This is a genomic window from Methylomonas sp. 2F7 (assembly GCF_057126975.1).
The window spans coordinates 4,894,976-4,952,646 of the sequence record NZ_CP195203.1 but is presented as its reverse complement, the minus strand read 5'-3'; the positions used below and the strand labels follow the sequence as shown (position 1 = coordinate 4,952,646).

Here is a 57,671-nt window from a genome sequence, read left to right as displayed (position 1 = left end):
AAACACAGTGCTGGCGGCATTGAATTCGATGTCGTCTGGCGTGAGCAAAAATGCCGGGCTACAACATCACTAGTTGGTGGCTTTAACCTGGATAACGTGCTGGCTGTGCTTTGTGTACTTCTGGCGACCGGTAGCAAATTCGAAGCCGCCGTCGCTCAGTTGGCTAAATTGAGCGCCATTGCCGGCCGCATGGAAAAATTCGGCGGCCACGGCAAGCCCACGATATTTGTGGATTATGCGCATACCCCGGACGCACTGGAAAAAGTGCTGAAAGCCGTCAAAGGCGCAAACCGGTTAAGAGTCGTGTTTGGCTGCGGCGGCGACCGTGACAAGGGCAAGCGCCCGCAGATGGGCCGGATTGCCGAAACCTGGGCGGATCAAGTTATCGTCACCGACGACAATCCGCGCGGTGAAGTACCAGCAGCAATTATTAAAGACATTTTGAGCGGCTGCCAAAGCCAAAAAATAACGGTAATTAACGATAGAACCACGGCCATAAACACAGTGATACGACAAGCAGACCCAGACGATTGCGTAGTGATAGCCGGCAAGGGCCACGAGGACTACCAAGAAATCGGCGGCGTGAAGCAGCCGTTCAGCGATAGCGCTGTCGTCATGCAAGCACTGGCGGCGTGGAGCAAACCATGAAGTTGCAACTTAGCGAGATAGCCCAAGCCGTCAACGGCAAGCTGATCGGCGAAGACAGAGAAATTCGCGCCACTGGTATCGATACCCGCACCTTACAACCCGGTGCGCTGTACATCGCCATCAAAGGCAAGAATTTCGACGGCCACAGCTTTATCGATAAGGCTGGGCAAGCCGGAGCGGCAGCGCTGTTAATTGAACAGGCCTGCGCATCGGCGTTGCCGCAAATCATCGTCACCGATACCCATTTGGCATTGGCGGAACTAGCCGGGTTTTGGCGCAAGCAATTACCTGTCAGAGTGGCCGGCGTCACCGGCAGCAACGGCAAAACCACCGTCAAGGAAATGATTGCGGCGATTTTCGCCACCCAAGGCCACACTTTATCGACTCAAGGCAATCTGAACAACGACATCGGCGTGCCGCTGACGCTGCTGAAACTGGATGATTCTCATCGCTACGCAGTGATTGAAATGGGCGCCAACCATCCCGGCGAAATTGCCTATACCAGCCGCTATGCGCAAGCCGATGTCAGCGTCATCACCAATATCGGTGCCGCCCATATCGAAGGTTTCGGCAGCATTGAAGGCGTCGCCAAAACGAAGGGCGAAATCGTCAAAAACCTCGGTGAAGATGGCGTGGCGGTATTAAATCGCGATGACACTTTTTACGATTTCTTACTGGCCATGGCCGGCAACCATCGAAGCGTGTCCTTCGGCTTGAGCCCCGCAGCAGACGTCACTGCGTTAAATATTGACACAGCCTTAGATTCGCAAGGCTTTAACACCTATTTCGAATTAAAAACCGCGACCGACACTTTACCAATCCGATTGCATCTGGCCGGCGCCCACAATGTGAAAAACGCCTTGGCCGCAGCGGCAGTAGCACTGCAATTCGGCATCAGCCTGCCAGACATCAAACAAGGCCTGGAACAACTCCAGCCGGTCACCGGCCGCATGCAACCCTTAACGGGCCGTAAGGGCAATATCGTAATCGACGATACCTATAACGCTAACCCCAACTCCTTGAAAGCCGCGTTGGACGTACTGACCGATTGCGGCAGCGAAGCTTGGGTGGCCCTGGGCGCCTTCGGCGAGCTCGGCCCGGATAGCCCGGCGATACATCGGGAAATGGGCGAATTAATCAAGGCAAAATCGGTGAAGCGTTTGTTCGCCACCGGCGCATTGGCAAAACATGCCGTTGAAGCCTTTGGCGACGGCGGCCAGTTTTTCGACGATCAAGAACAACTAATAGACACACTGACATCAGCCGTCACAGGTAAGGAAACCCTATTGGTTAAAGGCTCGCGCGCCCAGAAAATGGAAAACGTGGTGGCGGCGATGGTCAACAATTTCAGAGCAGCCTAATGTTACTTTTACTCGCGGACTTTTTAACTAGTATCGATAGCGGCTTCCGGGTCCTGCATTACCTGACTTTTCGCGCCATTTTGGGCGTACTAACCGCACTCAGTATTTCCCTGATGATCGGCCCGGCCATGATCGAAAAATTGACTCGCAAAAAAATCGGCCAAAGCGTGCGCGACGACGGTCCGCAAAGCCATTTTTCCAAATCCGGCACACCAACAATGGGCGGGGCGATGATTTTGTTCGCGGTAGCGATCAGCACCCTGCTCTGCGCCGATCTTAGCAATCGTTATGTCTGGGTGGTGTTGTTGGTAACACTGGCCCACGGTATTATCGGCTTTATCGACGATTATAAAAAAGTCCTGCTCGGGAATAGCGACGGCCTATCCGCCCGCGCCAAATATTTCTGGCAATCGCTAGTGGCGCTGGGCGCCGCCTTATATTTGTACAACACCGCCCAAGTTGCCGCGGAAACCCAGTTCATCGTGCCCTTTTTCAAGAACGTCACACTGGACATCGGTTGGGGCTATGTGGTGCTGACCTATTTTGTCATCGTCGGCTCCAGTAACGCGGTCAACCTGACCGACGGCCTCGACGGCCTGGCCATTATGCCCACCGTGATGATCGCCGCCGCCTTGGCGATTTTTGCGTATTTATCCGGCCACGTTAATTTCTCGCAATATCTGGCTATCCCGCACATCCCCAAAGCCGGCGAGCTGGTGGTATTTTGCGCGGCCCTGGTCGGTTCCGGGCTGGGCTTTTTGTGGTTTAACACCTATCCGGCCATGGTGTTCATGGGCGACGTCGGCGCGCTGGCCTTGGGCGCTGCGCTGGGTATCGTCGCGGTGCTGGTTAGACAAGAAATCGTTTTGGTCATCATGGGCGGCATTTTTGTGATGGAAACCATCTCGGTAATTATCCAGGTCGCCTCTTTCAAAACCCGCAAAAAGCGGGTGTTTTTGATGGCCCCCATTCATCATCATTACGAATTAAAAGGTTGGCCGGAGCCGCGCATCATCGTCCGTTTCTGGATTATCTCGGTCATCCTGGTGTTGATCGGTCTGGCCACGTTGAAACTGAGATAAGCATGAACACCACCGCCCTACTCAGTAATCTGGAAACCCATTTCAACTTAAATCCGGATAGCGCTCGCCTATTGATCGTAGGTCTGGGCGCTACCGGCTATTCAGCTGCGCAATTTTTGCAAAAGACGCCGATTAAATTCGCGGTGATTGACAGCCGAAAAAACCCGCCGCTGATCGACAATCTACGCGAACAGATGCCGGACGTGCCGGTGTTTTCCGGCGGTTTCGACCAATCCGCGCTGGATGTCGCCACTCACTTGCTGGTCAGCCCTGGCGTGTCTTTACACGAAGCGGCCATCCAAAAAGCCGTACAGGCGGGCGTTACCGTACTCAGCGACATCGACTTATTCGCTTGCGCCACTGATAAACCGGTTATCGCCATCACAGGCTCCAACGGCAAAAGCACCGTTACCACCATGCTGGGCGAAATGGCTAACGCCGCCGGCTTCAAAACCGCCATTGGCGGCAACCTCGGCACACCGGCTCTGGATTTGCTGCAACAGGACGCAGAACTCTACGTATTGGAATTGTCCAGCTTCCAGTTGGAGCGCACCAAAGCGTTAAACGCCAAAGTCGCCACCGTATTAAACGTCAGTCCGGATCATCTGGATCGCCATGACGGCATGGTGGGCTATGCGGCGGAAAAGCAGCGCGTGTTCCGGGGCAACGGCGTAATGGTCTTGAATGCCGACGACCCGATGGTCATGGCCATGCGCAATCCCGCCCGGCAAACATTGACTTTTTCCACGCAAACTCAAGCCGATTTTTATCTGCGTCGCGGCGAAACCGATACTTTGATGCAAGGCGAACAAGCCCTAATGGCGGCAAGTAAATTACGCCTGGAAGGTAGCCATAACATCGCCAATGCGTTGGCTGCGTTGGCCCTGGGCACGGCAGCCGGTCTAAGCATCACCAAAATGTGCGATGCGCTCAGACAATTCAAAGGCTTGCCGCATCGCATGCAAAAAGTCGCGGAAAAAGGCGGCATCAATTGGGTTAACGATTCCAAAGCCACCAACATCGGTGCGTGTATCGCCGCGTTAAACGGCTACGAGCAGAAAGTCATTTTAATTGCCGGCGGCGAAACCAAAGGCGCGGACATGAGCGAACTAGTGCCTGCCGTCACCGAAAAAACCAAGGCCGTGGTCTTGATAGGCAAAGATGCACCATTGATTGCGGAAGCTTTGAATAACTGTGTGCCTGTCCATTTCGCCGGCAATATGAAAGAAGCGGTCACCATCGCCGCCAGTTTGGCCAGCGCAGGCGACAGCGTACTGCTATCACCGGCCTGCGCCAGCCTGGATCAATACCGCAGCTATGTTGACCGCGGCAATAAATTCGCCGAAGCCGTGATGAGCCTGCCTTTATGTTGAAACCCACCGCCAAGCCCCGCGCGCAAAACCGCCTGCACATCGACCCGGTGTTGATGTTGGCGTGCTTCAGCCTGCTGGGCATCGGTTTCATGCTGGTCACCTCGTCCTCTTTGCATTTGGGCGTCAAAATGGCCGACGACATTTCGCACTACCCCTTCAAACAGCTGATTCACATCGCTTTTGGCTTGGGCTTTTCCGCCATCATTTTGAACATCCCAATGCAAAGCTGGGAAAGAATGGGACAAACCCTGTTTATCGCCGGCCTGGCTTTGTTATTGGTGGTATTGATTCCCGGTGTAGGCATCCGGGTTAACGGCAGTATCCGCTGGCTATCGATTCTGGGTTTGCGGATCCAGGTATCGGAAGTCGTGAAATTCATCTCGGTGATTTACATGGCCGGTTACGTCACCCGCCACTCGGAACATGTCCGCCGCTCCGCATTCGGCTTGGTCAAACCGTTGATGCTGTTTTCGGTCGCTTGCGTACTGTTATTGCTCGAGCCTGACTTCGGCTCCGCAGTGGTCATTCTGATCATTGCCATGGGCATGATGTTCCTGGGCGGTGCCCGTATTTCCCAGTTCATTATCTTATTGGGCCTGGTCGCTAGCTTGGCGGTGATTTTGGTGATTGAGTCGCCGTATCGATTGGCGCGGGTCACCAGTTTCATGGATCCTTGGGCCGATGCCCGGGATTCCGGATTTCAGCTGACTCAAGCCTTGATTTCCTTCGGTCGCGGCGAGTTTTTCGGCGTTGGTTTGGGTAACGGTCTGCAAAAACTTTTTTATCTGCCGGAAGCGCATACTGACTTTTTGTTCTCCGTGCTGGGTGAAGAACTCGGCCTGCTCGGCGTGCTGCTGATCATCGGCCTGTTCGCCGCCTTGGTGGTCCGCGCCTTTGCGATTGGCGAACAAGCCGAACAAGCCGGCCTGAAATTTTCTGCCTTGGCGGCATACGGCCTAGGCATTTGGTTTGGTTTCCAATCCTTCGTCAACATGGGCGTGAATATGGGCATGCTGCCCACCAAAGGCCTGACCTTGCCGCTGATGAGCTACGGCGGCGGCAGTATGATCGTCATGTGCGGCGCGATGGCGGTATTGTTTAGGATTCATTACGAAGTCACCGAACACAATAAAAGCAATGTGAAGGGGAAACACGCATGAGCGGCCGCATCGTCATCATGGCAGGCGGCACCGGCGGACACGTGTTTCCGGCACTGGCAGTTGCTCAGGAGATGCGCGAACGCGGCTGGCAAGTCAGCTGGCTGGGTACCGAGAAAGGCCTGGAAAGCCGGGTAGTGCCCGCCAACAATATCGACATAGACTGGCTGGCGGTAGCCGGTATGCGCGGTAAAGGCTTACTGTCCAAACTAGGCGCGGGTTTTAAATTGATTCAAGCCTGCCTGCAAGCACGGCGCATTCTGAAGCAACGCCAACCTAACGTGGTATTGGGCATGGGCGGTTTTGTGGCCGGACCGGGCGGATTGATGGCCAAATGGCTGGGCATCCCGCTGGTGATACACGAACAAAACCGGGTACCCGGCACCACCAACCGTTTACTGGTGAAACTTGCTGCCCGCAAAGTATTGGAAGCGTTTCCGGATAGCTTCGCCAAGTCGGTACACGCCATCTGCACCGGCAATCCGTTGAGAGATGCGTTCATTGACCTGCCTGAAAAATCCGAATGGCATCCACAAGCCGGACGCAATTTAAGGATTCTGATCCTGGGCGGTAGCCAGGGCGCTAAAGTCCTGAACGACACTGTGCCGGAGGCCTTGGCCGGATTGAGCAATCTTGACGTAAAACACCAGACCGGCAGCGCCATGCAAGCTGAAGTGGCCGAGCGTTACCGCAAACTGGGTCTGAACGCCGAAGCCTTGGCCTTTATCGAGGATATGGCCGCCACCTACCAATGGGCCGATTTGATTATTTGTCGGGCCGGCGCGATGACCGTCAGTGAAGTGGCGGCCTGCGGCTTGCCGGCGATTTTCGTGCCCTTGCTGCACGCCATCGACGATCACCAGTCCGCCAACGCCAAATATTTAACAGAAGCCGGTGCCGCATTGTTGCTGCCGCAACCCGAATTAAACGCGGACAATCTGCGTAAAACCATAGAACAAGCCATGACATCATTGACATCCATGAGCCGGGCCGCCAAAGCCAAGGCCAGACTCGCCGCAACCCAAGCGGTGGCCGATATTTGCGTTGCGGAGGCTGCCGTATGAATCGCCCCAACATCGAAAACCAAGCGCTAGGCGACATCGACAAAATCCATTTTGTCGGTATCGGCGGCACCGGCATGAGCGGCATTGCCGAAGTTCTCTCCAATCTAGGTTACACCGTGTCCGGGTCGGATATTAAAGGCTCGGCGGTTACTGATCGCCTGCAAGCCATGGGTGTGAAAGTCTACTTTGGCCACCACGCCGACAATGTGCTCGATGTCGATGTCGTCGTCACTTCCACCGCCGTCGATAGAACCAACCCGGAAATCGTCACCGCCTACGAAAACCGTATTCCGGTAATTCCGCGCGCGGAAATGCTAGCCGAGTTGATGCGCTTTCGTTTCGGCATCGCCGTCGCCGGCACCCACGGCAAAACCACCACCACCAGCCTGACCACGATGATGTTGGCAGAAGGCGGTCTGGACCCCACTTTTGTAATCGGCGGCCGTTTGAACAGCGCCGGGGCCAATGCCAAATTAGGTTTGGGCAAATATCTGGTTGCAGAAGCTGACGAAAGCGATGCGTCGTTTTTGTATTTGCAACCGATGATGGCGATTGTCACCAACATCGATCAAGACCACATGGAAACCTACGGCGGCAGCTATAGCCGTTTGAAGGATACTTTCATCAAGTTTCTGCACCAATTACCTTTCTATGGCTTGGCGGTTTTATGCAGCGACGACCCCGGCGTCTGCGCCATTTTGCCAAACATTTCCAAACCGGTGAAAACCTATGGCGTCAATGAAGACGCGGATGTGCGCGCCATCGACATCAAACAGGATGGTTTGCGTACGCATTTCACCGTGTTGCGTTGGGGCGGCCAACCACCGCTAAAAGTCACGCTGAACCTGCCGGGCTGGCACAACATGCTGAACGCCTTGGCCGCAACGACCATAGCCACCGCGCTGGGCGTTGATGATGCAGCCATAGTCAAAAGTCTGGCCGAATTCAAAGGCGTGGGCAGACGTTTTCAAATCAACGGCGATGTGGATTTCCAAGGCGGCAAGCTGACCTTGGTCGACGATTACGGCCACCATCCACGTGAACTGGCCGCCACTCTGGAAGCCTTGCGCCAAGCCTGGCCGACCCGCCGCAAGGTAGTGGTGTTTCAACCGCATCGTTATACCCGCACCCGCGACTTGTTCGAAGATTTCGTCGAAGTGTTGTCCAGCGTCGATGTATTGATTTTATTGGATGTGTACTCGGCTGGCGAAACACCGATTACCGGGGCCGACGGCAAAGCGCTGAGCCGCTCAATTCGGGTGCGCGGCCAAGTTGACCCGGTATTCGTGCAAAACCGCGAAGACTTGGCCACCATTCTGGCCGGCATCGTCGAAAAAGACGACGTGGTCTTGACCATGGGCGCGGGCAATGTCGGCCAAATCGCCGCCGAATTACCGCAACAACTGGCTGAGGCCCTAAGGTAATGGTGACCAGAGGCACTTTATTAAACAACGAGCCGCTGGCGAAATACACCAGCTGGCGGGTCGGCGGTCCAGCCCAGCACCTGTATATCCCGGAAAACAAAGCCGACCTGATCGAATTCATAGCCAGTTTGCCGGAAGGCGAACCTTTGTATTGGATGGGTTTGGGCAGCAATTTATTGGTACGCGACGGCGGCATTCGCGGCACGGTGATCAATACCCGCGGCCGTTTGAAAGAAATGTATCTGGCCGACTCCGAACGAGTTTACGTAGAAGCCGGCGTACCTTGCGCCCATGTGGCCCGCTTTTGCGCGGACTTAGGCCTGACCGGCGCCGAGTTTTTAGCCGGCATCCCAGGCACGATGGGCGGCGCGTTGAAAATGAATGCCGGAGCCTTTGGTGGCGAAACCTGGAGCATCGTCGAGAAAGTGGAAATGATTAATCCGCGCGGCGTAGTGATTCAGCGCGATCATCACGAATTTGAAGTGGCCTACCGTTCGGTGAAAGGTTTGGCCGACGAATGGTTCTTGTCGGCTCAACTGAAGTTAAGCAAAGGCAACAGCGAAGCCAGCCAGCAACACATCAAAGCCTTGCTGGAAAAACGCAATGCTTCGCAACCGACTAGTAAGCCGACTTGCGGCTCGGTATTCAAAAACCCGCCCGGCGACTACGCGGCACGCTTGATCGAAGCCTGCGGTTTGAAAGGCTTTGCGATTGGCGGCGCGGTGGTGTCGGAAAAGCATGCCAATTTTATCGAGAATCGCGGCAACGCCAGCTCTGAAGATATAGAAACCTTGATCGAACATATTCAAACTCAAGTACAAACGCAATTCGGCATCAGTCTGCAAACTGAAGTCTGCCGGGTAGGTGATAAAGCATGAAGCCATTACGCATCAAAAATGCCGCCGATTTCGGCAAAGTCGCGGTCCTGTTGGGCGGTTCGGCCGCCGAACGCGAAATATCCTTGAACAGCGGCAACGCCGTGTATCAGGCCCTGAAGGCGCAAGGTGTTGACGCGGTCGCGATAGACGTCACCGCTAGCCCAATCGATGCGTTGGCAGGCGTCAAAGCCGACAGAGTGTTCAATGTGATCCATGGTCGTGGCGGTGAAGACGGTGTCTTGCAGGCCGTCCTGCAAGTAATGGGTTTGCCGTATACCGGTTCTGGTGTGATGGCTTCGGCATTGAGTATGGACAAATTACGCACCAAGTTGTGCTGGCAAGGTCTGGGCTTGAGCACGCCGCTTTGGTTCATACTGAAAAACGAGACCGATATTGACGCCTGCATCGCCAAACTGGGATTTCCGGTGATCGTTAAACCAGCGCAGGAAGGGTCCAGCATCGGCATGAGCAAAGCCACCAACCGTGACGAACTGGTCGCCGCACTGCAATTGGCCAAGCAGTATCTATGCGACGTTTATGCCGAGCAGTGGGTGCAGGGTCAGGAATACACTGTCGGCGTGCTGGACGGCGAAGCGCTGCCGGCAATCAGATTGGAAACGCCGAATACCTTTTACGATTTCGATGCCAAGTATCGAGCTAACACCACGAAATACCACTGCCCCTGCGGCTTGAGTGCGGAGCGCGAACAACAATTACAAGCCTTGGCGGTACAAGCCTGTCAGGCATTGGACGTGAAAGGCTGGGCGCGTGTCGATGTATTTATCGACGCTAACGACCGGTCGCAACTGATCGAAGTGAATACCGTACCCGGCATGACCGACCACAGCCTAGTGCCGATGGCGGCCAAGGCGGTGGGGATTAGTTTCGAAGAATTGGTTTGGCGCATTTTGGAAACCAGCATGGCAGGTGCAGGTGAGCCGGTTTAGTGTGATCTTGATGACCGCGCTGTTGATCGGCGGCGGCTGGTGGGCTTGGCAGCAATTCGGCGCCAGCGCGCTGAGCAGCAAGCCGATCCGCTACGTCAAGATTGAAGGCGCGTTCCAATACACCAGCAAGGACAGACTGAAAGAAGTGTTGGCGCCGCAAATGAAACAAGGCTATTACCAGGCAGACATGAATGCAATTCATCAAGCGATTAAAGCCCTGCCCTTGGTGGATAAGGTCGATGTAAAGCGGGTGTGGCCGGATGCGGTGCATATAAAAATTACCGAGCAAAAGCCGGTGGTGCGCTGGGGCAAATCGGCACTGCTGAACAAACAGGGCGATTTGCTGGTACCGGACAATATCGACGAATTTAAAAATTTACCGCTGATTACCGGCCCGGACGGCCAGGAAAAGAAACTGTTGGAGATTATGAAAGGCGTCTACATCGTCTTGAAGGATAAATCGATGCAGCTCGCCGAGTTTCACGTCAACGAACGACGAGCCTGGCGGATCAAGTTAGCCAGCGGCATGGAAATGCAGTTGGGCAGAAAGGCGCCGCTGGAAAATATGCAGCGCTTTCTAAGAACCATGGATTTATTGGGTGAGGAACAGCTAGCCATGATAGCGAGCGTGGATACCCGATACCCGAACGGCTTTGCAGTGACCTGGAAACCGGAAGTCACCAACATCGATTGGAAAGCAATCGTGGAAAAAAACAAAAACCTGATTTAAACGCTTACCGAGCATAAACAATGGCCAAAAAGACAGATCGAAATTTATTAGTGGGGCTGGATATAGGCACGTCGAAAGTCGCTGCCATCGTCGGTGAATACCGAGGTGGCGACGAAATCGAAGTGATCGGTATCGGCACCGCACCGTCCAAGGGCCTGAAAAAAGGCATCGTGGTCAATCTGGAATCGACCGTGCATTCCATCCAACGGGCGATTGAGGAAGCCGAATTAATGGCGGGTTGCCAGATCAAATCGGTGTTTGCCGGTATCGCCGGCAGCCATATCAAAAGCCTGAATTCACACGGCATAGTGGCGATCAAGGAAAAGGAAGTCACCCAACACGACATCGATAGAGTAATCGATTCGGCGCGGGCGGTGGCGATTCCGGCCGATCAGAAGATCCTGCACATCCTGCCGCAGGAGTTTGTGATCGACCAACAGGAAGGCATCAAAGAGCCGATCGGCATGTCCGGCATTCGTTTGGAAGCCAAGGTGCACATGGTCACCAGCAGTGTCAGCGCCGAACAGAACATCGTCAAATGCATCCGCAAATGCGGACTGGATGTGGATGACATCGTGTTGGAACAACTGGCTTCCTGCGCGGCGGTTTTGACCGACGACGAGAAAGACTTGGGGGTGTGTCTGATCGACATCGGCGGCGGCACCACCGATATTGCGATTTTCTCGGAAGGTGCGATCAAGCATACAGCGGTGATTCCCATCGCCGGCGATCAAGTCACCAACGACATCGCCGTGGCGCTGAGGACGCCGACCAAAAACGCGGAGGAAATCAAACGCCAATACGCTTGCGCGTTGACGCAATTGGCCGATCCGCAACAAACCATCGCGGTCCCCAGCATCGGCGACCGTGAGCCGCGCAAGATCTCCGCGCAAAACCTGGCGGAAATTGTCGAGCCGCGTTACGAAGAATTAATGCTGCTGGTACAAGCAGAGTTAAGAAGAAGTGGGTATGAAGATTTAATTGCGGCCGGCATGGTAATTACCGGAGGCAGTTCGCAAGTAAGAGGATTGGTCGAGTTGGCGGAGGAAATATTCCATATGCCGGTTCGCATGGGTGTACCGCTGCATGTATCCGGCTTGACCGATGTAGCGGAAAACCCGATTTATTCGACCGCGGTGGGTTTGTTGCTGTATGGCAAGGATCATCACGGCCGGGCGTTAGGCATGAACGATGATGGCGCGGATCTGTTATCAAAAATCAAGAGCTGGTTTCAAGGAAATTTTTAATTTTTTGTCTGGAGGGTGTGAAAATGAAATATGAATTATTGGATAGTAGCGGCACCGCGGTTATCAAGGTCATCGGCGTCGGTGGTGGTGGTGGCAACGCGGTTAATCACATGGTGGAAGATGGTATCGACGGCGTGCAATTTATCTGTGCCAACACCGATGCCCAAGCCCTGCGGGAAATGAGCGTAGAGTCCATTGTGCAACTGGGTGTAGAACTAACCAAGGGCCTGGGAGCAGGCACTCGTCCTGAAGTAGGCAGAGCCGCAGCGGAAGAAAATCGCGACCGCATCCGCGAAGTAATTGCTGGCGCCGACATGGTATTCCTGACTGCCGGCATGGGCGGCGGTACCGGTACTGGTGCTATCGCGGTATTTGCCGAAGTAGCCAAAGAACTGGGCGTACTGACCGTAGCCGTCGTATCCAAACCTTTTGATTTTGAAGGTTCCAAGAAAAAAGGCGTGGCCGATGCCGGCTTGCGCGAACTGGAAAAACTGGTCGATTCATTGATCATCATTCCAAACCAAAAATTGCTGCCGACTTTGGGCAACAATAAATCGCTGGTGGAAGCGTTCCGAGCGGCTAACGACGTATTGCGCGATGCGGTGCAAGGTATTACCGAGCTGATTACTCACCCAGGCCTGATGAACGTCGACTTCGCCGACGTCAAAACCGTGATGTCCAATATGGGCAGCGCGATCATGGGTACTGGCGTCGCCAGCGGCGAAAACCGCGCGCGTTTGGCAGCAGAAAAAGCCATTGCCTGCCCTTTGTTGGACGACAACAATCTGCAAGGCGCACGCGGTATTTTGGTGAACGTTACCTCCAACGGCGACTTGGGCTTGAACGAGTTCGACGAAATCGGCAGCATCATGCATGCATTCGCTTCCGAAGACGCCGACATGAAAATCGGTATGGCGGTCAATCCAGCCATGGGTCAGGAAATTAAGGTCACCGTCGTCGCCACCGGCATGGGCGAAAAAGCCAAGCAAGCCGCTTCGCCAATCAGCTTGGTGAAAAAAGTCGCGGCCGGCGAGATCAATTACGATCAATTGGACAAACCGACCATCGTCCGCCAGCAAAAACAGGAATCGGCTCGGGAATCTCGCTTTGGCGCGCAACCTAGAAACGATGTGGACCTGGATTACTTGGACGTACCGGCCTTCTTGAGACGCCAAGCAGACTAAGGGTCGCTTGCGGCACGTCTATGAGGCAGCTGAGCCAAGTTCGGGGGGAGCTATCGCATAATCTGTGATAGACTCCCCGACTTTGTTTTACCTATTTGTCGGCATTTCATGATTAAACAGCGTACTTTAAAAAACACCATCAGAGCCACCGGCGTCGGTTTGCATACCGGCGATAAGGTCTATCTGACCCTGCACCCCTCCGAGCCCGATACCGGCATCCGTTTTCGCCGCGTGGATTTGGAAACTCCGGTGATGATAGCCGCGCGCCCAGAAAATGTTGGCGAAACCAAGCTGTCCACGACTTTGGTCCGCGACGGCGTTAAGGTGTCCACCGTCGAACATTTGCTGTCGGCTTTGGCCGGCTTGGGCATAGACAACGCGATTGTCGATGTCAGCGCCGCCGAAGTACCGATTATGGATGGCAGCGCCGGACCATTTGTGTTTCTGTTGCAATCGGCTGGCGTGGTCGAGCAGGATGTCCCCAAGCAATACATCCGCATCAAACGGGCAATCCGCGTGGAAGACGGCGATAAATGGGCCGCGTTCGAACCGTTCGATGGCTTTAAAGTCACCTTTACCATCGATTTCGAACATCCGGCGTTTTCCGAACATCTAAAAACCGCTGTGATGGACTTTTCTTCGACTACGTTTGTGAAGGAAGTCAGCCGGGCCCGCACTTTCGGTTTTATGAAGGACATCGAGTTTTTGCGTGAAAACAATCTGGCGCTGGGCGGCAGCCTGGATAACGCCATCGTGGTGGACGACGACAAAGTATTGAACGAAGACGGTCTGCGTTATGCCGACGAATTTGTGAAACACAAAATCCTCGATGCCATCGGCGACTTATATTTGCTGGGCTACAGCCTGATCGGCGAATATCAAGGCTTCAAATCCGGCCACGCGCTGAACAACAAGTTGTTGCTAAGTCTAATGAACGACAAAGACGCCTGGGAAATGGTGACTTTCGAAAATGCCGAAGAAGCACCCATATCCTTCATGCATTCCGCGCAAACTTCGGCTAGAGCTACCGGCTAAGACCAACCCCGCCAAATACCCGGAATAAACGGCGGAGGCCCAAGCCTCCCCGTCCCTTCCAGCCAATTTTTAAAGAATTTTCCAGCTAATATTGCCCTAAATGAGTAGCCATGGCCCTTTCAGAAATGGCCGACTCTCTAGGCTGGCTCTAATTCATCTGCTCATCCCGATGGCAAAGTCTATCCCTGCAAAAAGTAAGGGATATAACTCAAAATACGTGAAATAACTCATCCCCTAGTATTAAAGCCAGCTGGAGCCCCGGAAAACAGCCACGCTTATTGCAGCCCCACCATCTCAAAGCAAACCATTTATCCCCTTGTTTTATATATAAATATTCATACAAAAAAGCTGACCACCCACACTTAGCGTTATTCTGGCGCATATTTTGCTTAGCTATTAATGCTGCACCCTCTGGGCGCAGCCAACAAGTCGCCACACTCGTCGCAAGGCGGGGCCGGAAAGCTGCGGATCTGATTCAGATAGTCGAGCTACCTCTTTTGAGCAGGCAAGAGAAGGGATTAGCGGGTCGATATGGAAACGACGACAACTATCCCCTAGCAGTCGCTCACTGGTCAGGAATAGTTTGTTATATCACCTGATTGGTCTGAACCCATTGTTTAACACACTGTGCAAACTAGCCCGGTATTTCAAACTCTTTGGACTGCTTCTCTCGCAAACATAGCGCGGCATGATCAATCCGGGAATATTGAAATACTTAGTGGTTTTAAGACCGTTCAAATTGCGCGGGAAGCCGTTGGTCAAACGGCCAGCCCTAGGCCCTTACCGTACGAACAGGATCGAACAGTAAGAGCCTGGCATCGCGGCAGCGGGCACATGTGCGTTAGACAACAACTCGTAAAGGGAAATACGAAACCTTGAATGTCGCCGGTAGAGACTACCGGTAAAAATCTACGTCTTACTCTATTTAAAGGAATTGAATTATGTCTGTTAACACTAGAAATGCCCAAACCTTAAAAAAGGTGGCTGCAACACTTGCCATTTCACTTTTAGGCCTAAGCAGCGCACAGGCCGAGGTCGTAAACGGAACCATCTATAAGACCGTCGACCCGGTTCACGGCGCCGGTACCACAATCGATTTCTATTCGTTTTCGTTGTCATCGGCTGCCAATGTTGTCATCGATGTGCTGGCGAATGAAGGCTACGCAGCGGGCTGGGGCGCACATCCCGGCGCCTATGTCGATATCAACGGCGACGGCGAACTAACCCTGGCGGATAGCCAATTCCGCATTTTTCAGGATACGGTCTCACTCACTACGGAAATAGTCAGCGGCGACGACAGTCCAGCCTACACCATACCTGGCAATACCGGCGGATGGGCCGACGGCAGCTTGTTGAGCCGAGACTCCTATCTGGCGACTGCTTTGGACGTAGGCAATTACATTATTGCTTTTGGAGATTACTCTCTCACCATTGAAGAAGCCGTGCTGGGTTTCAATAAGGGCGACACGATTACCGGTGCAACTGGCCTCAACCCTGTAACTGGCACCACAGGTCAGGATCATTTTGACTATCAAATAACCCTTACCGCTAACGACTACGTCACTGGAGCCAACCTGCCTTTAACCATAACTGCACAGGGCGTTAGCGCAGTACCGGTGCCAGGGGCCGTTTGGTTGTTTGGTTCTGCGTTAGCGGGATTAGGCGTATTCGGCAAACGCCGCACCGCATAAACCACAGGGAGTAAGAGCGAGTAGGTAAACCGACATCAGCTATCGACTTACCCCTCGCAATGCATATTAAAACTTTGGAATCGTCCACTTTTGGCTGCCAGGCCCGAAACACCTCAGACGAATCCAGATTAAACAGCAACTTAAATCTACCACAATCGTAAACCGCGATGTGGTGGATATTGGAGACACTCAAAAATGAACATCGATTTACAAAACATTTTCAAAATCACCCTATCTTCCGCTGCCTTATCCTTTGCCTTCGCTCAACCCGCCGCGGCGGCTTGGACAGGTGCCGATAACACCCTTGAGTTGGGCACTAGCATCTCAAACCCCAGTTTCAATTCCAGCAATCTGGGCTTCGCGGGCAATCCGGCTCTGTCCAACGATGGCTGGGGCATGCAAGGCGCATTTACCAACTTCTATCTAAGCTCATCAGCCCAATCCGTGACCGTAGACGCGCGCTCATCCGCTGCAAACTTTCCGGCGTTTTCAATCTTCAGAACCAATGTGGCTTATTCGGGCGAAACGGTCGGCGTCGATACACCGGCAGAGCTAACCGGCCAAATCCATAAATTCAACTCGGTCGGCCAAGCCGGAGATCCAGGCATCATCTGGGCAACAGGCGCTGACGGCATTGTCGAAACGCTGGGCTACGTCAGTTCCTCCAGCAAAAACTACGTTAACTCGTTCGGCGGCGTCATCGACTCCGGTGCACACGATGTCAGTATCGACGACCTCTATGAAACCGGCGTATCCGGCTCGACAGGTGTCACCGGTAACCCTGCGTTTGCCAACACCAAAAGATACGCTACCTTGACGCTGAACGATTTGCAGGCCGGCTGGTATGCAGTGTTCGTCGGCGGCGCAGACGTCCTCGGCTCCAGCGCCGGTATCTCCTTGAACATTTCCGCGTCGGCGGCCGCCTCTACATACACCCCACCTGCCGCGGTACCCGTGCCTTCGGCTGTTTGGTTGTTCGGTAGCGCGCTGGCCGGCTTTTTGGGCATAGGCCGAGGCAAACGCAACGCTTAAGCGTTAACCAACACACAAGGAAGCGCTTAAACCCAAAAGACTTAAGCCTGTGTTCGTGTAAATACGGAATTTGGCGAGAGACTTCGCTAAAGGAATAAGGATGGCCGATAAATTACTTGCTGTGGTTTATCGGCCTTTTTTCGTTCACGCCCGCCCGTTGTAAGCGGTTTGGGCAGTATTTTTTCGCCACTTAACCATTTCTCAGTGGAGTTTCACCATGACATTGTTTCGTCATAGCCTATTAGCGATTGTCTTAGCCGGAACTGCGCTGCTCAGTTTCAATGCAGCCGCGTTCGAATTGGCGCTAGGGCCGATGCCGATAAGCCTGAAGCATTTGCCCGTTCCGCCCGTCCCTGGATTATTGGACGGCCCGGACCCTATTGTCGTCAACAAGAATGCCGCGATTGTCTTGGGCAAGGCGCTATTCTGGGATACTAACGTTGGCAGCGACGGCATGGCCTGCGCATCTTGCCACTTTCACGCCGGCGCCGACGGCAGGGTAAAAAATCAGCTTGCACCGGGCGGCCAATCCAGCCCTTTAAGCAACCAAGAATTCAGCAATGCCATGACTGGTGCGTCGTTGGGACCGAATCATACCCTCAGCGCCGGCGACTTCCCGTTACATCAACGAGAAGACCCACTACAGGAACATTCCACGATCCTCTACGACACCGACAATGTAGTCGGTTCGTCCGGTACTTTCGGCGGGGATTTCAGAGCAGTAGACCGCTACACCGCCCCTAACGACTCGTGCAGCCGCAGCGCCGATAGTCTATTTCATGCCGGCGCCGTCGGCACCCGCAAAGTGACGTCGCGCAACGCGCCCAGCGTCATCAATGCGGTGTTTAATCATCGCAATTTTTGGGACGGTCGCGCCAACAATGTGTTTAACGGCAGCAGCCCCTGGGGCGACCGCGATCCCAACGCCGGCGTCTGGGTAAAACAGAACGCCACGACGCTCAGCAAACAACGCCTGCATTTGCTCAATTCCTCGTTGGCGTCATTAGCGGTAGCTCCACCGCAAAACACCACCGAGATGGCCTGCCGCAACCGGACCTTGATGGAGCTCGGCAGAAAACTGCTGTTACGCCGCCCTTTGCAAAACCAGAAAGTGCATACTGAAGATAGTGTATTAGGACCTTACAGCCTGAATACGAAACCAGGCATGAACACCATGTATAAGCTGCTGGTCATGCAGGCATTCAATCCCAAATACTGGTCGTTCAACGGTAGCACGCCAATTCCGGTACCCAAAGGGTTGGCGCCATACAATCAGACCGAAGCCAACTTTGGGATGTTTTTTGGTCTGGCCATCCAACTGTATGAAAGCACATTGATTTCGGATGAATCGCCCTTCGACAACAGCGCCCGCGACGCCGGCAATCAACCCATAGAGCTAAGCGCTTCGGAGTTGAACGGCTTGAAACAATTCAGAAAAAATCAATGCGCACTCTGCCATCTGGGCCCCAACTTCAGCGCCGCATCGATCAACGCCAACGCAGCCATTGCTAAAACCCATCCAGAAGCATTTGGCGAGCCGGCCTTCTACATCAGCGCATCAACCAATGTGGTGAATCGCATCCCCTTGTTTATCCAAAACGCGCCAGTCACGGCGTTTTTCGATACCGGCTTCTCCTCCACCGGGGTAACCGAGGCAGCCGCTGATATTGGCGTGGGCGGCATCGACGACTTCGGCAACCCGTTATCGTTCAGCCGGCAATATTTACAGTATCTGGCGGGGAATAGCGCCGGCGTGCTGGAAGAGGATGTCGAGAAAGTCCGCGCCTGCGATTTTCAGGAGGCGCTTGCCCTAAATCTGAAGCTGCCTTATTCACTGCCGAGTTTGTTTGCGATTACCGACGGCATAAGACCCCAGCCGCAAAGTACGGAAAACTGTTTTCTACCGGCCAGCAATGCCTTTTTGCCCACCACAGCTGCCGCTTTAGCGGAGTTGAACAAGCCCAACAGCAAGAAAATGGTTGCCGCCGTCGATTCGACATTTAAAATACCGTCGCTACGAAATATCGAGTTAACCGGACCGTACATGCACAACGGCAGCATGGCCACGCTGGAACAAGCGATAGAGTTTTATTCGCGAGGCGGGAACTTCGCCTACGACAGCAAGCAAGTTACTCGGGTGTTTCCGCAGCCCAATTTACAACTGGATGCACAAAACCGAGCCGACCTGATCGCCTTCCTGAAGACCCTGACGGATGACAGAGTCCGGTACGAAAAAGCGCCCTTCGATCATCCTGAAATCAAAATACCTCATGGTCACGTGGGCACTGAGCAGGCAGTAAGCGGTGGCAATCCGCTGGCCAGCGTTCTCGCTAAAGATCAATTCCTGACCATTGAAGCGGTTGGCGCGCAAGGCAACTCATCGCCGATACGGCCTTTCGAAGAATATTTGGCACCATAGCGGGCTTAAACTTCAATCCACAGTCACCGGCTTTGGCCGGTGACTTCTGAAAACGGCGAGATTAAAATCATCGGGGTCTTTATCTCAAAACGCTAGGCTGCAAGTGCAGCCCCTGACTACTAGCCGCAATCAATCCCTCAGAGCGCTCATTCTGAGCTTATTCCAGTTTGATAGTAGATCCGACAACTGCGGCCAAAGCAGCCGTATGTTTTTTAGGGTGATCGCCCATATCTACGAAGCAAGCTGACTACCTACCTGCCTTCCATCAATCGCTTGTTAAGTGTCGCCCCTAAGCGCGCCAGAGCTGCGCCCAACACGTCTAGCTCATCGCCTCGCTGCGCTTGATCGCAAATCAAACCGATATTTTCAACCGACGGTAAACACGGCACGCGTTTCGGCTGAACCGGCTCGGCTATCGGCGGAACGATGCGCACTTGCAATCGGACAATATAGGGATGCCCTGCGCCATGCAACTTGTCTAAAATCGCTCGATTGAAAAACCGTATTTGCGATGCCCAGCTGGCCGAATCGCAGTACAACAGCAGCTGCGAACCGGAGGCCACGCAATGTACGGCGTGCGGGGCAATATCAGCCGGTAACGCCGTTCTAACAATAGCAAGCAAGGCTTGTTGCTTGGTAATTTGCGCCAAACACAGATTCAGCTGCTTGTTGTCAAAATCCAGCGCAGTTTTAAATGCATTTTTGCGATAGCGAGTCATAGCGCATCCATTTGCTGGATGCCGACTTTTGAATATTCCAGAATCAGGCCCTGTTGATCATTTTTAATAATTTGCCAGCCTTTTGCCGCTACTTGCCGCTCATCAACGGCTGACAAAGGCAAATTTTCAGGCCCCACACCGAATCGGCCCGGAAATAAACCGACGCGTATTGGTCTGCTGCCAGCTTGCTGTTTTATATCGCTGACAGCATCGAGCACTGAAACATACCCATCGCCGGCGGACATGAATGCTCGCATTTCATCGCCCTTTGCCCCAGCCGTAATTGCCTCAATCTGGCGGACTCGTGCGCCGCACTCTATCCGAAATACATGCGCCCAATTAGACACCAAGTAAGTGTCTGCCTGATTGCCGCACAAATAGGCTTTTCCCGTTGAAAATGCCTTCGCCAATTTCGGGTATTCGTTATCGCTATTGCGGAAACTCTCCGAATTGACCGCATAGTTAACATGGAAAAACACCAAGCAGACAGAAATCGCCAACTTGGCCTTCTTCCAGCCATTAAGATGAAGAACGGGCTTCTTGCCATAATCTGCCATCAGCGCAAACATTCCAGCCAATAAAAAGGGGGAATATTGCAGGGTGTGGCGAAGATTAATCAGTTCCCCCCATTGATAGCGGGTACGGGCGGCGACGACCACACAGGATCCCATAGCCAGATAAATCGTTGAAATAGCGAAGGCTTTTTTGCCGGAAGTCGGTAGATTGGACCAGCGGTATTTATAAACCGCGTAGGCAGCGGCGATAATTACCCCCCCGAAACCCAGTAAACCCGGTAGCGACCAAGCCACATAACGGGCACATTCGCTGCAAGCCGTTCCATCCTTTAGCAAAGCCTCGATATAAGTGCGCAGATTCTCGACAAAACCTATCGTGCTTGGCCCCATCAAATACGGATTCGGCGAGCCGAATATCACTATATTTCTGAGTAACAGCGGCGCTACAATCACGGCCATACCGAACATCGTCGCGACAGCCTGTAGCAAAACAGCGCGCCGTTCCCCCGCAGCGCCGCTTAACCAGCCATAACAAAAATATAAAACAATGGTGACCAACAATGCTAAATGGGCATTTCTGATCGCATAAGCCACACCCGCGAGCAAACCGGCGAAGATAAAGCCGGAGATAGACCGCGAATTCAGCATCAAACCAATCACAGCCACCGCTAACCATAAACCGAATACATCGGTCAGCCCCATCAGCGAATGCTTGAGCACACCCGGCGATAACGCAACCAGTCCGGCCAACAGCAAGGAGAGGATGGGACCTATGCTACGGCGAAAACTAAAGAACAATAGCCAAGGCAGCGTGATCGCGGAAAAATGCGCCAGACCTATAGCCGCATCTTTCGCATCGATACCAAAACTGGAAACGGCCGCCAACACCACGGCAAAGCCGATGGGAAACAAGCGATTCTCGATCTGATCCTGGTCGCCCGGCGCCAAGCCATACGGGGTAATCAGCAAGCTGCCGGAATCGAGAAAGTTTCTGGCTTGTTCGATATAACTGGCGCTATCCGGCGTAAACGGAAAACTCGGCGACCTGTAGTGCAAATGCACCATCACCAGTAGCGATATCGCCGACAGAATGAATAATTGATGTAACAGTGCTCTAAGTTGCCAAGTCATACTTGTTAAATATCTCGGAACAGAATTAGGAATTGGCCACCAACCAAACGCCCTCGCAAATCAACAAAATGCCCAAGACGCGGAAAGCGGTGACAGTCTCGCCGAGCAGCATCCCGATCAGCACGGTTAACGCAAAGCCCAAGCCTACTAAGGGATAGGCTTTACTGACATCCCATGATGCCAACACCTTCAACCAAACTATGGCGCCGACGCCGTACAAGGTAAAACCAGCAAACACAAATTTGTTGGTAAATACGATCCAGGGCAGACGCGGCGTCAGCGGCCCGGCCATGGCCTGCTTGACATCCAAACTGGACATACCGAGTTTCAACATGAATTGCGCGGCAACAGACAGCACGATGCTAAAAATGGCGATCAGTAGAATTTGCATGAGTTATTCCCAAGGTAAAAAATGAGCGGCAAGCGTAGCGAATAGCATCAACAGAACTGTCATCCGGCTACCGAAATCGCGAACCGCAAACACCAGCGGGTCATCGTGCATTTCCCCGCGAGCGGTTTTAATCCACAGGCGCGCCAACCAGTAAATCAGGCCTATCGCGACCAACCACAATAGTTGCGGATTTAAGTAACGCGCCTGCGTGTCTGCCGAGGTAATAAACAAACCAAACACCACCACCGCGCACAATGCGGAACTGACGCCCAAGGGCCAAAGCACTACCAGATCCACCGCCCGGTAATCTCGACCGTGCGTGCTTTCTCGCCCCTTTTGTTGTAAGGCCACGAGCTCGGAACAACGCTTGACTAAAGCCAGACTGAAAAAGATAAACACCGAAAACGCCAACAACCAGGAACTGGTCGCTACCGCCGCAGCCACGGAACCGGCAATAATCCTGAGTGTATACAGCAACGAAAGCACCATCACGTCAATCAATACATAGGATTTCAACAGCCATGTGTAAGTAGTGGTGACGAATAAATACAGCAGCAGCATGCCCAAAAAAGCCTGCGATACGGTCAGAGCTAAAACCAGGCCGATCAGCAATAGTCCACAAGCGGCTGCCAGGCCTTTCAGAATGGGCAATTCGGCGCTGGCAAACGGTCTGAATTTCTTGCGTGGATGGTTGCGGTCGCTGTCCAGATCCCACAAATCGTTACCCATATACGTGGCGGAAGCGGCCAAGGAAAACCCGAAAAAGCCCAGCACAACAGTGCCTAGCTTATCCAAATCGTCAAACGAAAAGGCCGTTAACAGCGGTACGAATATCAATAGATTCTTCATCCATTGATGCACCCGCAACGCCCGCAGCCACAAGCGGAGTTGATTGACGCCGGAAGTAAACTCCTGTTCTATCCGGGTATTTGTCCGCACAGTTTTAGCGACGGACTTTGAGGTATTGACCAGTATCGCCGCCTGCGCAGCCTGCCAAATCGGCAAATCGGCCTTGCTGTCGCCCGCATAGACAAAATTAGGCCCCACAGCCTCGCGGATGGCCTCCAGCTTGTTGACGCCTTTTAGGTTATGGTTTTCATCGCTACCTAACACCTTATCGAACAAATCCAGATGCTTGGCAACCGCATCGGCAATATCGGTATGCGCTGCGGTAGCCAGCACCAACTGTCTGCCCCGGCGCTTTTCCGCGCGCAAATACTCCAGCAAATCAGTCCGATAAGGCAAACTCTCGACATCAAGAGACGATGCTTGCGCTACGCGGGTTTTAAAAACTGCCCGCCCCTTCATTAACCAAAACGGCAATTTGAATATAGCGTGCGGCTGCCGTTTGCAGACCTGTAATACCGATTCGACCAGGGTATCGGTGGGCGTCAGCGTGCCATCCAAATCAACGACAAGCGCGGCTAGCGAAGTTTCTGTCATGTTATTTTTCTATAAGGCAATTAATGCAACGCTGAAAAGTCGAAAACACCTGGGCTATCAAACACATTGTAATGTAACAGCAATTCCGCAAGCTACGTTTAACTGGGCCGGCATCACAATGCAAAGCCATTCCCCCTGCCAGGTTCCGCATAATCCCGATAAAAACCCAAGGACAATCCCCGCCGCATTTTTCTCGTTGAGTCTGTCTGTGACCCTGTTACTATCAACGAAAATACGGTCCTGAGCAGCGGATTATCCGAATCAACAATGACAATATTGCGGAGGTTTTAATGACAAACTTATCGATCAAAACAGTAGTAACGCTATTTCTGGCTAGTCAAAGCATAGCCTATGCCGCCGATCTCACCCGCGCCCAAGTCGAGCAAATGCTGGCCAAAGCGGACAAACAACATCCCGCCGACCTGCGTCGTAAGGATTTGACCGACCTGGACTTGTCCAATCTGGATTTTCGCAACGCTGATTTATGGGGCGCCGATTTACGGCGTTCCAATCTGAATAAAAGTAACCTGCAAGGCCTGACCTTGGATTTAACGGTGATGACCAATATCAAGCTCAGCGCCGCGAATCTAGCCAACACCAGCATCTTCGGCGTCAGCCTGATGCACGCCGACCTCAGCAACGCCGACATGAGCGGCAGCCGCGTGGTAGCAATCATGGACGGTGCCAATTTGAGCCACGCCAATCTCAGTAACGTGCAATGGGCGGCGGATATGAAAAACCAATCAATGGGCTTGATGCGCGCCAGCTTGAAAGGCGCCAATCTGACCGGCGCCAACCTCAGCAATGCCCAGCTCGGCCGAGCCATGTTGAAACACGCCAAACTGAATAACGCCAACTTGCAAAACGCCGACCTGTATTCCGCCGAGATGGATGGCGCAAATCTGACCGGAGCCAATCTGACCAATGCCAATTTCTCGCAAGCCAAATTGCACGATGCGATTTTCACCGAGGCGGTGACTACCGGCACCCGTTTTGACGGCGCCCAAAACCTGCCCGATTCAGTAAAGCCGGCCCCTTCCAAATAATCGAGACCACTTCATGCAAATCCCCAAGCAATTACTGCAACGTAAATCCGTCGAAGCCTTGACCGATGTTCAGCACGGCTTAAAGCAAACCCTCACCGCCAAGGATTTAACCATCCTGGGCATAGGCGCGGTGATCGGCGCCGGCATCTTCGTCCTGACCGGCATTGCCGCGGCCAAATACGCCGGCCCGGCCATCGTGGTGTCGTTCATTTTGGCCGGCATCGCCTGCGGCTTAGCGGCGATGTGTTACAGCGAACTGGCGGCGATGATTCCGGTATCGGGCAGTGCCTACAGCTATGCGTATGCGACGATGGGCGAACTGATGGCCTGGATCATCGGCTGGGATTTGATCCTGGAATATGCCCTGGCCAGCAGCACGGTGGCGATAGGCTGGGCCGGCTATCTCACCAGTTTTCTGGAAAATCTAGGGATACATTTACCCACCTATCTGACCACTGCTTATCTGGCCAATCCGGAGGCCGGCTTCATCAATTTGCCGGCCGTGACGATCATTTTATTACTGACCGGCTTGCTGGTGATCGGTATCCGCCAGTCGGCGATCTTCAATTTCGTCATGGTCTTGATCAAACTGTCGGTAATTGTAGTGTTCATTGTCGCCGGCTCAGGACATATCCAAACCGAAAACTGGGCGAATTTCACACCCTTTGGTTTCGGCGGCGTCTTGACCGGTGCCGGGGTAATTTTCTTTGCCTATATCGGCTTTGATGCGGTATCCACTGCCGCCCAGGAAGCCGTTAACCCTCAGCGTGACGTACCCATCGGCATTATCGCCTCGCTGGCCGTCTGCACCCTGCTCTACATACTGGTAGCCGGCGTGTTGACCGGCATCATCCCTTACACCGAATTGAACGTCCCGGCCCCCATTGCGCTGGCGGTCGATCATGTCGGCATGAACTGGCTGTCACCGATCATTAAAATCGCCGCCATCGCCGGCTTAACCTCGGTAATGCTGGTATTGCTGATGGGCCAAAGCCGCATATTCTTCTCGATGGCCAAGGATCAATTGTTGCCGCCATTGTTCGCGCAAGTCCACCCCAAGTTCCAAACTCCGCATTTATCCACCATCCTGGTCGGGGTGGCCGTGTCTTTGCTGGCCGGCTTCATGCCTATCGAAAAACTCGGCGAACTAGTCAGTATCGGTACTTTGTTTGCATTTGTGCTGGTGTGCGGCGGTGTTTGGATCCTGCGCAACAGCCACCCGGAAATGGAACGCCACTTCAAATGTCCGGCCGTGCCTTATGTGCCGATTGGCGGGATTTTGGTGTGTCTGAGTTTGATGGCGGGATTGCCGATTGATACTTGGATTAGGTTATTTGTTTGGTTGCTGATTGGGTTTTTGATTTATTTTGGGTATGGGGTGAAGCATAGTCAGCTTCGGTCTTCTTAGGTTTGTGTCGCTAGCGCGACGGCTATGTTGAAGTCGGGTCTCGGCCCGACGGCCGAGATACTTTCTTTTGCTCCGCTAAAAGAAAGTATCCAAAGAAAAGGCGGCGCGGCATTCGGGGGAAGAAACCACCCCGCAATTGCAGCTCAAACCAATCTATCTCGTTCTCTCACCCCGAGAGGGAACGAAGAATTTTATCCGCGTTGAACCTAGTTAGGCTGGTGACATATGCCAAGATTGCCTGCCATATTGCCTTTTCTACCTGGACTATCTCCGTACTTCGCCCTACAAAACTTCGTAAACAATAAGCTGCGGATTTGGGGCGGGGGGTCTCCCGTATGCCGCGCCGAGCACCGGAGCTTTTGGCGGGATCAGCCCGAAGGGGTGCGGCAGGGATGCCGCACGTTGACGAAGGGGCAGGAAGCCCCTTTCGTCACCCCCCGGCGAAAGCTTCGGAGCGCAGGGAACAAGCGGCATCCGGGCCGCCTTTTCTTTGGGTACTTTCTTTTGGCGGAGCAAAAGAAAGTATCGCGGTTGTCGGTCCGCGAACCGACATTAAATCAAGCCGTCGTGCCAGCGACACCAAAATCTCCTCACCCCAACCCTCTCCAGCAAGAGAGGGAGAGTATTACCGCCCGATCGCGTAATACTGCAACCCAAACTGCTTAACCAACCTCGGCTCATACATATTCCGCCCATCAAATATCACCTTGTCTTTCAACAAGCGGCTCAAGTCATCGAAATCCGGGCTGCGGAATTGTTTCCATTCGGTAACGATGATCAACGCATCCACATCTCTTAAGGTGTCTGCCTGTTTCGCGCAATACACCAATCCGGTTTTGTCGCCATAGATGCGCTGCGCTTCTTCCATCGCTTCCGGGTCGTAAGCGCGTACTGTCGCGCCGGCATCGATCAGGGCTTCCAGCAATACCCGGCTAGGGGCTTCGCGCATGTCGTCGGTGTTGGGTTTAAACGCCAGGCCCCACAAGGCAAAGGTTTTGCCTTTCACGCCGCTTGGGTAATGCGTGGAGACTTTTTCGAATAAGCGGTGCTTTTGCCGGTCGTTAACGTTTTCGACCGCGCTAAGCAGCTCGGCTTGATAGCCGTAATCTCGGGCGGTGCGTTCCAGGGCTTTGACATCTTTCGGAAAGCAGGAGCCACCATAGCCGCAGCCGGGATAGATAAAGCTGTAACCGATGCGGCTGTCGGAGCCGATGCCGTGGCGGACATTTTCGATGTCGGCACCCAGTCTTTCCGCCAGGTTGGCTAATTCGTTCATGAAACTGATTTTGGTCGCCAGCATGGCATTAGCGGCGTATTTAGTCAGCTCGGCGGAACGTATGTCCATCGTGATAACTCGTTCGCGGCTGCGATTGAACGGCGCGTAAAGCGCTTTCAACAATTCGGCTGTTCTGGGGTTGTCGGTGCCGATGATGATGCGGTCCGGTTTCATGAAATCGTCCAGCGCCGAGCCTTCTTTCAAAAATTCGGGATTGGAGACGACGTCGAATTCCAACTCCTGACTGCGCTCGGCCAATACATCCTTGATGGCCTGTTTGACCTTGTCGGCGGTGCCGACCGGCACGGTGGATTTATCGACGACGATTTTGTAATCGCTCATGTGTTCGGCGATGCTTTTCGCCACGGCCAGTACGTATTTCAAATCAGCCGAGCCATCTTCGTCCGGCGGCGTACCCACCGCGATGAATTGAAACAAGCCGAAATCCACGGCTTCCTTGACGTCGGTGGTAAAGCTCAAGCGACCGGCGGCGACGTTGTCCTTGACCATCTCGTCCAAACCCGGCTCGTAGATCGGAATGATGCCTTGCTTGAGTTGGTCGATTTTGCGCTGGTCGACATCCATGCACAGCACTTGATTACCCACTTCTGCCAGACAGGCGCCCGTCACCAAACCTACATATCCACTGCCAAACACCGTAATTTTCATCGTTACACCTTGTAAACTAATTGGAAGTTCGTTTCTGTTTTAATCGATACAACGCGGAAATGTCCTCGTCGCCGTAACCTTTGGCCATCAGTTTGGCATAATCGGCCAGCGTAGTAATGGTTAGCGAGCAACCTACGCCGGCATGCTGAGCCATATGCTGAGCTATTTTTAAGTCTTTATGATGAAGCGCTAGTTTAAAACCCGGCGGGAATTGGTTTTGCGTCATGGTCTTGCCGCGATGCTGCAAGAACCAATTACCGGCCGCGCCACCGCTAACAACATCGATGACTTTTTCCATCGGTAATCCCTGAGCCTCTGCAAAGGCCAAGGCTTCGGTCACTGCCTGGTTAATCCCGGCACACATGATTTGGTTCACTGCCTTGCAGGCTTGCCCGGCGCCAACACCACCCATGTGCTCGATACGTGCGGTCATTGCCGCCAACACCGGGCGAACCCGTTCCAAAGTTTTCGGGTCGCCACCGACCATCATGGCCAACGTGCCTTTGTTGGCGCCTTCCACGCCGCCGGATACGGGTGCATCCAGGAAGGCAGCCTGTTTTTCCGCTAGTTTTTGAGCCGCCACAGTCGCCGTCTCGCCGCTAACCGTGGACATATCCACCACCACGCAGCCGGGCCGGATAGTTTTGGCGATAGCATCCACCACCATCAACACGTCTTTATCGGCCGACACACAGATCAACACGACATCGACTTGACCAGCCAACTGTTCGATAGTCTCGCAAGCCTGGATTTGCAATTCCGCCGCTAACGTCTCGGCTTTACTAGCGGTCCGATTGTAAACCGTAGTCAAGCATCCTGCCTTGGCAAGGTTGCGCGCCATGCCCTGGCCCATTGCCCCCAATCCGATCAAGCCTACCCGCATGTCATAACCCCTTTAATGTTTTGGGAGCCATTATAGCGCCTTGGTCTGGCCCTGACAGACCGCACTGCGATTTACAAAACGCCACGCTGTCGCAGTACCGAAACTGCAATCGTCGCGCTTATTTTTCCAAGTAGGTATAAGCGTTCAATCCGGCCAGCAACTCTTGCTCGAAAGCCTGCTTTTGCCCGGCCGACAATCCGCTGCCGTCTAGCTTTTGCCGATAGGCGGTTTTCAAAGCTTCGGTATTAATATGCACATAATCCAGCAATTCGCTGACATCCTCGCCTTCCATGAAGTCGCCGAAGCGATAGCCCTGTTCGTCCAATTCGATATTAATCGAATGCGTATCGCCGAACAGGTTATGCATATCCCCCAAAATTTCCTGATAAGCACCGACCATGAAAAAGCCGATCAGATAATCCTGATCTTCGGCGATGGTATGCAACGGCATGGTGTTGGCGATGTTCTGATGATCGACGTATTGATCGATACGGCCGTCCGAGTCGCAGGTCAAATCCTGCAACACCGCGCGCCGGGTGGGTTGCTGGTGCAACTGGTGAATGGGCATGATCGGGAAAATCTGGTCTATACCCCAAATGTCGGGCATCGATTGAAACAGGGAAAAATTGCAGAATACCTTGTCCGCCAGTTTTTCGTCTAATTCCTGCAAAATCTCCCGGTGATGATGGTTATCCAGGTTCAACTCGCGCTGAATTTGCTGGCACAAGCTCACATAGTATTTCTCGGCTTCCGCCAGTTCGGTCAACGACAAATCGCCTTGCACGAACTGAGCGCGGGCTTCGGCCATGTTGAATTGGGCGTTGTGATAGGCTTCCGCGATATTTTGCCCGGATATTTCCACCGGCGCAGCAGCGCCTTGAAGACTTTCCACTTCGGTGACATTGGTAATCAACACCGCGTGGTGAGCAGTGATGGCTCGGCCTGATTCTGTGATGATATTGGGCTGCGGCAAACCCTGTTGCTCAGCCACTTCGGCAAAAGCGCGGACGATGTTTTCTGCGTATTCGTTGACGCTGTAATTGATCGAACATTCGCGCCGCGAACCGCTGCCGTCGTAATCCACGCCCAAACCGCCGCCGGCATCGACGGTGGTAATGTTGGCGCCGAGTTTATGCAATTGCAGATAAAACTGGCCGGCCTCTTTCAAGGCCAGCTTGATGTCGTGGATATTGGCAATCTGCGAGCCCATATGAAAGTGCATCAGCTGCAAGCAGTTCAACATATCCAGTTGCTGCAAGCGGGCGATGAGTTGCAATACTTCGCTGGCATGCAAGCCAAACTTGGATTTTTCGCCGCCGCTGTTTTGCCATTTGCCGGCGCTGATAGTCGATAGCCGCACGCGCAAACCGATCATTGGTGTTACTTGCAGTTTAGCGGCCTCTTCGATAATCATCTCCAGCTCGGAAGGCTTTTCAATGACAATGAACACCGACAAACCCATCAACTGTCCCATCAAGGCCATGCGGATGTAAGCCCGGTCTTTATAACCGTTGCAGACAATAGTGCCGCTGGGTTTGGCCAGCCCTAAAATCGCCAATAATTCTGGTTTGCTGCCGGCTTCCAGACCGATATGCTCGGCGGCAACGATGCTTTCCACCACATTGCCTTGCTGATTAACCTTGATCGGATACACCGGTGTGTAATGCCCGTTGTAACGATGTGAGGCTCTCGCTTGATCAAATCCCTGCTGTAGCTGGCGGATGCGGTCGCGCAAAATATCGGTAAAACGCACCAGCACCGGAAAGTTCAAACCCTTTTCCCGCAGGGCCTGGGCGATCTCGAACAGATCGATTTCGGTCGCGCAATCGGCCCGCGGTTTTACGCAGACATGGCCTTGATCGTTAATCGAAAAATAACCGTTACCCCATTGCTGGATAGCGTAAAGCTGCTTGGATTGTTCAATCGACCAGGTTTGTGTTGGCACGCGTTCTACTCGGACTGTCATAAAGAGGTAGAAATTCTAAAGTATAATGATGAACGTTATATGACTTTTTACAGGACTTCATCATGCTCGACGACCAATGGTTCAGCGAAGCGCAAACCGCTACCGGTACCGCCTTTTCATTAAAAATCACCCGTAAACTCCACGAGGAGCAATCCGAATTTCAGTTTCTGGAGATATACGAAACCGAACAGTTCGGCAACTTGATGGTGATCGACGGCTGCACCATGGTCTCCACCCGGGATAATTTCTTTTATCACGAGATGATTAGCCACCCGGTGTTGTTTACTCATCCCAATCCGAAAAACGTGTTGATCATCGGCGGCGGCGACTGCGGTACCTTGCGCGAGGTGTTGAAACACCCCGGCGTTGAATCAGCGGTGCAAATCGACATCGACGAGCGCGTCACCCGTTTGGCGGAAATCTATTTCCCGGAATTGTGCGAGTCCAACAACGATCCGCGCGCCGACCTGAAATTTATCGACGGTATTAAATGGGTGAAAGACGCCGCGCCGAACAGCGTGGACATCATCATCGTCGACAGCACCGACCCGGTCGGTCCGGCGGAGGGCTTATTCAGCGCCGATTTTTACAGAGATTGCTATAAAGCATTGAGCGCAAACGGCATTGTGGTGCAACAAAGCGAATCGGCCTTGCTGCATATGAAAATCCTGAAGGAAATGCGCGCAGAAATGCGGGCCGCCGGCTTTGAACACCAACAAACCGTGTTCTTCCCGCAATGCATTTATCCATCGGGCTGGTGGAGCGCGACGATGGCCAGTAAAACCGAGTTGTCGAAATTCCGCGAGCTGGATGCCGCCAACAAGGGCTTTGAGACCGTCTACTACAACAGCGACATTCACAAAGCCAGTCTGGCGATGCCGGAGTTTTTCAAAAAAGCCTTCGCTTAAACCACAAGCGAGCCGAAGCGGATCCGCGCTTCGGCTGCTGCTGAGCAACATTCCACGCCGCACACTACCCTCAAATCGCTTTTCTGCCTTCAGCTCGACATCGCTAACCTTGATAGCTGTCCGACTATCTGAGACACTACATTTTGTAGGGTTGCGCCTACAGCCCTTACCCGCTCGACCACACAATCTTGCGGCTAGTCGAACAGTCTAAAAAGCTTATTTCATTAATCACGCCAGGAGATGATTAGGAATCAACCGATGACCACGCCTCCTGACAAAACCCAGGTAATCTTGTCCAACACCTTAGTCGGCAAACTATCCGAAAACGGCCGCGACCTTTCGGAGCTCGAGCCGTATTTGGTGGTTTTATCCGGTAGCGAACAAGGCAAGCAATTCAAATTACACAATCATCAGCATGTGTTGGGCCGCGAACCGTCCGTGGATATTCAGATTCCCGATCCTAAGGTCTCCCGGCGCCACGGCAGGATTTGGGTGCAAAGCCAGCATATCCTGCTCGAAGACTTAAACTCCACCAACGGCACTTACGTCAACGGCAAGCGTGTTGTAAAACATAAACTCGAATTACTCGACAGAATCCTGTTGGGCGACACCTACCTTAAAATCGATTACAAACGTTTCAACGAAGCCAAATCCGAACAGGCGCTTTACGCGGCAGCGAATCTGGATGCGATGACCAACATCCTTAACCGCAACGCCTTCATGCTGCGCGCGCAACAAGAATTGTCTTTTTGTAAACGTAACGAAACCCGATTGACGGTGATGATGTGCGACGCCGACCATTTCAAGCGCACCAACGACAATTTCGGCCACCTCGCCGGCGACCAGGTACTTAAAGAATTGGCGAAAATCCTGAATGCGGAAATGCGCCAGGAGGATTTTCTGGCCCGTTACGGCGGCGAAGAATTCATCATGTTATTGCGGGAAATATCCAGCGATGCCGCAGCCGCCTTGGCGGAACGCATCAGACATACGGTGATGCAGCATACGTTTCAATACCAAAATCAGCACATACCTACCACCATTTCGATTGGCGTCTGCTCGTGCCGGATAGTCACAGACACCTCCCTGGAAGCGATTATTCAAGCTGCCGACGACGCACTTTACCGCGCTAAGAAAAACGGCCGCAATCGCGTAGAAATCGACGCCCGATAACTTTGGCCTGTCAACCAGGCAATACAAACACCAAGCCTCATAAGGTATTTGCATTTATCCGCGCCGTGCGTTACTGTCCAACTTCCAGTGTTTTCGGCGTTCTGCTGCTATGCTTAGCACGTCAGTAGAATCAAATTTGTAACACCACGGGAGTATCCAACATGAATAAAAATAAATTCCTCACCACCTGTTTGCTGTCAGGTGCATTGTTAGCAAGCCAAACGGCAATTGCGGACGAAAACCATACGGGTTATTTGGCGGGTTTCACTTCCAGAGTTAGCCAAGGCTTTGCTAACACCGCCTTCAGTTTTATCGAAATCCCTAAAAACGTGACCAACATTACTCACGACCAAAACTTCCTGCTTGGCTCGACTTGGGGCGTGATACGTGGCGTGGCGCACACCGTCAGCCGCACTGTGATAGGCGTGGCGGAACTGATTACCTCGCCGATACCCACCGATGAATTTATCTCTCCGCCATACGTCTGGGACCGTTTTAGCGAGGATACCCGTTACTTCGGCCTGCATTTCCCCGGCTACTGGACCCATTTCGGCCCGCTGGATCACGGCTATTCCGACACGCTGGATCATGGCAAGTAACGCGGACGATACCGCTCGATTTAGAGGATAAGATCATGAAAAAAAAATACGTATACATCCCGCTTGCCGTTCTGGCCCTCTCGCTGACCGCATGTTCCACTCCGAAAAAAGATGTAGCGGGACTGAGTGCGGAAATTGATGCCGCATCTAAAGGTCATTACGGTCAAGCCTTGCTCCACGCGTCAGCGGCTGAACAAGAGTTAAAAACGGCCAATCATGTGCTGAAACACTGGCAAAACGATTACTACTGGAACATCGACGAGAGTCTAAAAGCGCAGGAGGCTGCAAAATCAGCCGCTGCACACATTTTGGCCTCGGAAAAAGAGTATTGCCAATGGCTAACCGAGGTGCATTCACAAAATCACCACAACGTGGAAACCATTCATGAAACCGTAGCCTACTTCAAAACCGGTAGCCACGTGCCGTTCAAAACCAAGGAAGACACCATCGGCCACATTGGTCACTTTTTACACGACCACCCCGATGCCACAGCGACTGTAACAGCTTCCACCGACACAGTAGGAAAGCCAGCCTATAACCAAGCCCTGTCAGAAAGAAGGGCTAAATCCGTTAGCGAACTGCTGATCAAAAATGGCGCCAGAGCCTCGCAACTGGTCTCTAAAGCTATCGGCGAAGCGCACGGCCCCGATAATACGGCTGATCAAAGTCACCGCGTTGCCGTGGTTATTTCCGCGCACCCTGACTATCTCGACTGCCCTAAACTGAAGTAAGTCCAACCCGCCCTGCACGCGCCAGCGGCAGGGTAATTGGCGGCAGAGATTCAATAGCATCGGTTATCGAATCTCTGCCCCACATTACATCTGGTCTGCCTGCTGTTTCTGTCGGTCCGCACTTTCAAAAATCTGCTTTTCCGCATCTCTGGCCTGATCCATGGGTTGTTTGATTGCATCCGAAAGGGGCGGCGGCACTGCTTTAGGCGGGTTGGGTTTATCGGCCGGCGCCGAGTCGCAAGCCTGCAAACCGCAAGCCACTAGTAAAAAAATCAAAGCGTTTTTCATGGTTTTACAGAATCGGCGGATTCAGTGGCTAATGGCAAAAACTCAATCATTCCGGTGCTCGCGAGGCCGGCGCAAAACCTGCTGTATCGCCTGCTCCACCGCCATATCGACAGCACCGGCCATCTCCTGATATTGCTGCTCGCTGACATTAATACCTTTATCGATGGTGTTCCGCACATAACACGGCGGTAATTTATTCAGCGCCAGACAAGCCACGTCTTCCTGAAATGCTTGACTGAATGGCTCGTCGGCCTGCTCAGCAAGCTTCCAAAGCCGGTCTATCACCAATCGCTCGTAATAATTACTAATATTCAGCATAAAGGCCTCTTGAAAAACATTGGCTACAAATGCTGATAAGCATAGCCCAGAATCCGACTTGGCCGAATCCATTCGCCAAGCTGACAGACGCCCCGATAACCATCATTTTTTTACAGTGGGGATGGACATTATGCAGATCACTCCGCCCGTAAAGCTTCCAGCGGATTCAATCTAGCGGCCTTGATGGCCGGCACCACGCCGGCCGCGATGCCTATAAACAGGGAAATCGCAAAGGCGGCAACGATGTAATTCCAGGCCAATTGCACCGGCAGCGCGGGAACAAAAGCGGCGGCGAGCTTCACCAGCGCCACGCCCAACAAAACACCTCCCGCCCCGCCGACCAAACTCAGCAACATCGCTTCACCGAGAAACAAGTTGAACACCATCCCGCGCTCGGCGCCAATGGCCCGCAACAAACCTATCTCCGACACCCGTTCCGACACCGCGATGGTCATGATAGTCAGGATACCCACTGAGCCCACCAGCAGCGAGATACTACCCAGCGCCGCCACCGCCAAGGTCAAGACACTCAATACCGAATCCATTTTTTCCAGCATCTGGTTCTGGGTAACAATCGTAAAATCTTCAGCACCGTGTCTGGCGATCAAGCGGCGTTTGATGGCTTGCTCCACCGTTTCCGCACTGGTCTCGCTGCTGTATAGCAGATCGATTTCCATCAAACTTTGCCGATCGAACATCTCCATGGCCTTGCCGCTGGCGATGAACACCGTGTCGTCCAGGTCAAACCCCAACATCTGACCTTTGGCCTGCATCACGCCGATCACCCGAAACCGGTCACTGCCGATACGGATGCGCTGCCCCAAGGGGCTAGCGCTAGCAAATAATTCGGTGCGCATCTTACTGCCCAACACCGCGAAAGCGCGCGGATTATCCAGGCCGTCGTTGGGCAGAAAGCGACCACTATCAACTTTCAACTGCCAGACCTGAGGCAACGCGGCACCGACGCCAAACACATTGGCACGGCGCTGCTTAGCGCCGGCCTCGATCCGGGCATTGCCTTGTACCATGGGCATCGCCGCCAACACATGATCCAGATTTTCCAGACTGGCCGCATCGGCGGTGGATAAAGGCCGCACCGTGCTGATGGTAGCGCCGGACAAACCGAAGGTAGTGGTTTTACCGGGATAGACCGCGATCAGATGCGTGCCGAACTGGGTAAATTCCGCTAACACGAAACTATGAATTCCGCGGCCGATGGAGGTCAAAATCACCACGGCGGCAATGCCAATGATCAAACCCAGCGCCGTCAGCAGAGAACGTTGTTTATGGCTGCTGATGCTGCGCAGCGCCAGTTTCGATAAATCCAGCCAATTCATCTTAGCGCCTCGCCAAAGCCGCGACCGGGTCCAGCCGCGCCGCCTTGCGGGCCGGCATTACCCCGAAAATCAAACCGGTGACCAGCGCCACCGCCAAGGCCGACAATCTGGCCCAAAGCGGCAAAGCGACCGGAAAATTAGGATACAGCCACTGCAATACCAAGATACCGAACTGGCCTATCACGCTGCCGACCACTGCGCCAGCCAGGGATAGCAGGGCCGCTTCGCATAAAAACCAGCGTTGCAACTGGCCTTGGGTGGCGCCCAAGGCTTTCAGCAAACCAATTTCCGCGGTGCGTTGGCTAACGCTGACCAGCATCACATTCATCACCAACACGCCCGCCACCGCCAGACTGACCGCTGCAATACCGGCCACGGTAAAAGTCAACGCGGTCAGGATTTTGTCGAAGGTATTCACCACGCTGTCCTGGGTAATCACCGTCACATCGTCCTCGCCTTCGTGGCGTAGCTTGATGATATTGCGGACCTCGTCGACAGCCTTGTACATGGCTGCTTCCGAATGCGCCTCAATTAAAATCCGAAACAAGGAATGGCTGTCGAACAAGGCTTGCGCGGACGCCACCGGCACGATGATTAATTCGTCAAAACCGGTGCCTATCGATTGGCCTTCCTTGGCTAACACGCCAATCACTCGAAACCGGCGGTCATTGATGCGCAGCCACTGCCCCACCGCTTGCTGGTGCGCGAACAATTCGTCACTGATGGTTTTGCCGATCACGCACACCGAGATTTCCTTATCGGCATCGGCTTCCGGTAAAAATTGGCCTTGGGCCATGGTTAAATGCCGCACGCGCAGCAAAGCCCGCGTAGAACCCATCACATTGGTTTCCCGCTCCAGACCGCCGACCGACACCGGCGCCGAGCCGATGCTGACCGGCGCAATGGCCGCGACGTGCCGGCTGCGGAACAAGGCGGCAGCATCGTCCAGCGTCAAATCGCGCGGTGTTTCGCCAAATAGGGGTGGGTGGCCGCCGGTGGTTTCGGTCCGGCCAGGCAGCACGATGACTAGATGGGTGCCCAGCGATTCGAATTCGTGGACCACATAATTGCGGGCGCTGTCGCCCAAAGCGGTCAACACATTCACGGCAGCCACGCCTATGCTCATCGCCAAAATAATCAGCGCGGCGCGCAGGGGTTGGGTCCGGATGGCTTTGCCGGCTTGAAGGAGTAAGTCTTTACTGAGCATGGCGATTGGGTAACAAGCTTAGCCGGCAGTTTAGCCGGAACCGCCAACAATACCCAGCTAAAACGCACGCGCTCCATAGATCGCGGGATTAGAGCCTTGAGCTTAGGTTTCCAGAAGCTGAGCGCAGCCCCTATAGAACCGGAACCGATCAATTTCCGAAGTAATTGATTATCAGCTTGCCACCGGACATCACCAAATCAGGGTATTCCGACAATTTAAGCTTTTGCGTCGGATCACCTTTTACCGCGATCAGGTCGGCGGGTGCGCCGGGCAGCAGAGTGCCCAGTAGAGGTATGTTCAGATACTGACCGGCTTTGGAGGTTGCGGTCCGCATCACATCCAACGGCGCCATGCCCGCCAGATGTTGCAGGTACAGCAATTCCTGGCCGTCTATGCCCCAGGGAATGTCGGGATGAGCGATTTCCGCGCCATACAAAAACTCCGCTCCCAACTCGGCTAAGCGTTTGACATTGCTGCTCACGCCCGGACATTTGGACAGGGTATCGATGGTACTGACGATTCTGACATGCTGTGCCACGGCTCGCTGCAATTGCGCATCCGGCAATGTGTTGCAGGGCGCGTGCGCCCATTCGTCGACGCCGGCATCCAAGGCCAATTGTGCGCCTTTAGACTCGGCAAGATGCGCCGCCACCCGACGACCCAATTGATGCGCTTCGTCGACGATGGCCGCCAGCACAACCGGAGATAACATCGGCCAGCTACGAGGCTTATCGTGCGTGTTGGTGTGCGAGTGTTGGGAGTGAGCGTGAGCGTGCCCGCCAGACCAGGGCGCGCCTGCTTCGCCACCCGGCTCCAACGCCACTTTGATCACGACTGCGCCGCCGGCTACCAACTTCTGCACCGCTTGCCGAGCTTGCTGGGCATCGGCTACCGGCAAGGCAATATCGGATTCGCCCAGATTCGGTATCGGATAGCCTGCCGGCGCGGTTAAAATCGGCCCAGACGTCATCAGCCTTAAACTGCCGTCGCCGCCATAGGGTGGATGCAGCGGCCCGCCGACATCGCGCACCGTGGTGATGCCATGGCGCAACACGGTATCGGCCGGGACATGTTGATAGCTTAAATGTGCGTGCAACTCGATAAAACCGGGCAGTAGGGTTGCATCGCCGAGATCGAGCCGGGGCGCATCGCTATCGTTAAAGGCTTCCCGGTCGTCTATCCTGGCAACCTTGCCTTCGCTGATCAGCACCGCTGCATCGTTTCGGAGCGTATAGCCATCGAAAACCCGCGCTGCCGCGATGAGCAACGGTTGGTCTTGGGCGAAGGCGACGCTGCCCGGCAAGGTCAGCACCAGCGCGGAAAGCAATTGGAGGCAGCGGTTGAAACTAGATTGAGATTTCATGGCTATTTCGCAAAAAGCAGTGCCGGCGAAAGCCGGCGCTGTCGAGTTGATGGGGATTAAATCGCCTAGAAGCTAGCGGCAATACCGATTTGTCCCCAAATGCCCGGCATTTGATAACCTGGGCGATAGACGTAGCGTTTGTCGAACAAATTTTCCACACTGACAAAGACTTCGCCTTTTTTGCCTAACTCGGCAATAGGATAGGCCAGCCGGGTGTTTGCCACGGTAAAGGCTTCAACACGTTGGTTATTCACTTCGCCGACATTCCGGGCTCTGTTCAACGCCCAGGTTCTTGATTGGTATTGCAAATCGAAAGAAAAGCGCAGCGGACCGATGGGGCCGTTGATGCCGGCGGTCACTGCTTGTTCCGGGGTGTAGGGCAAATTCGGGATGCTGGGGTTGAGCAAAGTCAATCCGACAAACATGCTCCAGTCGGCGATCAGCTCTTGTTTTACAGAGGCTTCCAAGCCGCGCATCCAGTACGAGCCGTAATTGAGATACGCACCCTGGGTTAAATCGAATACGTAGCGGTTCTTGACGTTATCGATGAAAAAGCTCAAATCGATTTTTGTGCTTTTGAACGGCGAGGCTTTCAAACCCACTTCAGCATGATCGACGTTTTCAGGCGACAAGTTTTGCCAGCCGTCGGCTGAAAAATTCGGTAAAAAGCCGCCGGAAAACATATTTAACGGCACATTCGACAAGGCCCCAGAGTTAGTCGCCGCGTCAATGCCTGGGTAATTGACACCATTGGAGACGTTACCGAACACGGTTAAATCTTCGGAGACAAATGACAAACCGGCATGCGGCGAGGCTTTGGATTTGTAGTGGCTATGGTCGTAAAAACGCACACCGATAGACGGTACCATCACCCAGTCTTTACTCAACACCACGTCGTGATTCAACGCCACATAAGGACTGGTGAGCCTGAAAGTGGGGGTGGCAAATTGATAGATTTGGTTGCCGGTTTGCGTGCCCAGGTTAGTCACTTTACCGTTCAGCCATTCGTTATCGATGCCGGCCAATAAGGTGCCGCCCTGCCACGGCGAAAACTGCTCTTTCCAGCGAAAACCGTCCATGCTGTATTGGCTGAGCAGATTGGAACGGTTGTCGGCAAAGCCGGTGAAGTAAGTATTTTGACTCAACCAGTTACCGTCGCCGCCATTATGGTACAGGGTAAATTTACCCTGCCAATCGCCGTGCTCATGGCTGACGCTGGCGGCGACCATGCCGGCAACCGTATCGTACTCGCCGATAGGCGGCGTTACCCCGTAACGTCCAGGGTCGCCGGCTTTGTTATCCGCGTAAAGAAAAGTTACATCCGAGCGCCATTGCGGATTCAGTTGATAGCCGGCTTTACCCATCACATTGCGCAATTCGCCATAGCCATTTTGGCGATGGCCGTCCGATTTGGCATAGCCTTGCGCCAGCGAGAAATCGAAATCGCCGTACTTGCCCTGCACATCCGCTTGCTCGGCAAGCGTGCCGAAAAAACCGCCGGACAAGCGACCGCTACCGTGGATACCTTCTTCGACCGCAGTTTTGGTTTGCAGGTTGATTGAGCCGAAATTGTTGCCGTTGATATGCGGTTGCGGGCCCTTGTAAACCGTAATCGATTGCATGCCGTTGACGGGCAACAAATCCAGCAAGGGATGGTTCCAGGTTGCCATATACATAGGAATATCGTCGATATAGGTTTTAATCTCGCTACCCGGACGGCCAGAGCCCTGACCGCGAATCGAAACTGCGCCGCCCTGGTCGCCGCCGAACGCGCCGACCGGGTTATAGCGCGAGATTTGCACACCGGGGGTTCTTTTCAATACGGATGCCAAATCCAGCGCATTCTGATCGCGGATTTGCTCTTCGGTCACGACTGCGGACACGCCGGAGAACTCGTCCACATGGTTTTCTTCGATAATGGGACTGGCGACTACCTCGGTGGAATCGAGCTCGTCAGTCTTTTCCTCCGCCATCACGGCGGCACTGGCTTGTAGTAGCGCCAAGGAAACCAAAAAGGGCTTGGGTAAATTCAGTAGGGGCAGCAAGGCGTATTTCATGATAATTCCAGTCAACATTCGGCAAATATAAAACCCGATCCACCGAACATTTATCGATTAATGTTCGAATATGGAAAGCGTTTATCACAATGCTGATTTTAACGAATCACCCGCAGCCGCCTAAGCTCCTTTCATATGCTAAAAGTAATATTTTTTATGCTATAAGTAGCAACCGATCATGCCTAGTTGTTCGATTATTTCATCCAAAAAACTCGACAGCCTATTTAATAACTATCAATTAAGCCAAATAACATAGTTTAAATAAAATTTTCTTATTGGTAACAACACAGAAATTACGATGACGAAAAAAACGGCGGGACGCTGGCGTATCAAAAACGAAGAATTGCAGTCCCAACAGCAAGGCAATTGCCTGACTGAGTATCTACCGCATGAAATGGGCAAAGGCCACTCGACTCTGTTTCCGCTCGATCAGGATCTGAACTATATCGAAACCCATTATCAGCCCAGTCAGGATTTAGCTGTCCTGACCCGGATGGATCAGCATAACCCTCGTCTGGTCGTGACGTTGGGCATGCAAGGGCAATCCCGATTCGTTGATGCGCAAGGCCGCGAAATTACCTTTAATGAAGGCTATACGTCGATAACCGCATTTAGCTCCAGTATTGGCGAGCGCCAATATCAAGCCAATAATCCGATGGCTCAAGTGCGCTTTTCGATGAGTAAATCCTGGTTAATTAGATATTTCGGCGAAAATACCGCAACGCGATTTTTTAATAAGAATGGTATTAGTTTAATAAGCTATAAACCGATTTCGAACGCGGCATTAATTGCCACGCGACAGTTATTAAATTGCCATCCGGATAACCCGGTAAAACATGTATTTATGCACGGCCAAGCCATGTCGATATTAGCCGCCGAAATGGGGCATCTATGGCAAGACAATCAGAAGAGCTCGCCAATATTTGCGCAAAAAGACAAGGACATAGCCCAAGCCGCGCGTAGCATTCTGTTAAATGAATATAAAAACCCGCCGTCTATTGCGGAATTATCAAAACGTGTCGGTACTAATCAATTTAAATTAAAGCAATTGTTTCATCACTTTTTTAATACTACGCCGTATGGCTTATTATTAGAGATTAGAATGAAAACCGCATATCAGTTATTGGAATCCCGCCGTTGCCAAATCGACATTGCCGCCGCCCACGTCGGATACAATCACGCCAGCAATTTCAGCAGCGCTTTTAGCAAATATTTCGGAATATCCCCCGGCAATATTGCCAAAAACCACACATCCAAACCTTAAGGGTTTAATATAGACGCGGCTCCGACTAAATTTGTGTGTCGGTAAGCCGGCGGGATCATAGATATTCTGGATTTGCAGGCCATCAGGCCGAGCCGACACAGCCTGATTATCGACCTATTAGCCCTTACCTCTCTTAAACCAAGCATCAGTGCCCGCCGCCACTAATCAGCCGCAATCTATTCAGAAACCCAAACCTATCTTGCCGCCGTCTAACAGCCGCCTCGGCCTAATCTACATGCTGGTCGCTTGTGTGTTGTTTTCGGTTATGAACGCCGGCGCATATGCGATTGGCCTACTCGATACCGGCTTGCCACCCAGCATGATCAGCTTTATCCGCATCCTGGCCAATTTATTGATTCTGATAATCCCGGCGCTGATCGGCGGCCGACTAATCGGTCTGTTCGGCGACGCCCGCCCTTCACTGTGGTTGCGCGGCTTGTTCGGTAGCACGGCCTTGATGCTGTCATTCGCCGCCATCGCCCGCATCGGTCCCGGCGAAAGCGCTTTTCTGACCGCCAGCAGCGGTGTGTTCGTAATGCTCTTAGGGCCATTAATTCTAGGCCAGAAAAACTCGCTGCTGGTTTGGCTGGCGATTATTGGATCGTTTTGCGGAGTATCTTTGCTATTTGACCTGCACAATAGCCATAACCTGTTTGGTCAAGCCATGGCGTTGCTGGCCGGTCTGCTGTCGGCGCTGGCGTATTTGATGGTGGCGCGCGCCGGGCGCAGTAATACGCCGCAAACGGTGATTTTCTATTTTTGTCTGGTCGGCTTGGTGTTACACGGCTTTTATTTTGCGCGCTTTGGCTATCGCCTGCCGGGCTCGCCGGAAAGCTGGGGCTTATTACTCTTGGTAGGTCTGTCGGGCAGCGGCGCGCAACATTACATGACCCGGGCTTATCAAGCGGCGCCCGCGGCCTTGGTCAGCTCCATCGGTTATTTGGCCCCGGTATTAAGCCTGGCCTGGAGCGTCGTGCTGTTCGAACAAATTCCCGGCCAAACGGCCCTGGTCGGCGCCGCGCTGATTTTAGTATTTGGCGTGATGTTGCCGTTTTTACGTTAAGCCAGACCAGCCAGGCATCTATTCTTGCTTTATGAAATACCGGGTTGCTTGCAACGCCTGACCATCGGCATGTTATTGCTGAATTGGCCGGCGCTTTCGAGACCAGACTTTAAGCCGCAACCTTGCAATAAGATGGAATCCAACTGCGCGCGATCATGTAGTCCGGCAATTCATTAAAATCAAACGCTTCGCCATGGGCGATCATTTTTTTAACATCAAACAGTACGCCGACTTCCGGAATATCCTGATAAAACATGATGTAAAACGGCTTAACCAGATAGCGGGCAATCTTAATACCCAATGGCCCGATGAAATTACGGCGCTGGCCGACATGAGCGACTTCGTCGATGGTGATTTCGTCCAACAAAGCTTTCAGACGATCCCGAACTTCCGGCTCGTCGGCCAATAACTCGTCGAATAACTGATACAGATGGCAATAGAAGCTGACGCCCATCAACTCCGTGACGAAGGCCGGCGTATCCATCAATACCCCCGGCAACTTGGGAAACTGTTCGTATATCATTTCCTTAAACGGGGTCAACGGTTCCCAGACCACCCGCTCTAATCCGCAGGTTTTCAGCATTTCATCGAACAAACGCCAATGGCAAAATTCTTCGGCCAGATGCACTCGGGAAATTTTGTCTTCCACGCTATGCGAATTAGCCATATCCGGCACCACATCCCAGGCACCTTTGATCCCCACCCATTCGTGGCGCGCAAATTTATAGATACCGCAGAGTAACAAGGTCAGCTTGTCCAGGGATTTTGGCTCGTCCACCATCTTCACATAATTGCGATAAAAGGCTTCCGGATCCGCCAAGGGTTTGTGCAAGCGCACCGGATTATTTTGAAAATACACCAATCGTTCGCGCTTTTTTGCCAAATCCCGGTCCGCTTCCAATAACTCACCACCATGTTGTTGGGTAAACAGCCAATAATCGGCAAAATTTTCCTGCCGTTGCGCGTCGCTGGCGGGCGTAAAAATAGAACGATATTTGGCCTGAGTCACAAAAAATTTCCCAATCTGTGGATAAAGACGCAGATTCTAACGAATTAATGACTTAAGGGTGGATTTTAAAATTTTTCCGTCAAAGACATTGCTTGATCATTCGATTCCCGCTGCATTCCCAACCAAATCAACGCATCGTCGCGATTATTGAAAATCCGATAAACCCAATCGGCATCCCGCGGCATTGACAACATAACTTGGGTGGTTAGCTGGCTGATATGGCTATACACCACAAATGCCGCCGCTTTAATACCGAGCAAAGTGCCCATAGCGGTTTGCGAGGCAAAGTCATAGTGGTAGGCGTTTACTTTGTGAACCAGCAGCAGATAGGGCCTCTGCAAATGCGCCACGATCCAAGCATGATATTCGTCGACAAGAGCCAAGTTCAGTTCCACACCCTCATCGACAATAAACTCCGCCAAATCCTCATCCAGCTTGATGGCATTACAAAAACTTAATCTATATCGCTCCATCATCCCTCCTCGGCCCACTGGCGCTTTAAATCTGCGGACAGTATCGCACAACCAGGAAAACTCTAACGACAAAGTTATCGCTACCAAGCATTTTCAGCACCGCCCAAACTGAAAAACTAAACCGAGCGATCTGCCAATAGTCCATCGACAATGCGCAATTGCCGCTTAGCCCTGCCACCGATATTTTGATCGTGAGTGATGATGATCAAAGTCACGCCTTGCCGATTCAGATTTTCCAACAACTCGATAATGTCCTGACCTGACTTGCTGTCCAGATTACCGGTCGGCTCATCGGCCAGCAGAATACCGGGCTGCATGATCATTGCCCTGGCGATGGCTATACGTTGCAACTGGCCGCCGGACAATTGATTGGGCTTATGCTCTGCCCGATCCAGTAAATTAACCGAGGCCAACGCCTCTAGCACGCGTTGCTTGCGCTGCTTGCTATCGACCCCGGCCAATATCATCGGCATTTCGATGTTTTCCGCTGCGGTGAGCCTGGGGATCAAATGAAAAAATTGAAACACGAAGCCGATATTGTCGCGGCGAATCCGCGCCAGCTCGTCGTCACTTTGCCGGGTGACATCGGTGCCGTTTAGTAAGTATTGGCCCGACGAGGGCTGGTCAAGCAGTGCGACAATGTTTAACAGCGTCGATTTACCTGATCCGGACGGACCCATCACCGACACATATTCGCCGGGACCGATAGACAGGTCTATACCGTTCAAGGCCTGTACGGTCTGCTCGCCGACCTGAAATTCCCGGCGAATGCCGCTGAGTTGAATCATGGCTTGACGCGGACCGTGACGCCGGCTGCCACGCCTTCCTTGCCAACTGATGTCACCACTTGGTCGCCCACCTTTAGCCCGGACAGTACTTCGGTGAAACTCCAGTTGGACAGGCCGGGCTGGAAGCTTTGTTCATGCAGCACATTATCTTTGTCTATCAACAAGACGCGGTGATTGTCCAGAATCGCCTCGGCGGGCAAACGCAGCGTGCGCTCTTTTTGACTGAGTAATACTTCGATGTCAGCACTGTAACCCGGCAACAACTCCGCCAAATCTTTGGGATCGCGCAAAGTCACTTCCACTTCGACCGTGCGCGCCTGCTTTTCTTTTTCCAGCACATAGGGCGCGACGCGGGTGACGACGCCGGAACAGCGCTTATCTGGAAACGCATCCAGCGACACACAAGCACTCATGCCGGTCTTGATGCTGGCCGCATCCACTTCATCGATAGGCGCTGAGACGGTCAGACAACTAACGTCCAGCAAATCAATAGGCGGCAAAGTCGGAATCCCCGGCGGCGATGGCGTGACGAACTCGCCCAATTCGGCATTCACCTCCGCCACCGTACCGTCGAACGGCGCTTTCACCAAAGTGCGCTGCACAGCCGCTTCCGCCACGCCCAACTGCGCCTCGGCCACCTCAATGGCCTGCAGCGCTGCTTTGCAGCCGGCGCGCTGCGACTTACCACCGGTCACCGATTTGTCCACCTGTTCTATCGAAACCACATTTTTGTGCTTTTGCAATTCCGTCATCCGCGCCGCTTCCCGCTCCGCGCCACCGGCCAACTGGCAAGCCTGTTCGGCACTGGCCCGGCTGGCATTGATTTGGGCTTTTTGCAAAACCACTTGAGCTTTTAAATCCTGATTCCACACTTCCAGCAACACCTGCCCCTGCTTAACTTTATCGCCTTCCTTGACCAACAAACCCGCCACTTGCCCGCCCGTAGCCGGCGCCAGATAAGCACGCCGACAGGCTTTCACCGTCCCCACCCGCGTATTCGCCACCGTTGCCCGCATCTCGCCTTCCGCAAGGGTATAAACCTCCACATCAACCGGTTGCGGGCGGCGGCTGTAGAAAAATAGTGCGGCGATGGCTATAAGCAAGGCGGCAACAATCAGCGTTTTACTTTTCATGGAGAGAGTGGGCGGATAAGGGGTAGACCGGTAGCCTACATCGACAACGCTTGATTGCCAAGCGGTGAACTAGTTCCTCTTCAACACATGCCCACTAAGCTGTCCACCCTACATTTTGTGGGTTGTAATCGCCAGTACGGCTTGCTGGTAATGCCGGTAACGTTGCCGGCCGGCCTGCTTACATTCTTCACTGTTATCCAATATTTCCAGAATGCGCTCAGTCGGGGCCGTGGTCGGTGGGTAAAGACTCGACAGGTTGACGACAATTTTCTGCCAACCGTCCGGGATGTTTTCACCGCCAATCAGAATGGTGCTGGCAAATGCCGGGATTTCACCGCGATAGATTTGGTGGGGAATAAAACTGCCGGCCCGAAACGTCCACAGCGCTTTATCGATTTGCTCGGCTTGTTCCACCGAGTCGGTCATAACATAGGGAAAGTGGCCGCTGCGGTAGATTTTCTCGATCAGCTTGCAGGCAAAATCCTGGCGTTGCTGCTGGTCGTGGGTCGCCAGCACGTAGAAGGCGACTTCGGGGAGGGATGGCGAATGACTGGGTTCGGTCATGTCGGTTAAGTTCTGCGCTGAGTAAGGGGAGTTATTTTAATGCTGCTAATAAGGTACTTCCCTATCTGAAAAAAGGGGGGGATATTTTAGAAAATCTCCCCCAGCCCCTCTTTTTCAAAGAGGGGGGTGACAAGGCGCCTTACTTTAATGCACTGCTCCGCCTTCATTAAACCGCAGCGCGATTCAACAGGTATTGAGCAACCAAGGGCACCGGCCGGCCGGTTGCGCCTTTGTTGGCGCCGGTACGCCAGGCGGTACCGGCGATGTCGATATGCGCCCAGCGATATTCTTCGGCAAATTTGGATAGAAATACCGCCGCAGTAATGCTGCCACCATCCGGGCCGCCGATGTTGGCCAAATCGGCGAAGTTGGATTTTAATTGTTCCTGATATTCTTCCCAGATCGGCATGCGCCAGACCAAGTCGCAGGCGGTGTCGCCGGCGCTAAGTAAATCGTTGCACAGTTTGTCGTCGTTGCCAAACAAACCGCTCGGTACCCGGCCCAAGGCGACGATAACGGCGCCGGTCAAGGTTGCCATGTCGATCACTACGTCGGGGTTGTATTTTTTGGCGTAGGTTAGCGTGTCGCACAAAATCAAGCGGCCTTCGGCGTCGGTGTTCAAGATTTCGATGGTTTTGCCGGACATGCTGGTCCAGATGTCGCCGGGTTTGTTGGCTGCTCCATCCGGCAGGTTTTCCGAGGCCGGAATCAGACCAACGATGTTCAGCTTCAGATTCAACGTTGTCGCCATGCGCATTAAACCTAACACGCTGGCCCCGCCGCACATATCGTATTTCATTTCGTCCATGCCTAAGCCGGGCTTCAAGGAAATGCCGCCAGCGTCGAACGTCAAGCCTTTGCCCACCAACACGATCGGTTTGGCGTTGCTGTCGCCACCTTGGTAATCCAGGCAAATCAATTTAGCGGGCTGGCGGCTGCCGCGCGATACGGACAGAAAGGAACCCATGCCCAGCGCTTCCATGTCGCTTTCTTCCAGGATCTCGCAATTCAATTTGTCGTGCTCGCCGGCCAGAGCCAGGGCTTGTTCGGCCAGATAGGTAGGGGTGCAGATATTGCCGGGCAGATCGGCCAAATGTTTGGCCAATTCCATGCCCTTAGCGATGGCGATGCCTTGTCGCAGGCCCGATTCGGCCAAGGCTTTTTGACTATCATCGGCCACTACAGCCAGCTTTTGCAGCGGATTTTTGTCGTCGACTTTTTTGGTGGCGCTGTATTGGTACAGGCCGTCGTTAAATACTTCCACGACTTGCCGGGCTTTCCATTGGCTGTCAGCGCCGTTGACATCAATATCCAGCAGCGCACAGCTGGCGGCACCGACTTTGCTGTCCTTGATGGTTTTAATCGCTGCGGCCAGGGCTTTGCGGTATTGCTTGCGGGTGACTTTGCCGCGCTCGCCAAAGCCCAACAAGACGATGCGAGCGATATTGCCTTCCGGCAGGTTGTTGACCAGCAGGGTTTCGGCGTTTTTGCCCTTGATGTCGCCGCGACTGATGAGTTTAGTCAGCAAGCCACCGAAGAGGCTATCCAATTGGGTTGCCGCCGGGCTGAGTTGTTGATTTTCGTAGATTCCGACCAGCAGACAGTCGCTTTGCAGTTTGTCTAAGGGTGAGCTTTCTATAGAATAGTCCATGAGAATAGTCTGTAAGTGTCTGGGATTGAGGGTTTGCGCCGGGTGCAGCGGTCTGTGGTTCGATTATACCTTAGAAATTAGGAGTGAGTTGTTGAGCATTGAGCGAGGATTACCCAGCGCGGGCCGGCCTTTCCGGCTGTTGACGGTGCTGGATAAAATGATAATCAAGGAGCTGTTTCAGACAGTCACCGCCGTATTGGTGGTATTGGTGGTGATCATCGTCAGCCGTAAATTTATCAAGGTGTTGGCGCAAGCTATCGAGGGCAATATCGCCAACGATACGGTGATGACCTTATTGGGTTTAAAAATCGTTATCGCCACTACCACCTTCTTGCCGGCCGCGCTGTTCATGGCAGTGTTAATGGTGTTGGGCCGCATGTATCGCGAGCAGGAGATGGCGGCGATTTCGTCGGCCGGCGGCAGCGTGTTTACCATTTATCGGGCGATATTCATGCTGGTGGTACCGTTAAGTCTGGCGGGTATGGCGCTATCGATGCTGGCTTCGCCCTGGGCGGAGGCCAAAACCGAGCAGTTGATGCATCAGGATAAACAAAATGCCGATATTCGCGGCATCGCCGCCGGCCGCTTCAGCGAATACAGCGACGGCGAGTTGATTTTTTACACTGAAAACGTCGACGACGAAGGCCGGATGCATAAGGTGTTTGTGCAAAACAAACAAGGCGACAAAACCGGCGTGGTGAATGCCGAATACGGCTGGTTGAAAAATCTGCCCGGCGGTTTGTATCTGGTGTTGGAAAATGGCGAGCGAATTCAAGGCGTACCCGGTAACAAGGATTTCACCATTGAGGCGTTTAAAGAATATGCCGTGTTGATCGAAAAAAAGGTCACCATTTTGAATTTGGGGCGCGAGGCCGCTGCCACCGAGAATTTATGGCTTTCGCCGGAATTGCGGGATGTCGCCGAATTGCAAGACCGTTTCAGCACGCCGTTGGGGGTTATTTTATTGGCTTTTCTGGCGGTACCCTTAGCCAAACTGTCGCCGCGCGGCGGCATATACGGCAGTATGCTGGTGGCTTTCGGGATTTATTTCGTGTACGGCAATTTGCAACGGGTTAATCACAGCTGGGTGATCAGCGGGGCGTTACCGTCCTGGTTGGGCTACTTCTGGGTGGATACTTTATTACTGGTATTGGGTTTATTGATGTTGATGCGCTTATACGGCTGGCAATGGTTGTCGCAACGTCTTAAGGAGAAGCTGGCATGATCAACGTATTGACCATTTATATCGTCAAGGAAGTCGTCAAGGGCTCCTTGATTGCGGTGTTATTGCTGTTGACTTTGTTCAACCTGTTCAGCTTCAGCGATGAGTTAAAAGATTTGGGGCAAGGCGGTTACGGCTTGAAACAGATTTTGTGGTTTTTGACCTTAACCTCGCCACGGGTGTTTTACGAATTGGTGCCGTCGGCGGCTTTGCTGGGTAGCTTGTTCGTGGTGGGCTCGATGGCGAATAATCGCGAAATCGTCGCGATGCGCGGCGCTGGTTTATCAATCGCCTGGATCATCAGAACCATTATGCTGGCGGGTTTGTTGCTGGTGACTGTTGCCGTGCTGGTGGGCGAATTCGTGGCGCCGTCATGCGAACGCGCTGCGCAAGTGCTGAAAACCACCGCGCTGCATGACGGCGTAGTGATGCGCTCCCAATACGGGATGTGGCTGAGAGAGGGCAACAGCTTTATCAACGTGCGGAAAATTCTCGATGATGGCTCGCTGGCCGACGTGCGGATTTACGATGTCGATGAGGCGCATAGACTCAACCGCATCACGCAAGCCGAGCATGCGCAGTTTTTAGGCGATAAACAATGGCGTTTGGAAAGCGTCAAACAATCCGAAATCAATCGCCAGCAAATATTTGCCGGCACCCAAGCCGAACAGGCGTGGAAATCCACTATAGACTCGGATTTGTTGAAAGTGGCCGTAGTCAAATCTGACAATCTGTCGCTTTACGATTTGTTCATGTACATCGACTTCCTGAAACAGAACAATCAAAAATCGCAAATTTACGAGTTGGCATTCTGGAGCCGTTTGATCAACCCGTTTGTGACCTTTGTAATGTTGATGGTGTCAGCGCCGTTCGTAATCGGTATTGGTCGCGGCACCAGTACCGGTGCGCGTATCATGATGGGGATCGTGATTGGGATGACCTTTAACATTTTCGACAGGATTGCCGGCCATGTCGGTCTGGTTTACGACATGAATCCGATGTTGATGGCAATGTTGCCCAGTGCGTTGGTATTTTGCGGCGCGCTGATCGCGGTTAGGCGGGTCAGCTAGTTGGAATTAGTGGCCCCTCTGCGGAACGGAAAACGATTGCTTCCGTTCCGTGGAGAGTCGGCCAACCTTATGACTGCCGTTATTTGCGAGTCATGAACAGATAAAGAAATTTACATTTCAAAACCACATTTTTGTCGTCCATTTCCACGACAGCGCAATCTTCGTATTTTTCCCGGCCGGGCGTGATTTGTTTTTTGATCACACCATCAGCCACGCTATATTTGATCGGAATGGTCATTTCGCCAATGCCGCTACGCGCATCTTCACCGGTGGTTATCAAGGTGCCGTCCTTTTGAAATTCCCAAGTCACATGCAGGGGCTTCTTTTCGCGATCAAGAGCCAAGGCTTCGTGTGTAACCTGCCATTTGCCCAGCAGCTTGGAATTGTCTTGCAGTTTGATCTCGGCACTGGCTGTAGATGTCGCCAATGCAGCAAGCAAGGATAAAAGTGTTGTTATTGTTTTCATTGTATGCTCCCGGGTGAGAGATTGATCGAGCCGCGAATATAGCATATCCGCTTTTGCCGTCAGCGCTTTTCTTCCTGAAAAACCAAGCGGGTTTTTGACAGAGAATCGTGCCAGCATTGGCCGTTTTTATCGAATAGACACCAGAAAAACCCCAGCCCCAAACAAGCCCAGGATAACAAGCCGCCCACGAAGCGCATGCCGGCCTGCCGCCAATCGAGAGATTGACCGTCCAGAGTACATACTTTTATTTTCCAGGCGCGCAAACCCAGGGTTTGGCCTCCGTGAGTCCAAAACCAGCCGTAAAAAACAAAGCTGATGACCAGCAGATAGAGCGGATAAAAAAACTGATCACTGGCGAATGCCTGGCCGGCGTTGAAGGGCAGAGCGATGGCTGTGGCGAAAAACCATATCGCCAGCAGTAAGAAAGCGTCGTAGCCAGCGGCTGCCAGCCGACGCAAAAAACCCGGCGCGGACGGTGAATCCGCGCCGGGTTTTGGGATACTTGATTTAGAGGATTGTCGCAATTATTTGTCGAAAATCGCCAGTTTTTGCCCCATATACATGCTCATGCCCACCAACGCGCCGATCATGACAATGGAAAACAGAAAGGGCGGTCTATGGAAAACCAACAACGCGAAATCGGCGACGAATAGACTAGTAAATACAGGCTGGTCTACAAAACCCAGTAAAATTTTTTTAAACATACGCTCCACTCTCCGATATAAATTCCCCGTCGCCGGCCTAAGGGCGACAAGTACAGCCAATTTTTATGTTATTACACCAAAATATTCGGCGAATGGCGAAATTCTACATTTAACACAAGGGAATGTAAAAGAATGTGCTGGATTGAGCTTAAATCTGGCGAGGTGTTATGATAAGCCCGCTAGGACGTTCGCGCCCGAAGCCTCGAAAAATCTGGCAAACGTCATTCTAAAATAAGGGATAAAGTCATTTTTAGTTTCTTCAAAAAAATCTTTTCACCGGTTGAGCAAGTTGCCGAACCGGTCAATGAGTCGGCGGGGTCGAGTGCCGTGAAGATTTATCCGCGTTCAGAGCATTGCATTTCCCGTGCGCAAATCAGTGAAAATGCCCTGAAAGTATTGCAACGCCTGAAAAAAGCCGATTACGAGGCCTATCTGGTTGGCGGCTGTGTCAGAGATTTGCTGCTGGGGAGGGAACCCAAAGATTTCGACGTCGCGACTAACGCCAGTCCGGAACAAATCAAGCAAGTATTTCGCAATTGCCGGATTATCGGCAGGCGCTTTCGCTTGGCGCATGTGTTTTTCGGGCGTGAAATCATTGAGGTGGCGACGTTTCGCGGCTCCGAGCAGGAAGAATCCGACCAGCATGTGGTGCATGAAGACGGTCGCTTACTGCGTGATAACGTGTTCGGTACGCTAGAGCAAGACGTCTGGCGCCGAGATTTCACCGTCAACGCGCTGTATTACAACATCCGCGATTTCTCCGTGGTCGATTACACCGGCGGCATGCAGGATCATGCCGCAGCGGTGATGCGCTTAATCGGCGACCCGGAAGTACGCTATAGAGAAGACCCTGTGCGGATGCTGCGCGCCATCCGTTTTGCCGTAAAGCTGGGCTTTACTCTACATCCAGACACAGAAAAACCGATTTACGCCCAAGCCGATTTACTTAAGAGCATCCCGTCTGCGCGTCTTTACGATGAAGTCATCAAGTTGTTTTTGTCCGGCTACGGCCTGCAAACCTTTGAGATGCTCAGACATTACGGCTTGTTTGCGATTTTATTTCCGGATACCGACCGCTGCCTCGCCAGCGAAGACCACGATTTTCCGCGCTTATTCTTGATCCGGGCCTTGGAAAATTCCGACACCCGCTTCAACGACGGCAAAACCCTGACACCTTATTTTTTACTGGCTGCCTTGTTGTGGGAACCGCTGCAATTGGCTGCGCAAAGACGCATCGCCCACGGCGAAAACGAAACGCTGGCCTATCAGAACGCCGCCAACGAAGTGCTGACCAGACAAATCAAGGTCACTGCGTTACCTCGCCACATTACGCAATCCATGCGCGAAGTGTGGTTCTTGCAGAACAAGTTCTCCAGAACGGTTGGCCCCCGGCCTTATCGTTTGCTGGAGCAGCCCAAATTCAGAGCGGCGTACGACTTTTTGCGGCTACGTGCGGAAACCGGCGGCGCCGATCCGGAACTGGTCGAATGGTGGACAGGTTTTCAAGAAGCCGATGACGCGGAGCGGGAAAGAATGACCGCGCCGCCAAAATCCGGCGGCGGTAAACCCCGTAACCGAAAAACCGGCCGTTACCGTTCTCGAGGCAAACCAGCCCCCGTCGGCAATGACGCTAGCTAAGTCAGCTGCCGAGGCCTATATTGGCTTGGGCAGCAATCTCGAAGACTCTGTCGATCATGTCAATCGAGCCAGGCTGGAAATTTCGGCCTTGCCGGGCGTGGCCGAAATTGCCTTTTCTCCCTTGTACCGTAGCACACCGGTTGGCCCGCAAGATCAACCCGATTATGTCAATGCGGTAATGCGAATTTCTACCGAGTTGGAGCCCCTGGCTTTGCTCAGACAATTACAGCAAATCGAAAACCAGCATGGCCGGCTGCGCAGCGTGCGTTGGGGAGCTAGAACGCTGGATTTGGATGTATTGCTTTACGCGCAACAGAGCATTAATGAACCGGACCTGATTGTGCCGCATCCGGAGTTGTCCAAGCGCGCCTTTGTGCTGTACCCCTTGGCTGATGTGGCCAGCAGCGATTTGAAGATTCCGGGCCTGGATTCATTGTCGCAACTCTTGGCAGCTTGTCCACCCGACGGCTTGCGGAAAATAACCGCATGAGTTTATATGCCGATACTTTAAAAACGCTGACGATCAGTGATCTGGCGGCAATGAAAAATGCCGGCGAAAAAATCAGTTGTCTGACGGCTTATGACGCCAGTTTCAGCGCCCTGTTGGACCGGGTCGGCATTGATGTACTGCTGATCGGCGATTCATTGGGCATGGTGATTCAAGGGCATGGCAGCACCTTGCCGGTCACGGTGAACGATATGGTGTATCACAGCCGTAGCGTGGCAATGGCCAGAAAGCGAGCTTTTATCGTTACCGATTTACCGTTTGCCAGTTATGCCACGCCGGCGCAGGCATTGCTCAATGCGGCAAGCTTGATGCAGGCTGGCGGCGCGCAAATGGTTAAACTTGAAGGCGCCAAGATCGACGTCATCCGCTTTCTAGTTGATCAAGGCATTCCGGTCTGCGGCCATCTGGGTCTGTTGCCGCAATCCGTAAATCGCTTAGGCGGTTATAGAGTGCAGGGGCGTGAAGAACAGCAAGCCCGGCAAATTGTGGCGGATGCGGAAAAAATCGAGCAAGCGGGCGCCGGTCTTTTAGTGTTGGAATGCGTGCCAGCGCAGCTAGCCGCCGAAATAAGTCAGCGGCTGAGTATTCCCACTATCGGCATCGGCGCTGGTGTTGATTGCGATGGCCAGGTGTTGGTGCTGTACGACATGCTGAATATCAGCACCGGCAAGCGGCCGCGCTTTTCCAAAGATTTTATGGCCGACGCCTACAGCATAGAAGAGGCGGTGCGCCTGTATCATCAAGCGGTAAAATCCGCGCAGTTTCCAGCATCCGAACACAGTTATTAAGCGTATGCAAATAGTCACCAGCGTCGCCGCGTTGAGAGAGGTAATCCTGCAATGGCGGCAAAACGGGCAAAGCGTTGGTTTCGTGCCGACCATGGGCAATCTGCATGCCGGGCATATCAAACTGGTTAGCACCGCGAGGCAAGAGGCCGATAAAGTGGTGGTCAGTATTTTCGTCAATCCCACCCAATTTGGGCCAAACGAAGATTTTGCCAGCTACCCGCGCACCGAACAGCAGGATCAAGAAAAACTGCTAGCCAGCGGCGCCGATTTGCTGTTCTTGCCATCGGTAACCGAGATGTATCCGCAAGCCACGCAAACCGGCATTTCAGTCAGCGGCTTGTCGGCCCTGCATTGCGGGGCCAGCCGGCCCGGGCATTTTGACGGCGTGGCATTGGTGGTTTGCAAGCTATTGAATATGGTGCAGCCCGATGTGCTGCTGCTGGGGGAGAAGGATTTTCAACAGCTGACGCTGATTCGGCAAATGGTCGCCGATTTGAATATACCCGTTGCAGTCCAGGGCGTGGCAACTGTTCGGGAAGATGACGGTCTGGCGATGAGTTCTCGCAATGGCTATCTGTCCGAGCACCAAAGACAACAAGCACCTAAGCTATATCGAGCCTTGTGCGCAGCGCGCGATGATATTTTGGCAGGGTATGACGATTATCCGGCGGTGGCTGAACAGCAGCGGCAGAATCTGCAACAAGCCGGTTTTGCCGTCGATTATTTCAGTATCTGTCGTAGCGCGGATTTATTGCCTGCCTACGCTAGCGACTCTAATCTGCTGATTTTGGCTGCTGCCAGACTGGGCAAGACGCGTCTGATCGATAACCTCTACTTTTCTAAAACAAGTATCTGACGTTACTGTTTTTTTGCCTGTAAAAGCTAATGCTTAAATTTGATAGCAGGGTTAAATTCAGGCATAATCGCCGGCCCTAGTATTCGACCTTGTTTACCATGAACATAAACATGCTTAAAGCTAAGTTACACCGTGCGCGGGTAACGCATTCCGAGCTGGATTACGAAGGATCGTGTGCTATAGACGGCAAAATTTTGGATTTTTCCGGGATTAGGGAATACGAGCAAATCCATATTTATAACATTAACAATGGTCAGCGCTTCACCACATACGCGATTCGCGCCGAAGAAGGTTCCGGTGTGTTTTCGATTAACGGCGCAGCTGCAAGGTTGGCGTGTCCTGGCGATTTGATTATCGTCTGCGCGTTCGCTAGCCTAGATGAGAAGGAACTGAAGAACTACAAGCCGACTTTGGTGTATTTCGACGGCAACAATCATATTAGCCATTCCAGTCATTCCATTCCTGTTCAGGCCGCCTGATTTAAATAACCGCCGGGGCGACTCAGTCTCCGGCGGTTATTTGCATTTTTAAGCTTCCGATACGTCTATTTCGCTGACTTTCTCGGTCAGGGTGATGCTTTGCTCAATAGCCACCAATACTTTTTGCATGCCGATGCGTTTGTTGGCGTTGATCAATATCGGCGACTTGATTGAGCCTTTGATAGTCGGCTTGCCGTTATCCTGCTCGTTGTCCTTGTGCAGTAGAATTAAAATCACCAACTCGTCGCCCGGCTCTATTTGCAACAGCGCTTCTTCCGGATCGGTTACCGTAAAGTTGTAATTGATGTTGAAATTGGCCGGATGCGCCGCGGAAAAGGTTAGCTCCGCGTTATCGACCGATTGCAGCCAAAACACTATTTCGCTGCCTTCCTGATGAAATAACTTAAAGCGGGTCTGATCTTCGAAACCGGGTAGGCCGCGCGGAAAATTGATGATTGTGTCCGGATTGATGTCTTGGTTGCCTAACAATTTCGATTGAATTTCCATAGTCCCGCCCGTATTCGTTGAAGTCTAAGTTAACAGCATTAATCAATGCACCAATGTATAGCACGGAAAGGGGTATTTGCAATGCGGATTGTCGGTAACTACCAGGTATTCTTGCTTTATCGCGCCCAACTCCCTACAATTGCGCGCTTCTTTCAGGTGTTTGCGCCGTTTTCTCGGCCAAGCTTAAACAGGAAGTCGGTGCGGCGGTTTTAACCGCCCATGCCGACGCTGCCCCCGCAACGGTAGATAAGTAAAGAGCTGCGTTTTTGCCACTGTGCGCTTTGCATGGGAAGGTCGTAGATCAGGCGTAAAGCCACTTATAAGCCCGGAGACTGGCCCGGAAGATCATTCGAGACAGCGGAGGGCTGTTTACGGAATGGTCTGAGTCCATGCCTAGCCTGCCTCCGCCTTTTTCGTTTTCCGTTTTTCCTCTGTCCTTTTTCACCCGGATGCGCGGCGGGCGCAGAGGACAATATGCAATCAATTTTATACAGATCTTTATTTCTGGCGAGTACGCCTTTTACGGTGTTGGCGGCGACTAGCGACGAGGCGATTAACCTTGCCGAGACAGTTGTCACGGCTACTCGAACCGAAACTCGTCAGAACGAGTTGGCCACGGCGATGACGGTTTATACGCGCCAGGATATAGAGAAACTTCAGGTTAGAACCCTACCCGAGTTACTGAAAGGCACGCCGGGTGTCGATATGGTGCAAAGCGGCGGTTACGGCAAGGACACCAACGTCTATCTGCGCGGCACTAACTCCGATCATGTACTGGTTTTAATCGA

General features: G+C 53.0%; 55 protein-coding genes and 2 riboswitches (2 of these 57 running past the window's edge). Of the genes, 32 read left to right on the top strand and 23 right to left on the bottom strand.

What is annotated here, in order from left to right; translation table 11 throughout:
* The 16 genes from ACR64Q_RS22325 to ACR64Q_RS22250 all read left to right on the top strand — a co-directional run.
* Positions 1–648 carry the final stretch of a UDP-N-acetylmuramoyl-L-alanyl-D-glutamate--2,6-diaminopimelate ligase gene (locus ACR64Q_RS22325; RefSeq protein WP_313733188.1) on the top strand. The gene continues 804 nt to the left of window position 1, outside the view, so 648 of the gene's 1,452 nt are visible here — the last part of the coding sequence; its start codon lies beyond the left edge, outside the window; the stop codon is at positions 646–648.
* On the top strand, positions 645–2,009 hold the full coding sequence (locus ACR64Q_RS22320; protein WP_313733187.1) for a UDP-N-acetylmuramoyl-tripeptide--D-alanyl-D-alanine ligase: 1,365 nt from the start codon (positions 645–647) through the stop codon (positions 2,007–2,009). The genes ACR64Q_RS22325 and ACR64Q_RS22320 overlap by 4 nt, the downstream gene beginning before the upstream one ends.
* Positions 2,009–3,091 carry a phospho-N-acetylmuramoyl-pentapeptide-transferase gene (gene mraY / locus ACR64Q_RS22315; protein WP_313733186.1) on the top strand — a complete coding sequence of 361 codons (1,083 nt, stop codon included), beginning with the start codon at positions 2,009–2,011 and terminating at the stop codon, positions 3,089–3,091. Before ACR64Q_RS22320 ends, mraY begins: the two co-directional genes overlap by 1 nt.
* Before the next feature lie 2 nt (positions 3,092–3,093).
* Positions 3,094–4,464, top strand: a complete 1,371-nt coding sequence (murD, locus tag ACR64Q_RS22310) for a UDP-N-acetylmuramoyl-L-alanine--D-glutamate ligase (RefSeq protein WP_313733185.1) — start codon at positions 3,094–3,096, stop codon at positions 4,462–4,464.
* Complete coding sequence (gene ftsW / locus ACR64Q_RS22305) at positions 4,458–5,624, top strand: putative lipid II flippase FtsW (RefSeq protein ID WP_313733184.1); 1,167 nt, start codon at positions 4,458–4,460, stop codon at positions 5,622–5,624. Before murD ends, ftsW begins: the two co-directional genes overlap by 7 nt.
* A complete protein-coding gene (murG, locus tag ACR64Q_RS22300) occupies positions 5,621–6,685 on the top strand; it encodes an undecaprenyldiphospho-muramoylpentapeptide beta-N-acetylglucosaminyltransferase (protein ID WP_313733183.1) in 1,065 nt (354 codons plus the stop codon). Before ftsW ends, murG begins: the two co-directional genes overlap by 4 nt.
* Positions 6,682–8,109, top strand: coding sequence for a UDP-N-acetylmuramate--L-alanine ligase (gene murC / locus ACR64Q_RS22295; protein ID WP_313733182.1), 1,428 nt, complete (start codon positions 6,682–6,684; stop codon positions 8,107–8,109). The genes murG and murC overlap by 4 nt, the downstream gene beginning before the upstream one ends.
* Positions 8,109–8,987, top strand: a complete 879-nt coding sequence (gene murB, locus ACR64Q_RS22290) for a UDP-N-acetylmuramate dehydrogenase (protein ID WP_313733181.1) — start codon at positions 8,109–8,111, stop codon at positions 8,985–8,987. The genes murC and murB overlap by 1 nt, the downstream gene beginning before the upstream one ends.
* The gene (locus ACR64Q_RS22285; RefSeq protein ID WP_026602974.1) at positions 8,984–9,934 is read left to right on the top strand and encodes a D-alanine--D-alanine ligase; all 951 of its coding nucleotides are present in this window, start codon (positions 8,984–8,986) and stop codon (positions 9,932–9,934) included. The genes murB and ACR64Q_RS22285 overlap by 4 nt, the downstream gene beginning before the upstream one ends.
* Positions 9,921–10,664, top strand: a complete 744-nt coding sequence (locus ACR64Q_RS22280) for a cell division protein FtsQ/DivIB (protein ID WP_026602973.1) — start codon at positions 9,921–9,923, stop codon at positions 10,662–10,664. The genes ACR64Q_RS22285 and ACR64Q_RS22280 overlap by 14 nt, the downstream gene beginning before the upstream one ends.
* 20 nt (positions 10,665–10,684) lie before the next feature.
* On the top strand, positions 10,685–11,911 hold the full coding sequence (gene ftsA, locus ACR64Q_RS22275) for a cell division protein FtsA (protein WP_020483769.1): 1,227 nt from the start codon (positions 10,685–10,687) through the stop codon (positions 11,909–11,911).
* A 23-nt stretch (positions 11,912–11,934) separates the two neighbouring features.
* Complete coding sequence (gene ftsZ, locus ACR64Q_RS22270) at positions 11,935–13,095, top strand: cell division protein FtsZ (protein WP_020483770.1); 1,161 nt, start codon at positions 11,935–11,937, stop codon at positions 13,093–13,095.
* 108 nt (positions 13,096–13,203) lie between these two features.
* Positions 13,204–14,130 carry a UDP-3-O-acyl-N-acetylglucosamine deacetylase gene (lpxC, locus tag ACR64Q_RS22265; protein ID WP_026602972.1) on the top strand — a complete coding sequence of 309 codons (927 nt, stop codon included), beginning with the start codon at positions 13,204–13,206 and terminating at the stop codon, positions 14,128–14,130.
* 421 nt (positions 14,131–14,551) lie between these two features.
* Positions 14,552–14,626: riboswitch (cyclic di-GMP riboswitch) on the top strand.
* 445 nt (positions 14,627–15,071) lie between these two features.
* Complete coding sequence (locus tag ACR64Q_RS22260) at positions 15,072–15,821, top strand: VPLPA-CTERM sorting domain-containing protein (protein ID WP_026602971.1); 750 nt, start codon at positions 15,072–15,074, stop codon at positions 15,819–15,821.
* A gap of 195 nt (positions 15,822–16,016) precedes the next feature.
* Complete coding sequence (locus tag ACR64Q_RS22255) at positions 16,017–16,853, top strand: hypothetical protein (protein WP_313733180.1); 837 nt, start codon at positions 16,017–16,019, stop codon at positions 16,851–16,853.
* Between the two features lie 217 nt (positions 16,854–17,070).
* Positions 17,071–19,272 carry a cytochrome-c peroxidase gene (locus ACR64Q_RS22250; protein ID WP_313733179.1) on the top strand — a complete coding sequence of 734 codons (2,202 nt, stop codon included), beginning with the start codon at positions 17,071–17,073 and terminating at the stop codon, positions 19,270–19,272.
* Between the two features lie 251 nt (positions 19,273–19,523).
* Here ACR64Q_RS22250 and ACR64Q_RS22245 read toward each other — a convergent pair whose 3' ends face one another.
* The 4 genes from ACR64Q_RS22245 to ACR64Q_RS22230 are packed head-to-tail and all read right to left on the bottom strand — an operon-like array spanning position 19,524 to position 23,471.
* Positions 19,524–19,991 carry a DciA family protein gene (locus tag ACR64Q_RS22245; RefSeq protein ID WP_026602968.1) on the bottom strand — a complete coding sequence of 156 codons (468 nt, stop codon included), beginning with the start codon at positions 19,989–19,991 and terminating at the stop codon, positions 19,524–19,526.
* Positions 19,988–21,637: a hypothetical protein gene (locus tag ACR64Q_RS22240; RefSeq protein ID WP_313733178.1), complete on the bottom strand. Its 1,650-nt coding sequence runs from the start codon at positions 21,635–21,637 to the stop codon at positions 19,988–19,990. The genes ACR64Q_RS22245 and ACR64Q_RS22240 overlap by 4 nt, the downstream gene beginning before the upstream one ends.
* Before the next feature lie 25 nt (positions 21,638–21,662).
* Entirely contained in the window at positions 21,663–22,028 is a 366-nt protein-coding gene (locus ACR64Q_RS22235; RefSeq protein ID WP_026602966.1) for a DMT family transporter, read from the bottom strand.
* Between the two features lie 3 nt (positions 22,029–22,031).
* Positions 22,032–23,471, bottom strand: a complete 1,440-nt coding sequence (locus ACR64Q_RS22230) for a UbiA family prenyltransferase (protein ID WP_026602965.1) — start codon at positions 23,469–23,471, stop codon at positions 22,032–22,034.
* 290 nt (positions 23,472–23,761) lie between these two features.
* Between ACR64Q_RS22230 and ACR64Q_RS22225 the strand changes: the two genes are divergently transcribed.
* Both ACR64Q_RS22225 and ACR64Q_RS22220 read left to right on the top strand, forming a co-directional pair.
* Complete coding sequence (locus ACR64Q_RS22225; protein WP_026602964.1) at positions 23,762–24,517, top strand: pentapeptide repeat-containing protein; 756 nt, start codon at positions 23,762–23,764, stop codon at positions 24,515–24,517.
* A gap of 13 nt (positions 24,518–24,530) precedes the next feature.
* A complete protein-coding gene (locus ACR64Q_RS22220) occupies positions 24,531–25,925 on the top strand; it encodes an amino acid permease (protein WP_026602963.1) in 1,395 nt (464 codons plus the stop codon).
* Positions 25,926–26,550: 625 nt separating this feature from the next.
* On the opposite strand, the gene ACR64Q_RS22215 is transcribed toward ACR64Q_RS22220, so the two are convergent.
* The 3 genes from ACR64Q_RS22215 to speA form a co-directional block, all read right to left on the bottom strand.
* Positions 26,551–27,870, bottom strand: coding sequence for a UDP-glucose dehydrogenase family protein (locus tag ACR64Q_RS22215; protein ID WP_313733177.1), 1,320 nt, complete (start codon positions 27,868–27,870; stop codon positions 26,551–26,553).
* A gap of 16 nt (positions 27,871–27,886) precedes the next feature.
* The gene (locus ACR64Q_RS22210; protein WP_313733176.1) at positions 27,887–28,753 is read right to left on the bottom strand and encodes an NAD(P)-dependent oxidoreductase; all 867 of its coding nucleotides are present in this window, start codon (positions 28,751–28,753) and stop codon (positions 27,887–27,889) included.
* A gap of 118 nt (positions 28,754–28,871) precedes the next feature.
* Positions 28,872–30,698 carry a biosynthetic arginine decarboxylase gene (gene speA / locus ACR64Q_RS22205; protein WP_483823430.1) on the bottom strand — a complete coding sequence of 609 codons (1,827 nt, stop codon included), beginning with the start codon at positions 30,696–30,698 and terminating at the stop codon, positions 28,872–28,874.
* Positions 30,699–30,781: 83 nt separating this feature from the next.
* On the opposite strand from speA, the gene speE reads away from it, so the two are divergent.
* From speE to ACR64Q_RS22185, 4 genes are all read left to right on the top strand, one after another.
* Complete coding sequence (gene speE / locus ACR64Q_RS22200) at positions 30,782–31,627, top strand: polyamine aminopropyltransferase (RefSeq protein ID WP_313733174.1); 846 nt, start codon at positions 30,782–30,784, stop codon at positions 31,625–31,627.
* Positions 31,628–31,885: 258 nt separating this feature from the next.
* The gene (locus ACR64Q_RS22195; protein ID WP_313733173.1) at positions 31,886–32,800 is read left to right on the top strand and encodes a GGDEF domain-containing protein; all 915 of its coding nucleotides are present in this window, start codon (positions 31,886–31,888) and stop codon (positions 32,798–32,800) included.
* Positions 32,801–32,961: 161 nt separating this feature from the next.
* On the top strand, positions 32,962–33,399 hold the full coding sequence (locus tag ACR64Q_RS22190; protein WP_313733172.1) for an exosortase system-associated protein, TIGR04073 family: 438 nt from the start codon (positions 32,962–32,964) through the stop codon (positions 33,397–33,399).
* Positions 33,400–33,434: 35 nt separating this feature from the next.
* Positions 33,435–34,130: an OmpA family protein gene (locus tag ACR64Q_RS22185; RefSeq protein ID WP_313733171.1), complete on the top strand. Its 696-nt coding sequence runs from the start codon at positions 33,435–33,437 to the stop codon at positions 34,128–34,130.
* An 84-nt stretch (positions 34,131–34,214) separates the two neighbouring features.
* Here ACR64Q_RS22185 and ACR64Q_RS22180 read toward each other — a convergent pair whose 3' ends face one another.
* From ACR64Q_RS22180 to ACR64Q_RS22155, 6 genes are all read right to left on the bottom strand, one after another.
* A complete protein-coding gene (locus ACR64Q_RS22180) occupies positions 34,215–34,418 on the bottom strand; it encodes a hypothetical protein (RefSeq protein ID WP_313733170.1) in 204 nt (67 codons plus the stop codon).
* A gap of 42 nt (positions 34,419–34,460) precedes the next feature.
* Complete coding sequence (locus ACR64Q_RS22175) at positions 34,461–34,736, bottom strand: late competence development ComFB family protein (protein ID WP_020483866.1); 276 nt, start codon at positions 34,734–34,736, stop codon at positions 34,461–34,463.
* 137 nt (positions 34,737–34,873) lie between these two features.
* Complete coding sequence (locus ACR64Q_RS22170) at positions 34,874–36,073, bottom strand: ABC transporter permease (RefSeq protein WP_313733169.1); 1,200 nt, start codon at positions 36,071–36,073, stop codon at positions 34,874–34,876.
* Position 36,074: 1 nt separating this feature from the next.
* Positions 36,075–37,280: an ABC transporter permease gene (locus ACR64Q_RS22165; RefSeq protein WP_313733168.1), complete on the bottom strand. Its 1,206-nt coding sequence runs from the start codon at positions 37,278–37,280 to the stop codon at positions 36,075–36,077.
* Between the two features lie 148 nt (positions 37,281–37,428).
* Positions 37,429–38,643, bottom strand: coding sequence for an amidohydrolase family protein (locus tag ACR64Q_RS22160; RefSeq protein WP_313733167.1), 1,215 nt, complete (start codon positions 38,641–38,643; stop codon positions 37,429–37,431).
* A 65-nt stretch (positions 38,644–38,708) separates the two neighbouring features.
* The gene (locus ACR64Q_RS22155; protein WP_313733166.1) at positions 38,709–40,700 is read right to left on the bottom strand and encodes a TonB-dependent receptor; all 1,992 of its coding nucleotides are present in this window, start codon (positions 40,698–40,700) and stop codon (positions 38,709–38,711) included.
* A 298-nt stretch (positions 40,701–40,998) separates the two neighbouring features.
* On the opposite strand from ACR64Q_RS22155, the gene ACR64Q_RS22150 reads away from it, so the two are divergent.
* Positions 40,999–41,964, top strand: coding sequence for a helix-turn-helix transcriptional regulator (locus ACR64Q_RS22150; RefSeq protein WP_313733165.1), 966 nt, complete (start codon positions 40,999–41,001; stop codon positions 41,962–41,964).
* A gap of 148 nt (positions 41,965–42,112) precedes the next feature.
* Entirely contained in the window at positions 42,113–43,027 is a 915-nt protein-coding gene (locus ACR64Q_RS22145) for a DMT family transporter (protein WP_313733164.1), read from the top strand.
* A 109-nt stretch (positions 43,028–43,136) separates the two neighbouring features.
* Here the strand turns inward: ACR64Q_RS22145 and ACR64Q_RS22140 are convergent, their stop codons facing one another.
* The 6 genes from ACR64Q_RS22140 to ACR64Q_RS22115 form a co-directional block, all read right to left on the bottom strand.
* Positions 43,137–44,036, bottom strand: coding sequence for a hypothetical protein (locus ACR64Q_RS22140; protein ID WP_313733163.1), 900 nt, complete (start codon positions 44,034–44,036; stop codon positions 43,137–43,139).
* Between the two features lie 65 nt (positions 44,037–44,101).
* The gene (locus ACR64Q_RS22135) at positions 44,102–44,512 is read right to left on the bottom strand and encodes a hypothetical protein (protein ID WP_020483858.1); all 411 of its coding nucleotides are present in this window, start codon (positions 44,510–44,512) and stop codon (positions 44,102–44,104) included.
* A 113-nt stretch (positions 44,513–44,625) separates the two neighbouring features.
* Entirely contained in the window at positions 44,626–45,297 is a 672-nt protein-coding gene (locus ACR64Q_RS22130; RefSeq protein WP_313733162.1) for an ABC transporter ATP-binding protein, read from the bottom strand.
* The gene (locus tag ACR64Q_RS22125) at positions 45,294–46,430 is read right to left on the bottom strand and encodes an efflux RND transporter periplasmic adaptor subunit (protein ID WP_313733161.1); all 1,137 of its coding nucleotides are present in this window, start codon (positions 46,428–46,430) and stop codon (positions 45,294–45,296) included. The genes ACR64Q_RS22130 and ACR64Q_RS22125 overlap by 4 nt, the downstream gene beginning before the upstream one ends.
* 108 nt (positions 46,431–46,538) lie before the next feature.
* The gene (locus ACR64Q_RS22120) at positions 46,539–46,994 is read right to left on the bottom strand and encodes a DNA polymerase III subunit chi (RefSeq protein WP_313733160.1); all 456 of its coding nucleotides are present in this window, start codon (positions 46,992–46,994) and stop codon (positions 46,539–46,541) included.
* A 166-nt stretch (positions 46,995–47,160) separates the two neighbouring features.
* Positions 47,161–48,645, bottom strand: coding sequence for a leucyl aminopeptidase (locus ACR64Q_RS22115; RefSeq protein WP_313733159.1), 1,485 nt, complete (start codon positions 48,643–48,645; stop codon positions 47,161–47,163).
* Positions 48,646–48,736: 91 nt separating this feature from the next.
* On the opposite strand from ACR64Q_RS22115, the gene lptF reads away from it, so the two are divergent.
* A complete protein-coding gene (gene lptF, locus ACR64Q_RS22110) occupies positions 48,737–49,870 on the top strand; it encodes an LPS export ABC transporter permease LptF (protein ID WP_313733158.1) in 1,134 nt (377 codons plus the stop codon).
* Positions 49,870–50,937, top strand: coding sequence for an LPS export ABC transporter permease LptG (gene lptG, locus ACR64Q_RS22105; RefSeq protein ID WP_313735052.1), 1,068 nt, complete (start codon positions 49,870–49,872; stop codon positions 50,935–50,937). Before lptF ends, lptG begins: the two co-directional genes overlap by 1 nt.
* A 79-nt stretch (positions 50,938–51,016) precedes the next feature.
* On the opposite strand, the gene ACR64Q_RS22100 is transcribed toward lptG, so the two are convergent.
* The 3 genes from ACR64Q_RS22100 to ACR64Q_RS22090 are packed head-to-tail and all read right to left on the bottom strand — an operon-like array spanning position 51,017 to position 52,107.
* Positions 51,017–51,403 (bottom strand): hypothetical protein, encoded by a 387-nt coding sequence (locus tag ACR64Q_RS22100; RefSeq protein WP_026602941.1) that lies wholly within the window; start codon positions 51,401–51,403, stop codon positions 51,017–51,019.
* Positions 51,404–51,462: 59 nt separating this feature from the next.
* On the bottom strand, positions 51,463–51,927 hold the full coding sequence (locus tag ACR64Q_RS22095) for an RDD family protein (protein ID WP_026602940.1): 465 nt from the start codon (positions 51,925–51,927) through the stop codon (positions 51,463–51,465).
* A complete protein-coding gene (locus ACR64Q_RS22090; RefSeq protein ID WP_020483849.1) occupies positions 51,928–52,107 on the bottom strand; it encodes a hypothetical protein in 180 nt (59 codons plus the stop codon).
* Positions 52,108–52,494: 387 nt separating this feature from the next.
* Here ACR64Q_RS22090 and pcnB point away from each other — a divergent pair, with 387 nt between their 5' ends.
* From pcnB to panD, 5 genes are all read left to right on the top strand, one after another.
* Positions 52,495–53,745 carry a polynucleotide adenylyltransferase PcnB gene (gene pcnB / locus ACR64Q_RS22085; RefSeq protein WP_409521202.1) on the top strand — a complete coding sequence of 417 codons (1,251 nt, stop codon included), beginning with the start codon at positions 52,495–52,497 and terminating at the stop codon, positions 53,743–53,745.
* Positions 53,732–54,235 (top strand): 2-amino-4-hydroxy-6-hydroxymethyldihydropteridine diphosphokinase, encoded by a 504-nt coding sequence (folK, locus tag ACR64Q_RS22080; protein WP_026602938.1) that lies wholly within the window; start codon positions 53,732–53,734, stop codon positions 54,233–54,235. The genes pcnB and folK overlap by 14 nt, the downstream gene beginning before the upstream one ends.
* Complete coding sequence (panB, locus tag ACR64Q_RS22075; protein ID WP_313733157.1) at positions 54,232–55,041, top strand: 3-methyl-2-oxobutanoate hydroxymethyltransferase; 810 nt, start codon at positions 54,232–54,234, stop codon at positions 55,039–55,041. Before folK ends, panB begins: the two co-directional genes overlap by 4 nt.
* Positions 55,042–55,045: 4 nt before the next feature.
* Entirely contained in the window at positions 55,046–55,897 is an 852-nt protein-coding gene (gene panC / locus ACR64Q_RS22070; protein ID WP_313733156.1) for a pantoate--beta-alanine ligase, read from the top strand.
* A gap of 98 nt (positions 55,898–55,995) precedes the next feature.
* Positions 55,996–56,376 carry an aspartate 1-decarboxylase gene (gene panD, locus ACR64Q_RS22065; RefSeq protein WP_020483844.1) on the top strand — a complete coding sequence of 127 codons (381 nt, stop codon included), beginning with the start codon at positions 55,996–55,998 and terminating at the stop codon, positions 56,374–56,376.
* A 48-nt stretch (positions 56,377–56,424) separates the two neighbouring features.
* On the opposite strand, the gene fliW is transcribed toward panD, so the two are convergent.
* Positions 56,425–56,883 carry a flagellar assembly protein FliW gene (fliW, locus tag ACR64Q_RS22060; RefSeq protein WP_020483843.1) on the bottom strand — a complete coding sequence of 153 codons (459 nt, stop codon included), beginning with the start codon at positions 56,881–56,883 and terminating at the stop codon, positions 56,425–56,427.
* Positions 56,884–57,020: 137 nt separating this feature from the next.
* Positions 57,021–57,238: riboswitch (cobalamin riboswitch) on the top strand.
* Positions 57,239–57,357: 119 nt separating this feature from the next.
* On the opposite strand from fliW, the gene ACR64Q_RS22055 reads away from it, so the two are divergent.
* Positions 57,358–57,671 carry the 5' end (the start) of a TonB-dependent receptor domain-containing protein gene (locus ACR64Q_RS22055; RefSeq protein ID WP_313733155.1) on the top strand. The gene runs 1,510 nt beyond the window's last position, so the window shows 314 of its 1,824 coding nt (coding positions 1–314); the start codon lies at positions 57,358–57,360; its stop codon lies beyond the right edge, outside the window.

Bases quoted from the DNA above. Each gene is read 5' to 3' on its own strand.
- ACR64Q_RS22320 (WP_313733187.1), top strand. From the start codon at position 645: ATGAAGTTGCAACTTAGCGAGATAGCCCAAGCCGTCAACGGCAAGCTG.
- mraY (WP_313733186.1), top strand. From the start codon at position 2,009: ATGTTACTTTTACTCGCGGACTTTTTAACTAGTATCGATAGCGGCTTC.
- murD (WP_313733185.1), top strand. From the start codon at position 3,094: ATGAACACCACCGCCCTACTCAGTAATCTGGAAACCCATTTCAACTTA.
- ftsW (WP_313733184.1), top strand. From the start codon at position 4,458: ATGTTGAAACCCACCGCCAAGCCCCGCGCGCAAAACCGCCTGCACATC.
- murG (WP_313733183.1), top strand. From the start codon at position 5,621: ATGAGCGGCCGCATCGTCATCATGGCAGGCGGCACCGGCGGACACGTG.
- murC (WP_313733182.1), top strand. From the start codon at position 6,682: ATGAATCGCCCCAACATCGAAAACCAAGCGCTAGGCGACATCGACAAA.
- murB (WP_313733181.1), top strand. From the start codon at position 8,109: ATGGTGACCAGAGGCACTTTATTAAACAACGAGCCGCTGGCGAAATAC.
- ACR64Q_RS22285 (WP_026602974.1), top strand. From the start codon at position 8,984: ATGAAGCCATTACGCATCAAAAATGCCGCCGATTTCGGCAAAGTCGCG.
- ftsA (WP_020483769.1), top strand. From the start codon at position 10,685: ATGGCCAAAAAGACAGATCGAAATTTATTAGTGGGGCTGGATATAGGC.
- ftsZ (WP_020483770.1), top strand. From the start codon at position 11,935: ATGAAATATGAATTATTGGATAGTAGCGGCACCGCGGTTATCAAGGTC.
- lpxC (WP_026602972.1), top strand. From the start codon at position 13,204: ATGATTAAACAGCGTACTTTAAAAAACACCATCAGAGCCACCGGCGTC.
- ACR64Q_RS22260 (WP_026602971.1), top strand. From the start codon at position 15,072: ATGTCTGTTAACACTAGAAATGCCCAAACCTTAAAAAAGGTGGCTGCA.
- ACR64Q_RS22255 (WP_313733180.1), top strand. From the start codon at position 16,017: ATGAACATCGATTTACAAAACATTTTCAAAATCACCCTATCTTCCGCT.
- ACR64Q_RS22250 (WP_313733179.1), top strand. From the start codon at position 17,071: ATGACATTGTTTCGTCATAGCCTATTAGCGATTGTCTTAGCCGGAACT.
- ACR64Q_RS22245 (WP_026602968.1), bottom strand. From the start codon at position 19,991: ATGACTCGCTATCGCAAAAATGCATTTAAAACTGCGCTGGATTTTGAC.
- ACR64Q_RS22240 (WP_313733178.1), bottom strand. From the start codon at position 21,637: ATGACTTGGCAACTTAGAGCACTGTTACATCAATTATTCATTCTGTCG.
- ACR64Q_RS22235 (WP_026602966.1), bottom strand. From the start codon at position 22,028: ATGCAAATTCTACTGATCGCCATTTTTAGCATCGTGCTGTCTGTTGCC.
- ACR64Q_RS22230 (WP_026602965.1), bottom strand. From the start codon at position 23,471: ATGACAGAAACTTCGCTAGCCGCGCTTGTCGTTGATTTGGATGGCACG.
- ACR64Q_RS22225 (WP_026602964.1), top strand. From the start codon at position 23,762: ATGACAAACTTATCGATCAAAACAGTAGTAACGCTATTTCTGGCTAGT.
- ACR64Q_RS22220 (WP_026602963.1), top strand. From the start codon at position 24,531: ATGCAAATCCCCAAGCAATTACTGCAACGTAAATCCGTCGAAGCCTTG.
- ACR64Q_RS22215 (WP_313733177.1), bottom strand. From the start codon at position 27,870: ATGAAAATTACGGTGTTTGGCAGTGGATATGTAGGTTTGGTGACGGGC.
- ACR64Q_RS22210 (WP_313733176.1), bottom strand. From the start codon at position 28,753: ATGCGGGTAGGCTTGATCGGATTGGGGGCAATGGGCCAGGGCATGGCG.
- speE (WP_313733174.1), top strand. From the start codon at position 30,782: ATGCTCGACGACCAATGGTTCAGCGAAGCGCAAACCGCTACCGGTACC.
- ACR64Q_RS22195 (WP_313733173.1), top strand. From the start codon at position 31,886: ATGACCACGCCTCCTGACAAAACCCAGGTAATCTTGTCCAACACCTTA.
- ACR64Q_RS22190 (WP_313733172.1), top strand. From the start codon at position 32,962: ATGAATAAAAATAAATTCCTCACCACCTGTTTGCTGTCAGGTGCATTG.
- ACR64Q_RS22185 (WP_313733171.1), top strand. From the start codon at position 33,435: ATGAAAAAAAAATACGTATACATCCCGCTTGCCGTTCTGGCCCTCTCG.
- ACR64Q_RS22180 (WP_313733170.1), bottom strand. From the start codon at position 34,418: ATGAAAAACGCTTTGATTTTTTTACTAGTGGCTTGCGGTTTGCAGGCT.
- ACR64Q_RS22175 (WP_020483866.1), bottom strand. From the start codon at position 34,736: ATGCTGAATATTAGTAATTATTACGAGCGATTGGTGATAGACCGGCTT.
- ACR64Q_RS22170 (WP_313733169.1), bottom strand. From the start codon at position 36,073: ATGAATTGGCTGGATTTATCGAAACTGGCGCTGCGCAGCATCAGCAGC.
- ACR64Q_RS22165 (WP_313733168.1), bottom strand. From the start codon at position 37,280: ATGCTCAGTAAAGACTTACTCCTTCAAGCCGGCAAAGCCATCCGGACC.
- ACR64Q_RS22160 (WP_313733167.1), bottom strand. From the start codon at position 38,643: ATGAAATCTCAATCTAGTTTCAACCGCTGCCTCCAATTGCTTTCCGCG.
- ACR64Q_RS22155 (WP_313733166.1), bottom strand. From the start codon at position 40,700: ATGAAATACGCCTTGCTGCCCCTACTGAATTTACCCAAGCCCTTTTTG.
- ACR64Q_RS22150 (WP_313733165.1), top strand. From the start codon at position 40,999: ATGACGAAAAAAACGGCGGGACGCTGGCGTATCAAAAACGAAGAATTG.
- ACR64Q_RS22135 (WP_020483858.1), bottom strand. From the start codon at position 44,512: ATGATGGAGCGATATAGATTAAGTTTTTGTAATGCCATCAAGCTGGAT.
- ACR64Q_RS22130 (WP_313733162.1), bottom strand. From the start codon at position 45,297: ATGATTCAACTCAGCGGCATTCGCCGGGAATTTCAGGTCGGCGAGCAG.
- ACR64Q_RS22125 (WP_313733161.1), bottom strand. From the start codon at position 46,430: ATGAAAAGTAAAACGCTGATTGTTGCCGCCTTGCTTATAGCCATCGCC.
- ACR64Q_RS22120 (WP_313733160.1), bottom strand. From the start codon at position 46,994: ATGACCGAACCCAGTCATTCGCCATCCCTCCCCGAAGTCGCCTTCTAC.
- ACR64Q_RS22115 (WP_313733159.1), bottom strand. From the start codon at position 48,645: ATGGACTATTCTATAGAAAGCTCACCCTTAGACAAACTGCAAAGCGAC.
- ACR64Q_RS22100 (WP_026602941.1), bottom strand. From the start codon at position 51,403: ATGAAAACAATAACAACACTTTTATCCTTGCTTGCTGCATTGGCGACA.
- ACR64Q_RS22090 (WP_020483849.1), bottom strand. From the start codon at position 52,107: ATGTTTAAAAAAATTTTACTGGGTTTTGTAGACCAGCCTGTATTTACT.
- folK (WP_026602938.1), top strand. From the start codon at position 53,732: ATGACGCTAGCTAAGTCAGCTGCCGAGGCCTATATTGGCTTGGGCAGC.
- panB (WP_313733157.1), top strand. From the start codon at position 54,232: ATGAGTTTATATGCCGATACTTTAAAAACGCTGACGATCAGTGATCTG.
- panC (WP_313733156.1), top strand. From the start codon at position 55,046: ATGCAAATAGTCACCAGCGTCGCCGCGTTGAGAGAGGTAATCCTGCAA.
- panD (WP_020483844.1), top strand. From the start codon at position 55,996: ATGAACATAAACATGCTTAAAGCTAAGTTACACCGTGCGCGGGTAACG.
- fliW (WP_020483843.1), bottom strand. From the start codon at position 56,883: ATGGAAATTCAATCGAAATTGTTAGGCAACCAAGACATCAATCCGGAC.